Raw genomic sequence first — 44,732 nt, 5'->3', positions numbered from 1 at the left:
CACTCTCAATGAGGCAAAGCAGGCCGTGGCAACCATAGGTGCACAACCGCTGACCGCTCTGGGCAATGGCTATCATGGCCGTTGGCAACACGCGAATTATGCCGGGGTCGCGCAACGTTGGTTGCTGGTGCGCAGCGAACAAGCCAGCCACCGCGAGCAGCAGACATTGGCCAAAAACCTGCTCAAAGACAGTACCCGCGAGCTCAAAGCCTTCGCCAAATTGTGTGCCCGACGCTTTGCTTGTGAGGCGGATGCCCAAGCTGAGTTGAGCTGTTTTACCGCCAGCTTGATGCTGCTGCAACTGGATGCCGAAGTGGTAGGTGAACCCGTTTATACAGGACGTGGCAGACCCAAGCGTGGCGAAGAGCCAATTGGCCATCAGTTTCAAATCACTGGGTTGGCGGCAACTAGCCTGGCTTGCGTTGAAGAGGCCCGCAACCAGACCGGGGTGTTCATCCTGGCGACCAATGACCACAGCGATACGCTGACCATGGCCGAACTTTTGGCCACCTATAAAGCGCAGCAGAATGTCGAACGGGGCTTTCGTTTTCTCAAGAGCCCGGAGTTTTTAACCTCCTCACTGTACCTGAAAAAGCCGGAGCGGATTGAAGCGTTGCTCATGGTGATGACCTGTAGCCTGATGATTTACGCAGCGTTGGAGCACCGGATCCGGCAGGGATTAGTGGAGCAGAATCGCAGTGTGGCGGATATGAAAAAGAAACCGACCCAGCAGCCGACGGCCCGTTGGATCTTTTTGCGCTTTGGTGGCATCCATGAATATCGACTGGGAGAAGCTCCGCCACAAGTAACGGAGCTAACAGGAGACCAGCAGATCATTTTGGAGGTATTGGGTGAGCGCTATCGGCAAATTTATTCCTAAATCAGGTGCGGAATGTCGGTTATATCGCCGCAGGCTTGTCTGGCGCTGCCTGATTGTCTGCTGACTCACTACCAAGATGCCTGTGTTCCTCATCAGGCGGACAGAAAAAGCCACATTCACTCATACCTCGCCGCTTCCCAGACGTGTATCGCCTGTTTGCGGGTCTCGCCCCAGTGATAGCCGCCGAGTTTGCCGTTTTGCTGAATGACTCTGTGGCAGGGGATCATCAAGGCGACGGGGTTGGCGCCCACCGCCAGTCCCACGGCGCGGGCGGCTTTGGGATTGCCGACGGCGCTTGCCACCTGGGCGTAGCTCACCACCTTGGCGGGCGGGATCTGCAGCAGCGCCCGCCAGACGCTGATCTGAAAGTTGGTGCCGCTCACGTACAAGGAGATGGGGCGATCCGGTGCCTTGCTGCCATCGAACATGGTGTTGATGACCCCTTGGGTGCGTGATGGCGCCTCCCTAAGCTCTGCCTCGGGCCAGTTATGGGCGAGGGCGGCCAGCGGCACCTCTGGGGCCTTTTCATCGAGAAACGAGAAGTTGCACACCCCCCGCGGGGTCAGGGCGACGAATGCCTGACCAAAGGGGGTGTCGTGCACCCCGTGATCGATAACCAGCCCGGCCCCGCGCTGTTTGTACTCGCCCGGCGTTACCGCTTCGAGCTGCACGAAGTGATCGTAGAGCCGCGAGCCGCTGCTAAGGCCTAGGGTATCGGCCACCTCAAGCAGCGGACGCGACTCCTGCAGCAGCGCCTTGGCCCGCTCCAGGGTCAGCACCTGCAGATAGCGTTTGGGCGTCACTCCGGCCCAGCGGCTGAACAGCCGCTGGAAGTGAAAGGGACTTAAGTGCACGTGCGCCGCTATCTCGTCCAGAGTGGGCTGACGCTCCACCTGACTTGCGATAAAACGGATGGCATCGGCGATGCGGGCGTAATCAGACATAAGGCGCTCTCACGATAAGGTTTCGGTCGCAGGATCTTGGGGACGACAAGTCATGTGCGACAAATAGATACCCCACCATCGGCCAGCAGGGCAATGCCGGTGGTAAAGCTGGATGCATCGGACGCGAGATAAAGGGCCGAGCGGGCGATCTCCTCCGGTTGGGCCAGCCGTTTGAGGGCATGCATATTCTGCACAAAGGCGAGGCTCTCTGGCGTATTGGCAAAAGCCCGCCCCATGGGAGTGTCGGTACCCCCCGGCAGCAGGGCGTTGACCCGAATCCCTTGTGCTCCATACTCGGCGGCCAGCACCCGGGTCAGGCCAATGAGGCCCGCCTTGCTCGCCGCATAGGCCGCCATGCCGGGCAGCCCCAGGGTATGGCCGACAAAGGTAGAGGTGAAAATAAGCGAGCCGCCACCGCGAGCCTGCATGGCGGGGATCTGGTACTTGGCTCCCACAAAGGCGCTGGTGAGGTTGGTATCCAGCGTTTCCTGCCACTGCGCCAGTTCAAGCTCCTTTACGCTGCCCGGCATGCCTGTGGTACCGGCGTTGTTGAAGGCGATATCGAGCCCGCCGAAACGGGTTAGCGCGAGCTCCACCAGATCGCGGGCGTAAGTCTCGCTTTTCACATCTCCCGCCAGACTCACCGCCTGGCCCCCCTCGTGGCGGATCTCCTCCACCAGCAGATCCAGCTCGGACTGGCGGCGGGCACCGACGACGATGCTGGCTCCCTCCCGGGCAAACAAGATGGCGCTGGCGCGGCCGATGCCGGAGCTGGCGCCGGTGATGATGGCGACCTTGTTGGACAGTAATGACATGGCAGTTCCCTCGCTGAGTGTGTTGTGCGCCAGCTAAGTGGCGCACAAGGTTGGTTGTGGATTGGAACCCCAATAGGTTCCAACCGACTTGGGGTTGGCCCCCACTATGGCAACCACTCCTTGCCGGGACGACCCGAATCTTGCTCTCTTTGTTCCCAAGTCGTTTTGCTACATGTCGATACAGGCCTTCGTGGCAACAAAAGGGGTGAACTGCGCCCCGAATTCTTTATAATGCCCCCCTTTAAAACCGCCGGACCCGGGTTCGGCGCGCGCTGATGGTCGCTGTGCCATCAGGCAGATCATCAGGATTGAGACACGGTTATGCATACTCTGGAACAGCTGCGCGCAGGTGAACTGTGCGGTGCCCGCCATCTGAAGCTTTGTGAAAACCTGACGGAGTTCCCCACCGAGATTTTGAGCCTGAAAGAGACGCTGGAGGTGCTGGATTTGACCGGCAACCAGCTAAGCGCGCTCCCCGACGAGTTAGCCGGGTTTGGCAAACTGCGCATTATCTTCTGCTCCGAGAACCGCTTTACCGAGCTGCCCGAGGTGCTGGGGCGCTGTCCGGCGCTCACCATGGTGGGCTTTAAGGCCAACCGGATTGCCACCGTGTCGGCCAAGGCGCTGCCCGCCGGTTTGCGCTGGCTGATCCTGACCGACAACGCGGTGGAACAGTTGCCTGATGAGCTGGGCCAGTGCGACGCCCTGCAAAAGCTGATGCTGGCGGGCAACCGCCTGCGCGAGCTGCCGGCCAGCCTTGCCAACTGCCGCAATCTTGAGTTGTTGCGCATCGCCGCCAACCGCATCGAACACTTCCCCGAGTGGCTGCTCTCGCTGCCGCGCCTTTCATGGCTCGCTTACTCCGGCAACCCCTTTAGTGAAGGGGAGGAGGCGCGGGCCATCGATGATGCCCATGTCACGCCCATTGCCTGGGAGACGCTGGCGCTGGGCGAGTTGCTGGGGCAGGGGGCATCCGGCGTTATCCATCGCGCCACCCTTGTGGCTAATCCTGCTGATGAAGTGACTCAGGCGAGCGATAGAGGCGATGGCAGTCAGGTGGCGGTCAAGCTGTTCAAGGGGGCGGTGACCAGTGACGGGCTGCCCCGCTGCGAGATGGCGGCATCGCTGGCGGCGGGCACTCATCCCAACCTTATCAAGGTGATAGGCAAGGTGGCGGATCACCCCTCCGGTATTCCGGCGCTGGTGATGGAGCTGATCGACCCGGCCTTTGCCAATCTGGCCGGGCCGCCGAGCCTGGACTCCTGCACCCGGGATGTCTATCCCGAGGGGCTGCATCTGAGTGTACCGGATGCGCTGGCGATGGCCCACGGCATCGCCTCGGTGGCGGGCCATCTGCACCGCGCGGGCATCATGCACGGGGACCTCTACGGCCACAATATTCTGTTTGCCCGCGGGCCTGACGCCCCGGCTCGCGCTCTGCTGGGGGATTTTGGCGCCGCTTCCTTATATGACCGCTGCGACCGCGAGCGGGCCATGGGCCTTGAGCGACTGGAAGTGCGCGCCTTTGGTTGCCTGCTGGAAGAGCTGCTGGCCCATTGCGATACGCAAGACTCACCGCTTGATGGGATGCATCAGCTCAAAGCGGCCTGCCTCTCGGAACTCCCCGCCGATCGTCCCGATTTTGCTTATATCGAGCGTCAGCTGGCGGCCGCTCGCGCCACGCTGTCGTGATCTTTCTGGCGTTGGCGGGCACGTTTTGGCTTGCCAACGTCATTCCCTTTATTCATTCATCGCCATACACCCATGACGTTTTTGCATGGGTTGGTATACCTCTGTCCGTCATAAGCACAGCCAATAGCGCCCATTGCGACAGCGAGGTACATGGCAAAGAGAAGCCCAGTCTTTCGCCCGATAACACGCAGAGGCTGCGCGGCAAAAAGGGGAGGGCAGAGGGTTGCGCGGTGCCGGTTAAGTTGTGATATTGAGGCATCTTTAGTACAGAAGGGTAATAACGATGGAAGCTGCGTTTTGGCATCAGCGTTGGGAAGAGAACCGGATTGGCTTTCATCAGGCGGACTTCAACCACTGGCTGCAATCCTGGTGGTCAGCTCAGCAAGCGGACGAGCCGGTGCTGGTTCCCTTGTGTGGCAAGTCTCGCGATATGCTCTGGCTGAGCGCTCAGGGCCATCCGGTCGACGGTTTCGAGCTATCGAGCCTTGCCGTCAGCCAGTTCTTCAGTGAAAACCAGCTCGCCGCGACTGTGAGCGAAGTGGGCCCTTATCAGTGCCATCAAGTGGACAGCCTGCGCATTTTTCAGGGGGATTTTTTCGCCGCCCCCGAGTTGGGTCGCCGTTACCGGCTGGTCTATGACCGCGCGGCGCTGATCGCCCTGCCGACCGCGATGCGCCGCCAGTATGCAGCCCTTATCAGCTCGCTGGTCGAGACCGGTGGCCAGATCTTGCTGGTGACCCTTGAATATCAGCCGGAGCAGCAGAGTCAGCCCCCCTTCTCGGTGGGTGAGATGGAGGTGCGAGCCCTGTTCGAGCGCGATTTTCGTATTGAGGTGCTGGGGCGCGCCGCCGAGGTGGATCACCCGCGGGTGCTGTCGGGTCAGCTCTCCTACTTCGATGAGGTGGCCTACCGACTGGTTCGCCGGGGTTAACGGGCAGCTAGCGGGCGACCAAAGGGTGATCTGCGCCGACAAATCATCGGGCTACGCGCTCTTCGCTACCTCCTTTGACGTAGATCAACGTGACTGGCGGGGGGAGTGCCTAATATGAGGCTGTTTCTCAATCACTGTTGGCATTGCAAAGCGAGTATCGGGTCTTTCCCGCTTGCTGCTCAGCAACTCAGTGTCTGATTTTCACGCTCATGTTCACTTTTGGCGGCTTTGGTCGCAATTGTTATGGTTTTTCCAGCCGACCCTGATGGGTCGGCTTTTTATTGCCTGCGATTTGCCGTGGGCAGGAAAAACGGGGGATGTCGAGGCCTGATCAGGCCTCGAAGGTGGCGGCATTGAGCCGAAATGCCCGTGGATCGTCGATAAACTGGCCGGTGATCCGCTCGTCATGTTCGTGCCCCTGACCATAGCTGCAGAGGATCAGTCGATCGGAGGTGCGCGAGCGCAGCTGGGTGATAAAGCGCACCAGATCGGCGCGGCTCAACTTGCCCACCTCGTCGCAGACTCTTTCGCGCTGATCAAACCCCAGATCCTTGTTGCCGATGCTGACCCACAGCCGCTGGCCGCGACTGCGCAGATTGGCATCCCGCTCGCTCAGCTGGGCTTGCAGCCCTGCCTTGCTCTCCTGCCACTGCTGCTCGGTAAATTCGAGCATGGCGAGCGGGAAGAGGTCGATAAACTCCTCCACCGCATCGAGCAGGATCTGCGGCCCCGCCACCGGCGACTGGATATAGAAGATCAGGCCCGGATGGCGATTGAGGGGCAGGTTGCCTGCGCCCACCACATACCCCAGTTGCTGGCGGGTGCGCAGCTCGTGGAAGAAGGTGGAGGACATGATGTGGTTCGCCAGGGTAAAGCAGGCGAGATCCCGCGCCCGGGTGGTGCGGGATTGGTAGTAGACCAGCAGTGCCGAGTCCTCGTGATCGCAACCCTGCTCGCGAATAAGGGTGCCCCTGTCCTGAATGGAGATGAGCGGGCGGCGGGTCTCGCCGCTCGGTTTGCTGCTGGTGCCATTGATGTCGCTCAGGTGGCGCTCCATCAGGGCGGCCAGCTCCAGCGCTTCGGCGGCAGTCCAGTCGCCGTGTACCAGCGCCTCGACATGCACCTCGCCAAACAGCTGGGCCACGAAGTCGGGCATCTCTTCCAGCTCTACCGTGCGCAGGTGGCGCAGCAACTGCTCGAACGGCGGGTTGTTCGGTTGCAGCAAACTGGTGAGCTGGTTAAAGAGCTGGGAGATGGGGCGCGCCTTGGACTGGTTGTCCCAGTTGCGAATGAGCTGCTCTTTGATCTCGGCGAAGCGGCCCGGATCCGGATACCCCAGTGTGCGGTTGCCGAGGATCATGTCGAGCAACAGCGGCTGCTTGTCGGCAAAGCCGCTCAGGTTGATGGTAAACCCCCCCTGATGGGCATAGATCTGGTAGCCCAGCCCCGCCAGCTCCGCCGGATAGGTGAGGGCGTTGAGGTGGTCGGCCAAGAGCTCCACGGCGAGGCGCGCCATGGCGATGTTGCGCGGATTTTTTACCGCATGTTCGCTATCGATGGAGATATAGAGATTGCCCTTGGGCACGCTGAACAGGTGCTCATGGAGGTGCCAGAGGCGAAAACCGGGGCGATCGATAAGACAGACGGGCATGTCGGCGGCAAGCTCGGGCGTACGCGGATCGAGCCTACTGCTGATAAAGGGGTTGGGCTTGGGTAGCGCCAGCGCCGAGTCCGGCTCGCTTTGCTGCCAGCGAATTTTCTCGGCCTCGGTAATGGTCGTCACGCTGTAGGGGGTTTGATACCAGCGGGCCAGCCGATCGGTCGCCACTTCCGGCGCAGTGATGGTGATACGCAAATTGTGCGGGGTGAGCTTGGCGAGGAAGCGGCGGATCAGCCCCTCGTCATATTCGCGCATCATGTAGTCGCCGTAGAGCAGATCCTCAGGTTTGTAGCTAAAGAGGTTGAGCACCAGCCCTGACACCGTATCGAGGGGGCGGCCGCGCTCCTGAAAACGGAATGCCGATTCGAGCACGGTCCGTTTTTCGTCATAGCGCCAGCTCTGCAGCCCTTCGCGGCCAATCAGTTTCAGATAGCCAAACAGGGCGGCGAGGATGTCGTCCACATGTTCAAGGCCCAGAGGGGTGAGGCCAAAGTTGACGCCAAAATCCTTGAAGTTGGCGCCGCTGATGCCACCACCTGCCGAGAGCTGGTTGACCCAGCCTTTCGCCTTGAGCAAGGAGAGCAGGCTGCCATCCCCCTCATAACCGATCAGATGGCTCAGGAAGGTGAGGGGCTTTTTGTCGTAAAACTCGTCCACATTGGGCAAGGGGAAGCAGAGCGACAGCTTGCGTGTCTCCTTGACCGGATTGATGTGGATGCGCACGCCGAGATCATCGAGCCGGTAGAGCGGCATGGTGAGGGTCGGGGTTCCCAAATTGCGATTCAAAATGGGAGCAAAGTAGCGACAGCACCACTGCAACTGGGTATCGATGGATTCCGGCGAGATCATCACCAGCGCCATGCGATCCGCGCTGTAGTGGCTTTCGTAAAAACGGATAAGGTCGGAGCGCAGATCCCGTCCCGGCAGATCGGCCAGGGTATCGAGGTTGCCCACCGAGAACTTGGAGAAGGGGTGCGCCGGGTTGACCGTCTCTTTATGCACCTGATAGCTGCGGCGCATGTCATCCTGCAGCTTGAGGCGATACTCGGAGTCGACCGCGTTGCGCTCCTTGTCCACCCACTCCGGATCAAAGGTGGGGCAGATAAAGAACTGGGAGAAGCGATCCAGCCCCGCTTCGAAGAAGCCGTTGTCGATCTCGAAGAAGAAGTTGGTGAACTCGGTACCGGTCCAGGCGTTGTTGCTGCCGCCATGACGGCTCATAAATTGCTGGTACTCACCTGGCTTGGGGTAGGTGCAGGTGCCGAGAAACAGCATGTGCTCCAGAAAATGGGCCATTCCCTGCCGGTCAGCGGGATCGTCAAAATGGCCGGTATTGACCGCCAGCGAGGCGGCGGATTTGTCTGTGTCGGGATCACAAATCAACAAGACCCTGAGCCGGTTGGCCAGCTCCAGAAAATGGTATTGCCGATGGTCATTGGGACTGGCATATGGGCTCATTGGCGTGTGACTCACGTTGGATTTATTTGAATTTAAACATGATTATCGACCCCGCTATCCCGTCAGGCAAACCCTTTTCTGAGAGGTAGCGCAATTGTTTCCACACCCGTGGCGGGGTAAGATCCCCCGGCTATCAAAACAGGCCCGTTGGGCGAGGTTGTAATGAAGATCTATATCATGCGTCATGGCCAGGCTGGCATGAATGCGAAAACAGATGAACAGCGTCCATTGACCGAGCAGGGTATTGAAGAGTCTATCCAGATGGCCCGCTGGCTGGCGCCTCAGCTGATTGGCCCGCTGGATCGGGTGATCCACAGCAACTATCTGCGGGCACGCCAGACCTGGCAAGCCATATGCAATGAATTACCTGACGCAGCAGCCGTTGAAGAGAGTGGCGACATTACCCCTTACGGTGATCCCGCTTTCGTGACCAGCTACCTCACCACTTTGGCGCAGCAACATGACCAAATCCTGATGGTCAGCCATCTGCCGCTGGTGGGTTATCTGGTGCAAAGCCTCTGCCCGGCCGCAGGAGCACCCATGTTCGCCACCTCGGGGATCGCCTGTATCGAGTGGCTTGATGGCAAAGGAGCCTTGCTCTGGCTCGAAGGGCCGCATACAATAGGCTAAAAGTTAATAAAAAGTTATAGATTGAATTTTTTGGGAAGAGATGGGCGAGTTTTCCGGATTTTTATAAATATTTTACGGAATTAATTCGCAGAAGCTGCTGTCATACGGATACAACTGCAAGAGGTTGCAAACGATGAGAGTGTTCAAGAAGTACCTGCCACTGATGGTGGCAAAGCATGTCAAAACCTTCTTTAAAGGTCGGATTTACATCCATGGTCGGGGGCGGTTTGATTTCCAATCCGGTTTGTTGCTGATGCCGAATCCGGCGGATATTCCCCACCGCCAGACAGTCACCGAGGTCAACGAGCTGATCTCCAGACTGCACATGGATGCCGCGTGATGCGCTTCTGAACCTGTTTCTGCACTGATATGCCCGCACTTTTGCGGGCATATTTGTTTCTGGCGACTGGCGTTCACCATGTGGCTGTTCAGGCCCACACCTTTGTTTCTCTCCCATCGCCCCCTATACTGGCCCGCTGTTGTCTCATCGGTCTGGATCCTCTCATGCCCCTTGCCTTTCTGTTTCCCTTCTCCTGCATTGCCATCTGGGCTGGCAATGGCATCGTCAGTAAACTGGCGGTTGGTGTTTTGTCTCCTGCAGCCTTGGCCTGGTCGCGCTGGGTGGTGGCTGCGCTGGTATTAAGCCCGTTTCTGGCCCGTCGGGTATGGCGTGCGCGTGCCCGCCTGCGCGCTGGCCTTTGGCAGATCGCCATGCTGGCCTCGCTGGGCATGGTGCTCAACCAGACTTTTGGTTACTACGCGGCGCAAACCCTGGGAGCCACCGAGATGGGGTTGATGATGGGACTGACGCCGCTGCTGACCGTGTTGTTCAGCATCTGGCTGCTGCGCGAGCGGCCCACCTGGGGCGCTGTGCTGGGGGCGCTGCTTTCCATCCTTGGCTTGTCTATCTTGCTGGGGCAGGGGGATCCGACCCGGCTGTTTACCCAAGGCATTCATATCGGCTCTGTCTATATGCTGATTTCGGCGGGAACTTACGCCCTTTACAGTGTGCTGCTCAAGAAGTGGGATCTGGGGCTCGACAACTGGTCGCTGCTCTACGGTCAGGTGATCTGCAGTGTGGTGATCCTGACCCCCTTCTTTTTGCTGATGGATGGCCAGTGGCCGGATGGCCGGGCCCTGTGGCTGATCCTCTATGCCGGTATCCCTACCTCGGCGCTCTCGCCCTGGCTCTGGATGCAGGGTATCGCCCTGCTTGGTGCCAACCGTACCGCCATCTTTATGAACCTGCTGCCGGTGATGACGGCTGGCCTTGCCATCACCCTGCTGGGTGAGCGGTTGACCAGCTATCACCTGATCGGGGGCGGTCTGACCCTGCTGGGTGTCTTGCTGGCACAGCTGCTGGTGCGTCCGGTGGTGATGGGTCGCCGCCGGGTAGTACTGGCTCCTTGTCCCGAAGAGTAATCTTGCGTGAAAGCGTAAGTGGGCCCAATGGCCCGCTTGGCCGCCAATGAAAAGCGCCTGCAGCAATGTAGGCGCTTTTTATTTTGCTGGGATTTTACTGAGTAATGATGGCAATGGCTTTGTCGTTGCAGCCATGCCCAAGAATGGGCCAAATTTTAACTTAGTGATTTAGATAAATATCTTGCTCTGCATAGGCCAGCAGAGGTGTGCCGAGGTTAGTCCGTTTCGCGCCAAAGAAGCGGGTGAGTACGCCAGATTGCTGTCCCAGTCGCTGCAGCTTGACGTGATCCAGCTCGATCTGCTCAGGCAGCCAGGTAAATACGGCGGCGCAGTGACCATTGCCCAGACTGCGCTCCAGGGTTTGCTGCCAGTTCTTGATTTTGGGGCTATGTACCACCAGCACTCTCTTGGGATCGATACCTCGCTCTTCCAGACGGCTGACTGTGGGGCGTCCCGGCGGGGCGATCAACAAGATCCAGCCGGTATGAGCCTCCCCAAGCTTTGTCAGCTCGCTCAGAAACTGATCATCAGACTGGATAGTCACACCATAATGAGCCAACTCCGCTTTGCAGGCGGTTCTGGTTGGCCAGGGCTTGCTCATGACACGATTCATCGCAAAGGGCAGTGAGTGCAGGGGCTGGTTCATATATGGAGTTCCTGTATGAATATCCAAGCTGTATGCGCATACAGTAGTTCTATCCTGTGGCAGTGACAAGGTGTTTTTGCTGAAAAATGTGATGATGTTGGCATGTGTCGTTAGTAAGGTTATGTTTTTAAACACTATTTAATATAAAGCCAGTTGGGTGTTTTTCGTACTATGGACAAACCTTGCGTAACCGCCCATGGTTATACAGGTCATTTACAGGAGGTGCCGCCATGGATATCAGTACCTTGCAACGTCTTGATGCCAACATCTTGCTGGGCATCATCAATGAGAAGCTAAGGCTTGAGTGTGACGGGTTGGAGGAGTTGCTGGCCTATTACGATATGAGTGAAGAGCAGTTGGCAGGACGTCTGGATCAGATTGGGTACCATTACGATCCATTGAGCAATCAGTTCAAAGCACATCTTTAAGGGTGCAATGATTGCTTCATATTTATACGGTAATTTTTCAGGCACATTGAAACCGGTTTCAATGTGCCGTCTTGCTGCCTATTTTCAGGGATTTTCAAGGCTTGGCAATCTCTGAAAACCTATTCATGCCAGAATATTTTTATTGTTTCATTAAGTTTATGATAATAAAGGGAATGTTTGTTTTTATGCGATCAATTAAAGGAAAGGGTTTTCAAGCTTTTCAGGCTGTTTTTATCGGTTAAAGTGTGACTTGCGTTAACTTTTAATTCTGCCGCTTTAGTTAGTATTCTCACGCCGGTACATATTTTGAGATAACAACAGCGCCGGTCCCGCAAGCGGGATAACAATTTTATTTGTAACGAAGGAATATGGTTTATGGCTACCAAGAAGAAGACAGACCAGGATCTCCAACTGGATAAAGATCAGCTCAAGGCGAGTATCGTGCGTCACCTGCGTTCTACCTTGGGAACAAGCGAACAGAAAGCCTCTCCCGAAGCGTGGTGGAAAGCCACTGCTGCGGCTGTCAATGAACAGGTGTACGAGCGCCTGACCCGCACTCAGCAGACTCATTTCAAGAAAGATACTCGTGCGATTCACTATCTCTCTGCTGAATTCCTGATGGGACGATTGACTTCCAACAACCTGCACAACCTCTCCCTCTACAAGACTTGCGAAGAGGCGCTGGGCGAACTCGGTCTGGAACTGACCGACCTGTGCGAACAAGAGCCGGACATGGCACTTGGCAACGGCGGCCTGGGTCGTCTGGCTGCCTGCTTTATCGACTCGCTGGCCACTCTGAACTATCCGGCGGTTGGTTACGGTATCCACTACGAACACGGTCTGTTCCGTCAGGAAATCCAGGATGGCCGCCAGATCGAGCGTCCGGACTCTTGGCGTGAGTATGGCAACCCCTGGGAGATCTGCCGCCCCGAGTCGGTGCAAGAAGTGCCGCTCTATGGCTACGTCGAGACCGTGTTTGGTGACAATGGTGGCCTGAAGAAGGTATGGCACGCCGGGCGCAAGATCAAAGGGGTGCCTTGGGATATTCCGGTGGTCGGTTTTGGCGGTCATACCGTCAACATCCTGCGTTTGTGGGAATCCCGCGCCTCCGAGTTTTTCGATTGGGACGTGTTCAACGCAGGTGGTTACATCGACTCCCAAGCTGAAAAAGCCCAGGCCGAGACCATATCCAAGGTGCTGTATCCGAACGATGAGACCGATGCAGGTAAAGAGCTGCGTCTGATCCAGCAGTACTTCTTCTGTGCTTGCTCCATCAAGGACATCATGCGCCGCTACAAGCGAGTCCATGGCAGTGACTTCAGCAACTTTGCCGCGCAAATTGCCATTCAGCTTAACGATACTCACCCTACTGTCGCCATCCCGGAACTGATGCGGGTGCTGGTGGACGAGGAAGATCTGAACTGGGATGCCGCTTGGGCCATTTGCTATCAGGTCTTCTCTTACACCAACCACACCCTGCTGCCGGAAGCGTTGGAGAAGTGGTCGGTCAGCCTGTTCGAGAAAGTACTGCCTCGCCATCTGGAGGTGATTTACGAGATCAACGCCCGCTTCCTGAACGAGTTGGTGGAGCCCAAGTGGCCGGGCAACGATGCTATCAAGGCCAAGCTCTCCATCATCGAAGAGGGAGATGTGCGCAAGGTTCGCATGGGCAACCTGTGCGTGATTGGTTCGTCCAAAGTGAACGGTGTGGCCGAGATCCACTCCAAGCTGGTGAAGGAAGATCTCTTCCCCGAGTATGCCGAGCTGTGGCCGGAAAAAATGTGCAACGTGACCAACGGGGTGACCCCGCGTCGCTGGCTGCTGGCGTGCAACCCGGAACTGGCTGGCCTCTACAACGAAGTAGTGGGCAAGGAGTGGCCGCTGCAACTGGACAAACTGCGTGGCGTGGTGAAGTTTGCCGACGACAAGGCGTTCCAGCAGCAGTTCATGACCATCAAGCGTCACAACAAAGAGAAGCTGGTCAGGGTCATCAAAGACGAAACCGGTATCGATGTCAGTGCCGAGGCGATCTTTGACGTTCAGATCAAGCGTCTGCATGAGTACAAGCGCCAGCAACTGAACCTCATTCACATCATGGCACTCTATCGTCGTCTGCTGGCCAACCCGGACTATGACATGCATCCGCGCGTGTTTATCTTCGGCTCCAAAGCGGCGCCCGGTTACAAGCTGGCCAAAGACATCATCTATGCCATCAACAAGCTGGCGGATCGGGTCAATAACGATGCTCGTATCCAGGGCAAGCTGAAAGTGGTGTTCATGCCGAACTATCGCGTGAGTCTGGCCGAGAAGCTGATCCCGGCAGCAGATGTCTCCGAGCAGATCTCCACTGCAGGTTATGAAGCATCCGGTACCGGCAACATGAAGATGGCACTCAACGGTGCAATCACCATCGGGACGCTGGATGGGGCCAACATCGAGATCGCTGAAGAGGCGGGTGCCGAAAACTGTGCCATCTTCGGTCTGAACGTGGACGAAGTGAAGTCGCTGAAGGCGCGTGGTTACAACCCGTACGACTTCTACTATGCCAACTCCGAGCTCAAAGCCGTGCTGGACTGGTTTGATACCGACTACTTTACGCCTGGTCGTCCGGGTGAGCTGGCTTCCATCAAGCGCTCCTTGCTGGAAGGGGGAGACCCTTACCTGACCCTGGCGGACTTCCAGTCCTACTCGGATGCACACAAGCTGATCGATACCTGGTATCGGGATCCGGCACTGTGGGCGAAGAAGGCCATCATCAACTCGGCCACCATGGGCAAGTTCAACTCCGACCGCTCTATTCAGGACTATGTGGATCGGATCTGGGATCTGAAGGCCTGCAACATCGGCTAATCGGATTCATAAATGAGAAAACCCCCGCAATGCGGGGGTTTTTGTTTATTGGGGGGGAGGTGGATCAGAGGATATCGCCAACGAAGTAGGCCAGCAGGGCGAGCAACACGGTAAAGACCACGTTCAGAGCCATACCGGCTTTCATCATCTCCCTCTGGCGGATGTGGCCACTGGCAAAGACGATGGCATTGGGCGGCGTGGCGACTGGCAGCATAAAGGCACAGGAGGCACCGATAGCGATTAACACAGACATCACCACAGGTGATACACCCAGTGCCTCGGCGACACCGGCAAACAGGGGAACCAACAGTGCGGCGGTGGCGGTGTTGGAGACCAGCTCGGTCAGGAACACCACGAAGGCGGCCAGCATAAGCAACACGACAAAAATGTTGGCGTTGGAGAGCACGGCCGACAGATGGCTGGCCAGGAAGGGGCTGGTACCAGTGGCCTTGAGAATGGCGCTCAGGGTCAGACCGCCGCCAAACAGCATCAGCACGCCCCAGTCGGTGTTCTGGTTGACGTCATCCCAGCTGGCGACACGGCTGACCACGATGGCTACGATGGCGCCCATGGCAATCAGGGTGTCGAGTTGCGGAATACCGCCAAAGGCGTTGGAGATGGGTTGTGAGCCGATCCAGAGCACAACGGTGGTCAGGAAGATTGCCAGCGTCACTTTACGCTCGCGTGTCCAGTTGATGGTGACATCCTGGATCTCGACGCGGTGGCTGAGACGCGGGCGGGTTACCAGATAGAGCAGGGCAATGCCGCAGGGCATCAGGATCAGCACTACTGGAACACCGAATTTCATCCAGTCAGTGAAGCCAATCCCCATCTGGGCGGCTGCGATGGCGTTGGGTGGGCTACCCACTAGGGTGCCGATGCCACCGATACTGGCGCTGTAGGCGATCCCCAGCAATACGAAGACGAAGGTGGCGCGCTCTTTTTTGCTATCGAGGCGTGCCAGCATACCGATCGCCAGTGGCAGCATCATGGCGGTGGTAGCGGTGTTGCTGATCCACATCGACATGGCGGCTGTGATGGTAAAGAGCAGGATGACGCCCCAACCCAGATGACCATTGGCCAGGTGCATCACCTTGCCTGCCATCAGGGTATCCAGTCCCTGTTTTGAGAGGGCTGCCGCGAGGGCGAAACCGCCAAAAAAGAGGAACAGGATCGGGTTGGCAAAATCGGTGAGGGATTTGCTCATGTCAAACACCCCGAGCACGGTAGCCAGCAGGGGTACCAGCAGCGCGGTGATGGTGACGTGCAGCGCTTCGGTCAGCCAGAGGATGGCAATAAAGACCAGAATGCCCAGCCCCTTGTTGACCATGGGGTCAAACGGGAGCCAGGCGAGCATGGCACAAAGTAGCAAGACATCCAGGATGACGATCCCTGATTTGATGTCCAGCCAGCGAGATGGAGCAGAGGGTACAGCTGATGTGTGCATAATGTTCTCTCGGTTAATTTATGGTTGTTTTTGTGTTGCCGAGATTACATCCATTCACTTGTTTGAAACAGACTCACATGTTGAAAATCAGCCTCTACTCACATACTCATTGATAAAAATGAGGAAATGAACACATAAATAAAACATGTGCGAAATATAAATCAAACATCCATGAACTGTTCCAGCCACTGCTTGAACATGTTCTTGGGCAAGGAGCCATTTATCTGGTTCACCAGTTTGCCCTGTTTGAAGACCATCAGGGTGGGGATGCTGCGAATGGCGTAACGGGCGGCAATGGTGCTCTGCTGCTCGGTATCGACTTTGACAAAGCGCATCCGTGGTTCGAGTTCATGGGCAACCTCATGAAATACCGGAGCAAACTGCTGGCAGGGGCCGCACCAGCTGGCCCAGAAATCGACCACGACCGGGATATCTGAGTTGATCAGGGTATCGAAGTTATCCGCATTCCCGAGGCAAGGGGTCTGGCTGAACAGGAGGGCTTTGCAGCGCCCGCATTTGGCAGATGTATCGATATGGGTAACGGGCAGGCGGTTCCTGGTAAAGCAGTGGCTACAATAAGTAGTGATAAATGACATAATTGGTTCCTTCTAAATCAGCTCTGGCCGGGGATATGATGAGAAGCCAGAATGAAGCAATCGCGAAACAATAGCGAAATATCAGAGCAATAACGGTAACACAGTGCCCAGCGGGAGTGGATAATTCCCCCAGGGTTCATTGCCTGACCGGATAATTCAGCGACCACCAGATGAGAGTCGAGACGGGATGAATAAAGGATCACGGAAAAACCGTGCTGTGCCAGGGCTGATTGTTGCCCTGCTGCTTGCCTTTTCGGGCTACTGCTGGCAGTCGCTCCGTCAGCAACAGCAGGCCCACAACCTGAACGAAGCGGCCGAGGTGGTGCTGAACCGGATTAACGCCGATACCCTCTATCTGCTTGGGCGGGAGCAGGCCAATGACAGCAATGTCCAGCAGCGCCTGAACCAGTTATCCATCACCCTTGACGGTTTTGTACGGGAAGTCAGAAGCGATCCCGAGCTGGTGCAAGACGATCTCTCCCAGGCACTGCTTGAGGACATGGACACCTATCTGATGGCGCTGGCCAGGCTTCATGCCATTGAGATGGCTATCGAGTATCTCAATGCGCCCCTGCAGGCCCAGATTAAAAAGGTGCGGGGGATAAGCCCGTCAGACAGTGCGCTTCATCGCGACCTGGAGGAGCTGGCGCAACTGAGTAGCTATTTACAGCGCAGTTGGGACAAACGTGAACAGACTACGCTGGATCAGCTGCAACAGCAGTTGCAATCCCGTTATGGCAACTTGCCGGAGATCGCTACCCTGATCCGCCTGAGCAAGGAGATGAGCCAGCAGGTGATTGCCTATCACACCTTGCGTTACCAGCTCATCGACATGCATGTGATCGAGAGTCTGGTGCGCTGGAAACTCGACAAGCTGGAGCGCGCCTCCTCTTTGATGAACCGCTTCTATCTGATGGTGCTGTGCGGGGCCTTGATCTGCTTTGCGCTGGTGGCCTTCACCCTGTGGCGCCGCAACCAGAAGCTGAGCGAGTTGTCGCGCCAGACCGGCTTGCTGGCTCAGGCCAAAAGCGATTTTCTGGCCAACATGAGCCACGAGATCCGCACCCCCATGAATGCCATCATAGGTTTTAGCTCGCTGGCACTGCAGACCGAATTGGATCAACAACAGCGGGACTATCTGGGCAAGATCAAATCCTCATCCGATACCCTGCTGCTGCTGATCAACGACATCCTTGATTTGACCAAGGTGGAGTCCGGCAAGCTGACGTTGGAGGAGATCGACTTCGATCTCAGCGAGCAGCTCGATTCGCTGGCGGGCATGTTTGCCGATCTGGCGGAGCGCAAACACGTGGAGGTGGTTATTCGCAAGTCACCGGAGGTGCCGGTCTTCTTGCGTGGAGATCCCCTGCGATTGGGGCAAGTGCTGGTCAATCTGGTGAACAATGCCATCAAGTTTACCGAACGCGGTGAAGTCGAAGTCTGCATCGAGCTGGCCAATCCTCACCCAATGCGGATCCGCTTCAGTGTGCGCGATACCGGCATCGGCATTGCCGAAGAGAAGCAGACCCAACTGTTTCAGGCGTTTACCCAGCTGGAGGCGGGCAATACCCGCAAATATGGCGGCTCGGGTCTTGGGCTCAATATCTCCCAGCGTCTGGTGGAGCTGATGGGGGGGCGGATCACCGTAGAGAGCAAGCCTGGCGTCGGCTCTCTGTTCAAGTTTGATATTCCGATGGCGCAGGCGGTCGACGGCGTCGCTGGACGGAAAGTCTTCTTCGAAAACCAGCCGCTGGTGATGGTGATGGATGACAACGAACTGGTGCTGGATCTGGCCCGGGACATTCTGACTCGCGCGGGAGTGCGAGTGCTGCCGGTCAACTCCCTTTCCCGCGCCCGTCAGCTGCTCCGTGAAGAGGGACCGAATCTGCGGTTGGCGATCCTCGACTGGCGCATGGGTCAGGAGGATGGGCTCGATCTGGCGCTGGAGATGTATCAGCACAGCCAGTGGCGGCGGATCCCCATCCTGATGATCAGCGCCTGGGCCAGAGAGGGGCTGCACGCCCGGATGGATAGCATGGGGCTGACCCATTTTCTGCCCAAACCGATGACTGAAAATGCCCTGCTGGCCAAGGTGGACGAACTGCTCAACGGCAGCTCCTACGAGCTCAACCTGCGCAAGGCCGAGGCACAGGGGGATCAGCAACACTTCAAATCCCTGTTGCAGGGTACCCGAGTGCTGTTGGCGGAAGACAACCGGGTCAATCAGCAGCTCATCATCGAATATCTGCGGCGCGTCGATGCGGTGGTGTGTGTGGTCAGCAATGGCCGGGAGGCGGTGGAGCGGGTCGCCGAGCAGCCTTTTGACGTGATCCTGATGGATTTGCAGATGCCGGTGCTGGACGGACTCGATGCCACCCGCCAGATCCGCAAGATGGTCGACAAACACGATGTGCCCATCATTGCCCTCACCGCCAGTGCCATGCCCGGTGACAAGGAGCGTTGTCTGGGGGTGGGGATGAATGGCTATGTCACCAAGCCGGTGAGCAAGCTGGATCTCTACAACAACCTGCTGCAGTGGGTAAAGCCGCAAGGGGTGGAGCAGGCGGGGATCATGGAGGTGAAACCGCCGGATATGATCGGGATCCTCGATCTGCAGGATGCCCTCAAGCGGCTGGAGCAGGATAAGGAGGCATTGCAGATCCTGTTCAAGCTGTTCATGTCGGAGCACAAGGACGATCTGTGGGAGATCCGCTCCGCCCTGCGCCGTCAGCAGCCCGAGGTGGCCAGCAAGCTACTGCACACCCTCAGGGGAGTGTCTGCCAATATCTCGGCGTCCCGTCTGCAATTGGTGGCTGGCGAGCTGGAGTGGCGCCTGCGGCAAAACGAGGTGCTGAGCGAGACAGATCTGGAGCAGTTGCAACAGGTGTTCAGCCAGACCCGGGAAGAGGTGCCACACTTCCTGTTGACCGGTGAGCAGCATGAAAATTCGTATAATCCCTATTCATCAGGGGATGATCGCATGTCACAGTGAATTAAATAGTAATTATTCTCAACCATCCCGGTTCGGGATATGATGAGCTTTCGTTCGAATCGCCTCCAGCCGGAGGCGATTGTTTTCATTCTTCTATTTCTGCGTGGCTTCTCTGATGGCCGCTCCTTGGAGCGGTCACGGGCAGAGAGCGCTAAAGGTTGGTGGTGTGAGCGTATTTTTACGATTGAGCTGGTTTTTCAAGGAGCAGTGGCCCCGTTATCTGGCCGCCATCTCCCTGCTGCTGATGGTGGCCCTGTTGACCGTGATTCCGCCCAAAGTGGTGGGCTGGGTGGTGGATGACATCACCAAGGGTGGTCTCGACAATGGTACCCTGATGCGCTATCTGGCGGGGCTGTTTGGTCTGGGTGTGCTGATTTATCTGCTGCGCTACGTCTGGCGGGTGATGCTGTTTGGTGCCTCTTACCGTCTGGCCTATGTGTTGCGCAATCGCCTTTTCAGCCATTTCACCCGGATGAGCCCCGATTTTTATCAGCGCCACCGTACTGGCGATTTGATGGCCCATGCCACCAATGACATTCAGGCTGTGGAGATGACCGCTGGCGAAGGGGTGCTGACTCTGGTGGACTCCATCATGGTCGGGGTATTGGTGCTCTCCATCATGTGCAGCCAGTACTCCTGGCAGTTGACGCTGGTCTCCTTGCTGCCGCTGCCGGTGATGGCCTATTTCATGAATCGCTTCGGCACCCAGATCTACACCCAGTTCAAGGCGGCGCAAGGGGCCTTCTCCAGGCTCAACAACAAGACCCAGGAGGCCCTTTCCGGCGTGCGGGTGCTGAAATCCTATGCGGTTGAATCGCTGGAAGATGAGGGCTTTGCCGAGCTGACCAAACAGGCGGGGGAGCGCAATATGGCGGTGGCCCGCATCGATGCCAAGTTCGATCCGGTCATCTATCTCTGTATCGGTTGCTCCTACTTCCTCGCGGTGGCGGGGGGCAGTGTGCTGGTGCTGCAGGGTGAGTTGACCCTGGGTGAGCTCACCAGCTTCACCATGTACCTCGGCCAGCTGATCTGGCCGATGTTTGCCATCGCCTGGCTGTTCAACATCATCGAGCGGGGCAGCGCCGCCTACTCCCGTATCGAAAGCCTGCTGGGGGAGCGCAGCGATATCGAAGAGCCCGCCCAGCCGGCCGCGTTTACCTCTGCCTTTCCTTTGCAGATCAAAGGGGTGAGCTATCAACTTGAGCAGCGCACCCTGCTTGCGGATATCGACGTTACCCTCAAGCAAGGGGGGATGCTTGGGGTGGTGGGGCGCACCGGGGCAGGCAAGAGCTCCCTGCTCAAGCTGTTGATGCGCCTTGCCAATCCGACTCACGGTTCGATAGCCATGGGGGGCGTACCGATTGACCAGTTGCCGCTCGCCACACTGCGCAGCCAGTTTGCCTATGTGCCGCAGGAGCCATTCCTGTTTTCCACCACTATCGCCGCCAATATTGCCCTCGGCAAACCCGATGCGAGCCGCGAGGAGGTCGAACGGGTGGCGCGCATTGCCTGTGTCCACGATGATATTGTGCGTTTCCCCAAGGGCTATGAGACCGAGGTGGGGGAGAAAGGGGTGACCCTCTCCGGCGGCCAGAAACAGCGGCTGGCCATTGCCCGCGCCCTGCTGCTGGATGCGCCCATTCTGGTGCTCGATGATGCGCTCTCGGCGGTAGATGCCCACACCGAGCAGCAAATTCTGCACGCTCTCAAAGCCCATCGTCGCACCCTGATCCTGGTCAGTCATCGCATGACGGCGGTGGAGCAGGCCGACGAGATCCTGGTGCTGGAGCAGGGGACCGTTAGCGAGCGGGGTCATCACGGTGCCCTGATGGCGCACAATGGCTGGTATGCAGATATGGTGCGTTATCAGCGTCTCGAAGAAGCGGTGGAGGAGAGCCTGTGAATCCGACCATTAAACGACTGCTCGCTTACTGCGCCCAGTATCCTCGCTGGCTTATTCAGGCGGGGATTTGCCTGCTGCTCGCCACCGGCGCCGAAGTGGCCGGACCGCTGCTGATCAAGCTCTTTATCGATGACTATCTGGCGCCTCGCAATATCGTGCTGCCCACCATAGCCCTGATTGCTGCGGGCTATCTGGGCTTGCAGGTGCTCTCGGCGGCGGGCTTCTATTTGCAATCCCTGCGCTTTAACCGTATCGCCCAGGCGGTGGTGCAAACCCTGCGCGAGCAGGTGTTTGCCACCGCTATCCGGTTGCCGGCCCGCTACTTTGACAAGCATCGCTCCGGCTCGCTGATTTCCCGCATCACCAACGACACCGAGGCGATCATGAACCTCTATGTGCAGGTGATCGGCTTACTGGTGCAAAAAGTGGTGCTCTTGTGCGGCATCCTCATCTCGATGGCGCTGCTGGATCTGCGGCTGATGCTGGTCTGCTCCCTGCTGCTGCCCGCAGTGGGTGGGGTGATGTGGCTCTACCAGAAACTGAGCGTGCCGGTGGTGCGAGCGACCCGCAGTCTGCTCTCCGACATCAACAGCCGCCTCAACGAGTCGCTGCAGGGGATGCCGGTGATCCAGGCGATGGTGCAGGAGCGCCACTTTGCCAACGCCTTTGCCGAGGTGAACCAGCAACACTGGTCGGCACGGATCAAGAGCCTCAAGATCAACGGCATTTTGCTGCGTCCGCTCATCGATCTCTTCTACATGATGGTGCTGATCGGCCTGTTGGCGCTGTTTGCCCATGAGGGGGGGAGCCACGCGGGTGCTATTCAGGTAGGGGTGCTCTACGCCTTTATCAGCTATCTGGGGCGGATGATCGAGCCGCTCATCGAGATGACCAACCAGCTCAACCAGCTGCAGCAGGCGATGGTGGCGGGGGAGCGGGTCTTTGCCCTGCTCGATGAAACCCGCGAGAGCACCGAGGGCGAGCTGCGCCCGCTGGAAGGGCGGGTCAGTTTCGAGCGGGTGAGCTTCTCCTACGATGGTGAGCAGCAGGTGCTGCGGGAGGTCAGCTTTGCCGCAAAACCGGGCCAGATGCTGGCGCTGGTGGGCCATACCGGCAGCGGCAAGTCCACCATTATCAGCCTGCTGATGGGCTTCTATCCGCTGGATCAGGGGCAGATCCGCTTCGATGATCACGCACTGGATACCCTGTCGCTGGCGGCGGTGCGCCGCAGCATCGGGCTGGTGCAGCAGGATCCTTTTATCTTTGTCGGCACCCTGGCGGAGAACCTGCGTCTCGGCCGCGCCGGAATAGACGAAGCGCGGCTCTGGCAGGCGTTGAGCGAGGTGCAGTTGGCCGACTTTGTGCGCAGCTTGCCACAGGGGATCAACACCCTGATGGAGGAGGGTGGCAAGAACCTCTCCGCCGGTCAGCGGCAACTGCTCTCCTTTGCCCGTGCACTGGTGGGAGATCCGCGTATCCTCATTCTGGATGAAGCGACGGCCAGCGTGGACTCCCAGACCGAGTTGGCGCTGTCGCAGGCGATCTCTGCCGCCCGTCGTGGCCGCACCACCATCGCCATCGCCCACCGCCTCTCGACCATCGTCGATGCGGACGAGATCCTGCTGCTCTCCCGCGGTCAGGTGAACGAGCGGGGTACCCATGGTGAGTTGATGGCCCTCGGCGGCCATTATGCCCAGCTGTTCGAGATGCAGAGTCAGGGGGCTTGGCTGGAAGAGAAGCGCGCCTGAGTGGCACATTTGCTGTAACGGCGACATGAACGAAAAGAGGGAACCGATGCGGTCCCTCTGTTTTTTTGCATTGGGCAAAAGGTCGTAACCGTGATCCCTGTGCTTGTCGAATGGCGCATATACGGGCAACATGCTGTTTACATTAACTCATCGGATCAGTTCGCATATGGATTTGCAACGCTTCAAAGCCAATCTGGCGCTCCGGCTGTTTGCCTGGCGCTATATTCCCGTCATCGGGTTTTGTGCCCCGATCATCGAAGAGATGAACGCCAAGGCGCTGCGCATTCGCATTCCCCTTGGCTGGCGTACCCGCAACCATCTGGGCAGCATGTATTTTGGCGCGCTGGCGACCGGCGCCGATCTGGTAGGCGGTCTGCTGGTGATGGAGAAGGGGCGGCAGCGGCGCAAGAAGGTGCACTTTGCCTTCAAGGATGTGCAGGGGGAGTTTTTGAAACGCCCGGAGGGGGATGTGCAGTTCGACTGCGCAGCGGGGGAGGAGATTGACGCCATGATCGACGAATCGCTGGCAAGCGGTCAGCGCATCAATCGCCCCATCCAGGTGGTGGCAACCTGTCCGTCATTGAACGGGGATGAGGCGATGGCGCGTTTTGTGCTGACCCTGTCGATCAAGGCCAGCTAGCGGGTTGCCGGAGAGTGGCCCCCCGAAACGGGTTTAGCCAATCTCCGGGCTGACGCCCTCTTTCACCACGACCTTCATGCCGTTGAAGTTGACCACCTGTTCGGCCACGATCTTGCAGCGCTTGCGGGTCTCGACCTGACCGTCCACCTCGACCAGCCCTTCGGCAACGAGGGCTTTGGCGGCGCCGCCACAATCGGCCCACCCCTGATGTTTGATAAGGTCACACAAGGCAACGAAGGGGTGACCTTCGAGCAGAAACGTCTCCATGGGAAATCCTCTAGATGGATGAATGCCGGATACAGCAGGGCGACTATTTTAGGCAGTTCGCTCAGGCAAAGAAAGGAAGAGGGGCCACTCGCTGCGAAAAAGTGGCCGATTGTCCTTAAGGTGGCGCTTTCGCAAGACCTGATGGAGAGGTGAGAGGGCCAACCGTGACGTATCGTGACGCACCTCGTCCCTGCTGGTGTGCCCACACTCGCCCCTGACTGTTAGGATCGGGCCACTCTCAATGGCCCAAGGAACTTCCCATGACACTCTCCCGCCTGCTGCTGGCATGCAGCGCCCTGACTCTGTGCGGTGTCGCGCAGGCCAGTACTCCGGTGCAGGTCTCGCTGCCCGGGGTCAATTTGCCCGCGTCCCATCAGGTGGAAGGGGCGCGCGCCTCGCTGCTCTACGGTCGGACCGGTCAGGTGAAGGGCATTGATCTGCCGATCTTCGCCCTCTCCGATGTGGATCAGTTCAGCGGCCTGCAGCTCGGGGTATTCCTGGGTGCTGGTCGGGTGCGCCACCAGTTTGGCGGGGTCGCCATCAATGCCATCAACTGGCATGAAGGGCAGGATACCGGCGTCAATCTGGGGCTGGTCAACCTGACCAACAATGTGCAGGGGCTTAACTGGGGGGCGGTCAATATCGCCAAGGGCAATGCGCTGGCCAACGTCGGCTTCGTCAACTATGCCGAGCGTACCACTTTCCAGATTGGCTTTATCAATGCGACCAAGCACCTCGACGGCTTGCAGATCGGGCTGGCCAACTATGCCGCCAACGGCGTGTTCCCCATTCTGCCGCTGGTGAACTTCCAGAAATCGTTCTGACCAAGGCAGTTCGCTTTGCGTTAAAGGCATCTGCTGATTACCCTGTGCCTCTTGCTACTTGTGACAGGCGAACAGAGGTAATTGATGACGGCAGGGCAGATGAGTGCAATCGGGATCGGCTGGGATGTGCGTGGCTGGCAGGGCAGTGCCCAGGTGGTGGCCGTGGTGGGCTGGCAGGCCGAATCCAACCGCCTGCACTGGCTCGCGGTGTCGCCGCTGTTTCGCCTGAGCTCGCGGGTGGCGCCGGATCTGGCCGCCCTGCTGCGTCCGGCCCTGCAAAATGAGGCCACGTTGGCGCAGGTAGAAGCCTGCCCGCAACTGGCACTCGGTATCGATGCGCCGCTCGCCTTTCCCCGCGCCTTGCGGGATCTGCTCAACGGCCAGCCACATAGCTGCGCCGCTCCCGAGCGGGAGATAGACAACCCCTACGCTTACCGCGACTGCGAGCGCTGGCTGTATCAGCAGTACGGCAAGAAGCCGTTGTCGGCTACCTTCGACCGGCTCGGTAACAATGCGACCCTGGCGCTCTCCATGCTGCCGCGGCTCTCGGATCTGCAACTGGTGCCGACCGTTGCCCCGAAGGCCAGTCGTGCCGTGCTGGAGGTCTATCCGGCATTGGCCAAAGTGGGCGGTAAGGCCGCCCCGGCACGGCCCGAGCTGGCGGCGCAGCTGCCTGCGGATGTGCTGGTCGGCACGGATCGCTACGATGCGGCGCTCTGCGCCCTGATGGCGCTGCAATATGCCGCTGGTGGCAAGGTGACGGTATTACCTGAGCTGATTTCGCCACCCGGTGACATGCCGTGTGATGAGGGATGGGTCTATCACTTTGCCCGTCATGCTGTTGAACACAACGGGATGTGACGGACGGACGCGGCGCATCATGGCGCCGCTCATCCTGTCGACGTGGGCCAAATGGCGTAAAAAACCTGTCTTTAGTCAGGAAATTGCCTGTTCATCCCGCGCCAAGGTGGCGCATCGTTATCTTCATCCGATATATTGCCCACCTTGCTGATCCTTTGCTGTGGTATTCCCGATGAAATCCGTTCTCTCTATTCAGTCCCACGTGGTCTTTGGTTGTGCCGGCAACAGCGCGGCCGTCTTCCCCATGCGCCGCCTCGGCATGGATGTATGGCCCATCAACACGGTGCAGTTTTCCAACCACACCCAATATGCCCAGGGGTGGCAGGGAATGGCGATGCCGGCGGGTCATATCAGTGCGCTGGTGAAAGGATTGGGCAATATCGAGGTGTTGAGCCAGTGTGACGCCGTGCTGAGCGGTTACCTTGGCTCCGCCGAGCAGGGGGACGAGATCCTGACCGTGGTCAACGCCGTCAAGGCGGCCAACCCCGATGCCATCTACTTCTGCGACCCCGTGATGGGTCACCCGGAGAAGGGGTGCATCGTTGCCCCCGGCGTCACCCGTTTCCTGACCGAGCAGGCGTTGCCGGTGGCCGACATGATGGCCCCCAACCTGCTGGAGCTGGAGACCCTCTGTGATACCCATCTGGCTGATCTGGATCAGACTCGCGCGGCTGCCCATCAGCTGCTGGCCCGCGGCGTCAAGCTGGTGCTGGTCAAGCATCTCGGTCGTGCGGCGCAGGACTCCAGCCGCTTCGAGATGCTGCTGGCCACCCCGCAAGGGGATTACTTGATTGCCCGTCCGCTCTATGACTTTGCCCGCCAGCCGGTGGGGGTGGGCGATCTTATCAGCGCCCTGATGCTGGCGAATTTGCTGGCCGGTCACGATGCGGTCAGCGCGTTCGAGCGCACCAACGCCTCGGTGGATGCGGTGCTGCAGGAGACCTGGCGCCAGCAGGCTTACGAGCTGCAACTCATCGCCGCGCAAGATGCCTTCGCCCTGCCAGAGGTTGCAGTGCGAGCGGTGAAACTCCCCTGAGTCAACGCGGACTTTCGTCTATCCCGACAAGGGGGGTGGGATGCAGATGAAAAAGGCTTGCCAATGGGCAAGCCTTTTTACTGTTTGCCTATTTAGTGCGGCAAGCAATCAGATGCGGGGATGGCGGAGGCGATAACGCTCAGCCATGGCATTGGCCGCTACCATGGCGGCGTAGACATCCTGTTCACTCACTGTCATCGGCATGTTGCCCATGGTATCGAGGGGATCGCAGGCCAGCTGCGCCACCTTGCGCCACTCGCTGTCATCAAAGTGGGTGAGCCCCAGCTCTTGCAGCGTCATGGGCAGACCCGCACAGTCTATGATGCGAAACACCTCATCAAGTTCATGTTGCGGGGCGCGCTCAAGCACAAGTTGGGTCAGCAAGCCGAAGACTACTTTCTCGCCATGCTGGGCACGATGGAGCTCCGGGATCAGTGACATGCCGTTGTTGACGGCATGAGCGGCGGCCAGTCCACCGGCTTCTGCGCCGACCCCGCTGAGGTAGATGGTGGCCTCGATAACCTGCTCCAGCGCCGGAGTCGAGACATGGTGGCGTATCGCATCCATGGCCAGCTCGATGTTCTCACCAAGCAGCTCGTAACAGAGCTGTGCCAGACCAAGGCCAGTGCGTGAAGGACGCTTCCCGACCAGATTGAGTCCGTCTGACCGATAGCAGGCGCGCGCCTCGAAATAGGTGGCCAGGGCATCGCCAACGCCTGCGGAAAAGAAGCGGGGAGGGGCGGCGGCAATGATGGCTGTGTCAGCCAGCACCACGTCCGGATTTTGCGGCAGGAACAGATAGCGCTCAAATTCCCCCGCCTGGTTGTAGATCACCGCCAGTGCTGTGCAAGGGGCATCTGTGGAGGCAATCGTCGGGAATAGCACAACCGGACGGCGCAGATAGAAGGCCACGGCCTTGGCGACATCCAGCGTCTTGCCGCCGCCGATCCCGACAATCACGTTCGCACCATATTGCTCTGCAAGGTGGGTCAGGCGGTGGATCTCCTGTTCGGTGCATTCATAGCGAAACTTGTCGACCACTCCCCTGAGGCCTGCCTGCAGGAGCCCCGCCAAAGCTTCTTCCCGTACCCGCTCCAGAATGAACTCATCGCTGATGAGCAACGCATAGTCACCAAAATCTTTAACGTGCTCATGGAGTTGCGGAAGAAGGTGTTGACCGATGATGAACTTTTTGGGGGAGGTAACTGTACGGGGCAAAGTGGGCATCCATTATTCCTCAAGGCAGTGAACAACATAGATTTGATTATCAAATGGGTCTCTCACGATACGCCTGATGAAGCAATAGATGAAGAAGAAAAGGGGGGCGTTTTAATCATTAATTAATCTTTCTGTTTGTTTGGTTGTATTTTGGGGCGAACGATTGGCGGTGTTGAGGCATACAGGAGCAATGGCTCTATCGTGGCAATCCGTCGCAAGCCATATTGCTGCAACAAACAGTCACGCTGGCAACAAGCAGGGCCGCTTGGTGCGGCCCTGCTGTATTTGGATAAGGGATAGGGGATGGTCAGAGCGGTTTGTAGAAGATGACGGTCGCAGTAAGAGAGCCATCGGCGTTGCGTGCAAAGCTTGGGATCTGGCCCGCCTCCAGATAGCCGAGTTGACGATAGAGGTGGGAGGCCACATCACCGGCGCGAGTATCCAGCACCAGCAGCGAACGGCCCGCGGCATGGGCGCCTTGTTCCATTGCCAGCATCAGCGCACGACCGACACCTTTGCCTCTCGCCGTTTGCAGTACCATCAATTTTTCCACCTCGGCCCGGTGGCGACCGTTGGCCTTGCCACAGAGCGCGAGCTGAATCGCTCCCACAATCTGTTGTTGCTCAAGGGCAAGCCACAGCTTTCGGTGACCTGCCGCCAGATCCGCTTCAACTCCTTGCCAGTAGCGTGCAGATTCCTCCATGGTCAGCGGCGGTAAAAAACCGACCGAGGCGCCGCTATCGACACAATCTTGCAGCAGGGTGATGAGCGCGCTTTGGTAGGTCGCTGCGCTTTTAACTTCCACAATGTTCATCTGGCATCCTTGTCGTTGCGCTGTTATGTGGCTGATTGCCACCGTTGGTGAATTTGAGGGAGGTACTTATGCTCGCCGCGAGTACGGCTTGTCAGCGGATCAGCCCCTGCTCAACCAGCCAGGTAAACAGCAGGCGGGAGACGGGGGAGAGCTCATCGAGGTGAGAGCTGTCGAGCCAGCGCAGCTCGGCAATTTCTGCCGAGGCGATCGGGGAGCCGCTCGCTTCGCCGGTGTAACAGCGCAGTCGCACCTCGACTCCTGCCGGTTTGCCATCGGCCTGAGCGCTGAACTCGCAGACAAAGCGCAGGGTATCGGGTTGCAGGGTGACAGCCAGCTCCTCTTCAATCTCGCGGATCAGCGCCGCCTCGTCGCTCTCGCCCGGTTCCCGCTTGCCGCCTGGGATGTAATAGATGTCCTTGCCGTGGGAGCGGGCGCAGAGCAGCTGCTGATCTTTAAAGGTGAGCCAGGCGAGTTTGTCGATCATTGAGTTGCATCCTCTGGTTGTGTGGTGTGTATTGCCTGCATGTGCAGGGTGCGGTAGGAGCGAGGCTCCTGCGCATCGGGAGAAAGTCCCAACTGATCTGCCAGCGCGAGCAGTTGCTGGCGAAACGCCGGGAGGCGTTCCTCGTCATCGGTCATGATGGCGAGCTCGGCAAAATCCCCGATCTCGGCCAGATGATCCAGGGTGACGTGAAACGGGCCAATGAAGTAGATGCTGCGCCTTTTGGTGATCACGAGTATCTGCCGGTAGTTCATGGTGAGGAGCATGTTGGCAGCCTTGTCGGCATCGCTGATATTGACCGCCTCGCAGCGATCCTTCTCGGGCCCCTTGACGATCCAGAGCTGGATGCCGGAGGGCTGCATGGTGCGGATCGTCAGACTTTTGCCAGCCTGGGCAAGGGCATCATCCGGGGTGTCGAAGTAGCGATCCTGCTCCAGATTATCCTCCAGCATGATCTCCGGATTGAGGGCGAGCAGTGCCTTGAGGAAGGCGGGGCGATCCGTCAGCTGATATTTGAACTCGACTTCGAAGCGGCCCTGAAAGTGCGCCTGTGACATCAAGAAGATCCCTCTGTGAGCCTGTGTGGCAGGCAGCCTAACAAAGATGAAGTTGAGTCCCAAGGAGAAAGAGGGGAGATGCCGGAAACGCACTGTTTCCAGCGCGGTGACCGCGTATCTGAATGAGTGCGCAATGGCTGGTTCGCCACAGCCTTCTCGTCCCTAAAAAAGCGGACTGGCGCACATCACGACAGGGCCGGACTGGGCGAAGGCGGGGTCCTTGTGGTTTAATCTTGCCACTTTAGCGGTAGTGGGCGACGGGCCTGCTACCTTGCGTGGGCAAGATGCAGGTGAGCAAGATGCAGATAGCAGCAGAGAGCAAGTTTATCGGACTAGGGGTCGCGGGCAATTTCGCCGGTCATCTGGAGCAGGCGGGCGAAGCATCGGACTTCGTAGCGGTAGTCGTGCGCGACACCACGGCGCCCAAGGCGCTGTTTCCCTTCTTTGTGCCGGGCCATCCGGGTCAGCTCGGTGTATTCCCGTTGAGCGACAAGGCGATCTTCCTGCCGGAAGCGGCGGTCAGCGGTGACGAGAAGGTGCAGATCGAGCCGGAAGTGGCCCTCTGGTGCGAGCTGGAGTATGCCGGCAAGCAGGTGGTGGCGATCCATCCCCGTGCCTTTGGTGCCTATAACGACTGCTCCATCCGTCGTCCCAACGCCAAGAAGATCAGCGAGAAGAAGAACTGGGGCGAAGAGAGCAAGGGGCTGGCGGACAAGCTGCTGCCGCTTTCCGGTTTTGCCGCCGGTTGCGAGCTCGATGACTATCGTATCGCCTGCTATCTGGAGCGGGACGGTGAGCTGCACGCCTACGGGGTAGACAGCGCCGCCATCGACTACAGCTACTTCCACGGCAAGCTGCTCGACTGGGCCATCGACAAGTTCAATCATCAGCAGGATGAAGGGCCGGCGGAGCACATTCAGGGGCTGCTGGCGCAGGCGGGACATCCTCCCCATGCGCTCATCAGTATCGGTGCCACTCGCTATACCCCGTTTGGCGAGACCCACTTCCTCAAACCGGGCGACACCTCCTGCGTGGTGGTCTACCCGGGCAGTCGTTATAGCGAAGCGGATATTCGCGAAGCAATCCGCAGCCGCCACTTTGGTGCTGATATGTCGGTGCTGCTGCAAGCGGTGCAGGCGCGCTAATCACCGTTGCCAGCGGGAAGGTGTCTCTTCCCGCTGGTTATCATATCGAGTCATTTCATGACGATTGTTCCGGTATCCCGGGCCGATTATCCGGCCCTGATCGATCTGTGGGAGGCCTCTGTTCGGGCGACCCACCACTTCCTGCCCGAGGCCGAGATCCTCGCGCTTAAACCGCTTATTCTGGAGCACTACTTCGATGCGGTGACACTGCACTGTGCCCGCACAGAAGAGGGGCTCATTGCGGGTTTGAGCGGAGTGCACGAGGGCAAGCTGGAGATGCTGTTTGTGGCCCCCGAAGCGCGCGGCAGTGGTGTGGGGCGTTTGCTGGTGGCCCATGCCATCACGCAGGGCGGCGCGACGCAGGTTGACGTCAACGAGCAGAACGAACAGGCGGTGGGCTTCTATCTGAAGATGAGATTCACCGTGACGGGTCGTTCGCCGCTGGATGGTCAGGGCAAGCCCTATCCGCTGCTACATATGGCGCTGGCGCCGACCTGATCGTGCCTGATGAGGCGCAGTACCCATAAACCAACGGTGGATGGCATCAGCCATCCCCCGTTTTTTGATCGTGTTTGTTACTTGCTGGCGACCTTGTTCACCACCTTGATCAGCTGATAGCGCACGGAGGGGGCATCGGCCGGCACATCGGTGAGCTGCTCCTTGCTGACAGTGAGCTGGTAGCGATAGCCAGGCTCGAACTGGAAACCTTCAATATTTTGGTAGAACAGCGTCCAGGGCTGCTGCTCATCACTGCGAACCTGCATGCACTGCATTGGGCCAACTCCGACGCAATCGACCAGCTGGCTGTTGATATAGAGGGTCTCCCCCTGTGACGATACGGGGGCGCTCTGGCAGGCGGTCAGCAGCAAGGCTGCGCTGATAAACAGTGGTTTCATAATGGGCTCCTTAACGCGAAAGGGGGCATTAGAGCGGCAAACAAAAAGGGGGCATTAGAGCGGCAAACAAAAAGGCGGTCAATGACCGCCTTTGTAACAAACCATATCAGCGCAGTGGTTAGCGCTGCTCGAGTGGAGTGAACTCGCGCAGCGGGTGGCCCACGTAGAGCTGGCGTGGGCGACCAATCTTGCTGTCCGGGTCTGAGTGGAACTCGTTCCAGTGGGCAATCCAGCCGATAGTGCGGGAGATGGCGAAGATCACGGTGAACATGCTCATCGGGATGCCGATCGCCTTCATGATGATGCCGGAGTAGAAGTCCACGTTCGGGTAGAGTTTCTTCTCGACGAAGTAGGGGTCGGAGAGCGCAATACGCTCCAGCTCCATGGCCACGTCCAGCAGCGGATCCTTGATCTGCAGCTCGGTCAGTACTTCGTGGCAGGTTTCGCGCATCACAGTGGCACGAGGGTCGTGATTTTTGTAGACACGGTGGCCGAAGCCCATCAGACGGAACGGATCATTCTTGTCCTTGGCCTTGGCGATGTACTCGGGGATGCGATCCACCGAGCCGATCTCTTCCAGCATGCGCAGGCAGGCTTCGTTGGCACCACCGTGGGCCGGTCCCCACAGGGAGGCGATCCCCGCGGCGATACAGGCGAACGGGTTGGCACCGGAGGATCCAGCCAGACGAACGGTGGAGGTGGAGGCGTTCTGCTCGTGATCCGCATGGAGGGTAAAGATACGATCCATGGCACGTTCAACGATGGGGTTGACCTTGTACTCTTCGGTCGGCACGCCAAACATCATGTGCAGGAAGTTACCGGCATAGGAGAGGGCGTTACGCGGCTGCATGAACGGCTGGCCGATGGAGTACTTGTAACACATGGCGGCCAGAGTCGGCATCTTGGAGAGCAGACGGAAGGCACAGATCTCGCGATGCTGCTCGTTATTGATGTCGAGGGCATCGTGATAGAAGGCGGAGAGGGCGCTGACTACACCGCACATGATGGCCATGGGGTGGGAGTCGCGACGGAAGCCGCGGAAGAAGAAGGCGATCTGCTCGTGCACCATGGTGTGGCGGGTGACCAGGCGTTCGAATTCGGCATATTGGGCCTTGGTCGGCGCTTCGCCGTACAGCAGGATATAGCAGACTTCCAGATAGGTGGCCTGGGTGGCCAACTGGGCGATGGGGTAACCACGGTGCAGCAAGACACCCTGATCCCCGTCGATGTAGGTAATGGCAGATTTGCAAGAACCGGTGGCCATAAAACCGGGGTCAAAGGTGAAATACCCCTGTGATCCCAATTTTCTGACATCGATGACATCCGGGCCGATGGTGCCGGAGAGGATCGGCAGTTCGACCGGATCTTTTCCGGGCAGGTGTAGGGTGGCTATCTTATCAGCCATAGCACGTCTCCTTTGCTCTTTATAATTTGGTTCCAGTCCTACTCTATTACGACTTTTATGACGCTGGCAAAGGTTGTTACCCATACCGAAGTGGCTGGAGCGCCTTATTTGAAACAGAGTTCCTTATCAATGTCAATTTTGCTGGAACCCCATTAATGGCATTAATGAAATGTTAAATTAAATATGCGATCGAGTTTGCGGTTTTGTGTTTTCTTTGTAGCTAATTGATTGTCTTCGGTTAAGGCCGCCGATATACTGCGCCACGTGGGTCATGGCTGCGGGTGTTTGAAACGCTTTGGCAAAGCCTGATGTGAAACCGAAAACTCGCGTTTTGGCTTTTTCAGAGTGTTTTGGTAACAAAAAACCAACAATCACCATTCCGTGCCCTCAAGTGTGAGTTAAAACAATAACTAACGTGCTCAATGGAGCTGAGTGGGCAAGCGTGAAAAACAAACAGAGACCGGTCAACCTCGACCTACAGACGATCAGCTTTCCTGTCACTGCCATTGCATCCATCCTGCACCGTGTTTCAGGGGTCATTACCTTTGTTGCACTGGGCATCTTGCTGTGGATGCTTGGTACTTCACTCGCCTCTCCCGAAGGGTTTGCAACCGTGGTTGCCATCATGGACAACTTCCTGGTCAAACTCGTGCTGTGGGGGATCCTGACTGCGCTGGCATACCACATTGTGGGCGGCTTGCGTCATCTGGTCATGGATATGGGCTATTGGGAAGAGCTGGAATCCGGCAATCAGAGCGCCCGCGTGGCCTTCGTGATCACCGCGATCCTGGCTGTATTGGCGGGAGTGCTTGTATGGTAACCAATTCTGCAACCTTCGGGCGCAGCGGCGTTCACGATTACATCCTGATCCGCGCCACCGCCCTCATCATGACCTGTTATGTCCTCTATCTGGTGGGCTTTGTCGCGTTCAACGACATCACCTACGAGGTGTGGGCAGGCTTCTTCGCCAAAACATTCACCAAGGTATTCACCCTGTTGACCCTGCTCTGCGTACTGATCCATGCCTGGATTGGTCTGTGGCAGGTGCTGACTGACTATATCAAGCCGGTAGGGCTGCGCGGGGCGCTGCAATTTGCCCTGGTCGTGGTGCTGTTTGTCTATCTGATGACGGGTTTCGTCGTGCTGTGGGGTGTGTAAGGTGACTATTCCAACTCGTGAATTTGATGCGGTGGTGATTGGTGCCGGTGGTGCCGGTATGCGCGCCGCGCTGCAGATTGCCCAGTCCGGCAAGAGCTGCGCTCTGTTGTCCAAGGTTTTTCCAACCCGTTCTCACACTGTCTCCGCCCAGGGCGGCATCACGGTTGCGCTGGGCAATGCCCACGACGACAACTGGCAGTGGCATATGTATGACACGGTAAAAGGCTCCGATTACATCGGTGATCAGGAAGCCATCGAGTACATGTGCAAAACCGGTCCCGAGGCTATCTATGAGCTGGAGAACATGGGGCTGCCCTTCTCCCGTTTCGATAACGGGTCTGTCTACCAGCGTCCGTTTGGTGGTCAGTCCAAGAATTTCGGTGGCGAGCAGGCTGCTCGTACCGCAGCGGCCGCCGACCGTACCGGTCACGCCCTGCTGCACACCCTCTATCAGCAGAACGTCAAGAACAAGACCACCGTCTTCTCCGAGTGGTATGCGCTGGATCTGGTGAAAAACCAGGATGGCCACGTGGTGGGTTGTACCGCCATCGATATGGAGAGCGGTGAAGTGGTCTACTTCAAGGCCAAGGCCACCGTGCTGGCGACTGGCGGTGCCGGTCGTATCTACCAGTCCACCACCAATGCCCACATCAACACAGGTGACGGCGTCGGCATGGCGCTGCGTGCCGGCGTAGGCGTGCAGGACATGGAGATGTGGCAGTTCCACCCGACCGGCATCGCCGGGGCCGGGGTGCTGGTAACCGAAGGCTGCCGTGGTGAAGGTGGCTATCTGCTCAATAAAGATGGCGAGCGCTTCATGGAGCGTTATGCGCCGAACGCCAAGGACTTGGCCGGTCGCGACGTGGTGGCCCGCTCCATCATGATCGAGATCCGTGAAGGCCGTGGCTGCGACGGCCCCTGGGGTCCACACATCAAGCTCAAGCTGGATCACCTCGGCAAAGAGGTGCTGGAATCCCGTCTGCCGGGCATCTGCGAGCTCTCCCGCACCTTCGCCCACGTGGATCCGGTCAAAGAGCCGATCCCGATCATCCCGACCTGCCACTACATGATGGGCGGCGTACCGACCAACGTGAATGGCCAATGCCTGACTCAGGACAAGAACGGCAACGATGTGCCGGTAGTCGGTCTGTTTGCGGTGGGCGAGATTGCCTGCGTCTCCGTACACGGTGCCAACCGTCTGGGTGGCAACTCCCTGCTGGATCTGGTGGTGTTTGGCCGCGCTGCCGGCATGCATCTGGTCAACACCCTGGGCGAGATGGATCACGGCCGCGATGCTTCCGAGTCGGATCTGGATGCCGCACTGGCCCGCTTCAACCGCTGGGAAAATTGCCGTGACGGGGAAGACCCGGTGCAGATCCGCAAAGACCTGCAGCGCTGCATGCAGAATAACTTCTCGGTGTTCCGCGAAGGTGCTGCGATGGCAGAAGGGTTGGCCGAGCTCAAGGTTATCCGCGAACGCCTCAAGTTAGCCCGTCTGGATGACACCTCCAAAGAGTTCAATACCCAGCGCATCGAGTGCCTGGAGCTGGACAACCTGATGGAGACGGCGTTTGCCACGGCGGTTGCCGCCAACTTCCGTACCGAGAGTCGCGGTGCTCACTGCCGCTTCGACTTCCCGGATCGCGACGATGAGAACTGGCTGTGCCACAGCCTCTATCATCCGGACACCGAGTCCATGACCCGTCGCGCTGTCAACATGTCACCCAAGACCCGTGAGGCGTTCCCGCCCAAGGTCCGGACTTACTGATTGCGGAGCCAGCCCTATGAACGTCACATTCTCTGTCTACAGATACAATCCGGATGTTGATAACGTCCCCCATATGAAGGAATATCGTCTTGATATTCCTGAAGGTTCCGACATGATGGTGCTCGACGCACTGATCCAGTTGAAAGAGCTGGATCCCACGCTCGCCTTCCGCCGCTCTTGCCGCGAAGGGGTCTGTGGATCAGACGGTCTCAACATGAATGGCAAGAACGGTCTTGCCTGTATCACCCCGCTCTCCGACCTGCTGAAGAAGGGCAATAACGTCGTTATCCGCCCCTTGCCCGGCCTGCCGGTGATCCGTGATCTGGTGATCGACATGACCCAGTTCTACACCCAGTGGGAGAAGGTCAAACCCTTCCTCATCAATGATGACAAGTTGCCGCCGGTGCGTGAGCACCTGCAATCCCCCGAAGAGCGCGCCAAGCTTGACGGCCTGTACGAGTGCATTCTCTGTGCCTGCTGCTCCACTTCGTGCCCCTCCTTCTGGTGGAATCCCGACAAGTTCATCGGTCCGGCCGGGCTGCTCGCCGCCTACCGCTGGCTGGCTGACAGCCGCGACACCGCGACCACCGAACGACTGGGGAATCTGGACGACGCCTTCAGCGTGTTCCGCTGCCATGGCATCATGAACTGCGTGAACGTCTGTCCGAAAGGCTTGAACCCGACCAAGGCGATTGGCCAGATCAAGTCGATGTTGCTCAATCGGGCTGTTTAGTATCAGGGCCGGCCAGGTGCTGGCCCGACCTCTGGATAGCCATCCCACCCGTGGCAGGATGGCTATTTGACCCCTACAAGCTGCGCAGCAGTAACAAGAAGTACAAGGGATAGAAATGCATAACGGCGTGATGAAGGCCTGGTTGGAGTCATCTCACCTGGCTGGTGCGAATGCAAGCTATATTGAGGATTTGTACGAATCCTTCCTGGAAAATCCTGACTCCGTGTCCGACGAGTGGCGCAGCCTGTTTAGCGAGCTGCCCCAGGTCAATGGCCATGCGGTTGAACAACCCCACTCCCAGGTCCGCGATTATTTCCGTCGTCTGGCCAAGGATCCCTCTCGCTACAGTGCCCCCGTCTCCGATCCGCAAGTGGATGCCAAGCAGGTGCGGGTATTGCAGCTGATCAACGCCTTCCGTTTCCGTGGTCACCAGAATGCCAATCTGGACCCGCTGGGCCTGTGGCAGCGTGAAACCGTTGCCGAACTGGATCCCGCGTTCCACAACCTGCAGGGCGCAGATATGGAGGCCACCTTCAATGTGGGCTCCTACGCCATCGGTCGCGAGACCATGGTGCTCTCCGACCTCTACGCCTCGCTGAAGAAGACCTATTGCGGCTCCATCGGCGCCGACTACATGCACCTCACCTCCACGGAAGAGAAGCGCTGGCTGCAACAGCGTCTCGAATCCATTGAAGGGAAGGGGAGCTACACCCTCGAAGAGAAGACCCGTTTCCTCGAGAGCCTGACCGCAGCCGAAGGGCTGGAGAAATATCTGGGCGCCAAGTTCCCGGGAGCCAAGCGCTTCTCGCTGGAAGGTGGCGACGCCATGATCCCCATGCTCAAGGAGCTGATCCGTCGCGCCGGTGAGCAGGGCTGCAAAGAGGCCGTTATCGGTATGGCCCACCGCGGTCGCCTCAACGTGCTGATCAACGTGCTGGGCAAGCGCGCTCAGGATCTGTTCGACGAGTTTGCCGGCAAGCATGGCGAATCCTGGGGTACCGGTGATGTGAAGTACCACATGGGCTTCTCCTCCGACTTCGCCACCCCGGGTGGCAACGTCCATCTGGCGCTCGCCTTTAACCCCTCCCACCTCGAGATCGTCAACCCTGTGGTCATCGGCTCGGTCCGTGCCCGTATGGATCGTCGCGGTGACAAGGATGGCTCCAGCGTGCTGCCCATCACCATTCACGGGGACTCGGCCATGGCCGGTCAGGGCGTGGTGGCCGAGACCTTCAACATGTCCCAGACCCGCGCCTATGGTGTCGGCGGGACGGTGCGCATCGTCATCAACAACCAGGTGGGTTTCACCACCTCCTATATCCGTGACCTGCGCTCCACCGAATATTGCACCGACATCGCCAAGGCGGTGCAGGCGCCGGTGCTGCACGTCAACGGGGATGATCCGGAAGCCGTGGTGCTGGTGACCCAGATTGCACTGGATTACCGCAATACCTTCAAACGCGACGTGGTGATCGAGCTGGTCTGCTACCGTCGTCACGGTCACAACGAAGCGGACGAACCGAGCGCGACCCAGCCGCTGATGTACCAGAAGATCAAGCAGCACCCGACCCCGCGCAAGATCTACGCCGATCAGCTGGTGGCCGAGGGGAGCCTCGCCCAGGAGCGGGCGACCGAACTGGTCAACGAGTATCGCGAAGCGCTGGATCGCGGCGAGCGGGTGAGCAAGGAGTGGCGGCCGATGGAGCTGCACTCTGTAGACTGGACCCCTTATCTGGGCCACGACTGGAACATGGCCTATGAGAGTGCCGTGCCGATGGATCTCCTCAAGAGCCTCGGCGAGCGGGTGAGCCAGTATCCGGCGACCCACGTGCTGCAGCGTCAGGTCGAGAAGATTTACGAAGACCGCCGTCTGATGGCCGCTGGCGAGAAGTTGGTGGATTGGGGCTTTGCCGAGACTCTGGCCTACGCCACTCTGGTGGACAAGGGGTCCCGTATCCGCTTTACCGGTGAAGACTCCGGCCGTGGCACCTTCTTCCACCGCCACGCCGTACTCCACAGCCAGACCGATGCCAGCACCTATACCCCGCTGTGCAACCTGCACGACGAGCAAGGCCCGTTCGAGGTGTATGACTCTGTGCTGACCGAGAACGCGGTTCTGGCCTTTGAATATGGCTACGCCAGCGCCGAGCCGGCTGGCCTCACCATCTGGGAAGCCCAGTTCGGCGATTTCGCCAACTGTGCCCAGGTAGTGGTGGATCAGTTCCTCTCCTCCGGTGAGCAGAAGTGGGGCCGGATGTGCGGCCTGACCATGTTGCTGCCGCACGGTTACGAGGGGCAGGGGCCGGAGCACTCCTCCGCCCGTCTGGAGCGTTATCTGCAGATGTGCGCCCAGCACAACATGCAGGTGTGCGTGCCCTCTACCCCGGCGCAGGTGTTCCATATGCTGCGTCGTCAGGTGGTACGTCCGATGCGCCGTCCGCTCATCGTGATGACCCCCAAATCCCTGCTGCGCCACCCGTTGGCGGTGAGCAAGCTTGAAGAGCTGGCGGAAGGTACCTTCCAGAACGCCATCGGCGAGATCGATGCGCTGGATCCGAAAGCGGTCAAGCGGGTGGTCTTCTGCTCCGGCAAGGTCTACTACGACCTGCTCGATGCCCGTCGCAAGGCCGAGCAGCAAGATGTGGCTCTGGTGCGAATTGAGCAGCTCTACCCCTTCCCGGAAGAGGAAGTGCGCGCCATTCTGGCCGATTACAGCCATGTCACCGACTTTGTCTGGTGTCAGGAAGAGCCGCAGAACCAGGGCGCCTGGTACTGCACCCGTCACCACTACGATGGCGTGCTGCCAGCCGGAGCCACCCTGCGTTATGCCGGTCGCCCCGCGTCAGCCTCACCGGCCGTCGGTTACATGTCTGTCCACGCCAAGCAGCAAAAAGCCTTGGTGGAAGATGCCCTTACCCTGTAAAGCCTCTGGCATAGAAGTAAAAAGGAACTGATTGGATGACTATCGAAATCAAGGTACCGGATCTGCCGGAATCAGTGGCCGATGCCACTATCGCCACCTGGCACAAAAAACCTGGCGATCTGGTCGCCCGTGACGAAGTGCTGGTCGACATCGAGACCGACAAGGTGGTGCTGGAAGTGCCGGCACCGCAAGCCGGTGTGCTGGGGGATATTCTGCAAGGGGAAGGGGCGACTGTGTTGTCCCGTCAACTGATTGCCATCCTCACCGCCGCCCCGGTGGCCGGTGAAGAGACCAAAGAGAAACCCGCTGAAGCGGTGGCCGATGATGGCGCCGATGGCTTGAGCCCCTCGGTGCGCCGCCTGATTGGCGAGCACGACATCGACGTGACCAAGTTGACCGGTACCGGCAAGGGCGGTCGTATCACCAAGGATGATGTGGAAGCCTTCATCAAGGCCAAGAGCCAGCCTGCGGCAGCCGCACCGGTCGCAACTGCAGCCCTGGCAGCCAAGGTTGCCCCGCTGGGTGGTCGCACCGACAAGCGGGTACCGATGACCCGTCTGCGCAAGCGCATTGCCGAGCGTCTGCTGGAAGCGAAAAACACCACCGCCATGCTGACCACCTTCAACGAGGTCAACATGAAGCCCATCATGGATCTGCGCAAGCAGTACGGCGAGATCTTCGAGAAGAAGCACGGCATCAAGCTCGGCTTCATGTCCTTCTACGTGAAGGCGGTAGTGGAGTCCCTCAAGCGCTATCCGGAAGTGAACGCGGCGCTCGATGGCGATGACGTGGTTTACCACAACTACTTCGACGTCAGCATCGCCGTCTCTACCCCCCGTGGTCTGGTGACGCCGGTGCTGCGCGACTGCGACAACATGAGCCTGGCGGACATCGAGAAGGCCATCAAGGATCTGGCGGGCAAGGGCCGTGACGGCAAGCTGACCGTGGATGAACTGACTGGCGGCAACTTCACCATCACCAACGGTGGCGTGTTCGGCTCCCTGATGTCCACCCCGATCATCAACCCGCCCCAGAGCGCTATTCTGGGTATGCACAAGATCCAGGATCGCCCGATGGCCGTTGACGGCAAGGTCGAGATCCTGCCGATGATGTATCTGGCGCTCTCCTACGATCACCGTCTCATCGACGGACGCGAATCGGTAGGCTTCCTGGTCTCCGTCAAGGAACTGCTGGAAGACCCGACCCGTCTGTTGCTGGACGTCTAAGCCCGTGGCACCCGGGCAAGGGGTTTGCGCCCCGAGCCGAACGTGCTGCTGGACGTTTGAGTAATACCCGAGCGATTGAAAGATAACGAGGGGCCGCCCAGGCCCCCATTCACAGGGGATTGAGAAACACCAGCCCCGGACGGAAATACCTACAACACGGATAGAGCATCTATGAATCTGCATGAATATCAGGCAAAACAGCTGTTTGCCGAGTATGGCCTGCCGGTCTCCGAAGGTTATGCCTGTGCTACCCCACAAGAAGCGGCCGAAGCGGCCGACAAGATTGGCGGCAATACCTGGGTCGTCAAATGCCAGGTACACGCCGGTGGCCGCGGTAAAGCGGGCGGCGTGAAAGTGGCCAAGAGCAAGGATGAGATCCGTGCTTTTGCCCAGAACTGGCTTGGCAAAAATCTGGTGACCTACCAGACCGATGCCAACGGCCAGCCGGTCACCAAGATCCTGGTGGAATCTTGCACCGACATCGCCAAAGAGCTCTACCTGGGCGCCGTGGTTGACCGTGGTTCGCGCCGCGTGGTCTTCATGGCCTCGACTGAAGGTGGCGTGGATATTGAGAAGATCGCCCACGAAACCCCCCATCTGATCCACAAGGCGGCTATCGATCCGTTGGTGGGTCCGCAGGCTTATCAGGCCCGTGAACTGGCCTTCAAACTGGGTCTGGTCGGCGATCAGATCAAACAGTTCACCAAAATCTTCATGGGTCTGGGCCAGATGTTCCTGGATTGCGATTTCGCGCTGCTGGAGATCAACCCGCTGGTGATCACCGCGCAGGGCAACCTGCACTGCCTGGATGGCAAGATCAACATCGACGCCAACGCCCTGTATCGTCAGCCCAAGCTGCGCGAGATGCACGACCCGTCACAAGATGACCCCCGCGAAGCGCACGCCGCCCAGTGGGAGCTCAACTATGTGGCCCTCGATGGCAACATCGGCTGCATGGTCAACGGCGCGGGTCTTGCCATGGGCACCATGGACATCGTCAACCTGCACGGCGGCAAGCCGGCCAACTTCCTTGACGTCGGCGGTGGCGCCACCAAGGAACGCGTGACCGAGGCGTTCAAGATCATCCTCTCCGACAGCAATGTCAAAGCGGTGCTGGTCAACATCTTTGGCGGCATCGTGCGCTGCGACATGATCGCGGAAGGCATTATCGGTGCGGTCAAGGAAGTGGGGGTCAAGGTGCCCGTCGTGGTCCGTCTGGAAGGCAACAACGCCGAGCTGGGTGGTATCAAGCTGGCCGAGAGCGGCCTCAACATCATTGCGGCCAAGAGTCTGACTGATGCCGCGCAGCAAGTCGTCAAAGCAGCGGAGGCCAACTGATGAGCGTACTGATCAACAAGGACACCCGAGTCATCTGCCAGGGCTTTACCGGCGGTCAGGGTACTTTCCACTCCGAGCAGGCGCTCTCCTACGGTACCCAGCTGGTCGGCGGCGTCTCCCCGGGCAAGGGCGGCACCACCCATCTGGGCCTGCCGGTGTTCAACACCGTCCGTGACGCAGTCGAAGCGACCGGTGCCACCGCCTCCGTCATCTATGTGCCGGCACCGTTCTGCAAGGATGCCATCCTGGAAGCGATCGACGCGGGCATCAAGCTCATCGTCACCATCACCGAAGGCATCCCGACGCTGGATATGCTGGACGTCAAAGTGAAGCTGCAAGAGACCGGCGTGCGGATGATCGGCCCCAACTGCCCGGGCGTGATCACCCCGGGTGAGTGCAAGATCGGCATCATGCCGGGCCACATTCACAAGCCAGGCAAGGTGGGCATCGTCTCCCGCTCCGGCACCCTGACCTACGAAGCGGTCAAGCAGACCACTGACGAGGGCTTTGGCCAGTCCACCTGTGTCGGTATCGGTGGCGACCCCATCCCGGGCTCCAACTTTATCGACATTCTGGAGATGTTCCAGAACGACCCGCAGACCGAAGCGATCGTGATGATCGGCGAGATCGGCGGCAACGCCGAGGAAGACGCGGCCGCCTATATCAAGGCCCACGTCACCAAGCCGGTGGTCTCCTATATCGCCGGTGTTACTGCCCCTCCCGGCAAGCGGATGGGCCACGCTGGCGCCATCATCTCCGGTGGCAAGGGTACTGCCGCCGAGAAGTTTGCCGCGCTGGAAGATGCTGGCGTGAAAACCGTCCGCTCCCTGGCCGATATCGGCAAGGCCCTGCGCGAAGTCACCGGCTGGTAATTCTGTTTAGCCCGTTATCTCTAATAAAATGCCGCCCAATGGGCGGTTTTTTTATGGCATTTTAAAGTTGTATTTCACTTGGTTGGTCACTACTAATATTGCTTCTGCTTTGTTAATTGGTGCTCATGTACAGGATCTTTAGCAGCAACCAATTGAAATAGATATAAAAATGGCTTCGATTGTGATCTGATTTTATCGCCAAACAAAACCGCCACGCACGAAGCCATGACCATTATCGATGCCAACCACTATCTTGAGCAACTTCTCTCTCCTGCCGAACTCGACCGCATTGCCCGTGACTGCCAATTTTGCTTGCGCAAACGAGCCATTACGCCTGCCATGCTGGTGACTGCACTCTTGCGGGCACTTGGCTGCGACCAGGTCGATGGTATCGCTGGATTGCACCATCATTTCAATGCCTTGCAACTGGTTGATGCCCATCAGGTTTCCTACAAGCCCTTTCACAACCAGTTGCGCAAAGCGTCGTTCGCCCTGTTCATGAAGGCGCTGGTTGAACGGGCTATCGCCTTGCGTATCGGCCAACAGATGAAGACTGCATCCCTTGGCGCATTCAAACAGGTGTTGTTGCAGGATGGTACTTCCTTTGCCGTCCACAAAAGCCTGGCCGAAGTGTTTCCGGGAAGGTTCAAGACCATTAGCCCGGCGGCAATCGAGTGTCATATGCTCATGTCTCTATTGGAGCAAAGTCCAGTTTGCATGCAGGTCTCTGCCGATACGGCGTCAGAGCGCCAGTTCCTGCCTGAGCCCGAGCGGCTCAATAACAGCCTGCTGTTGGCGGACGCGGGTTACATCGATATGGCCTACTTTGCGAAACTAAACGAGGCGGGCGGTTTCTATCTGGTCAGGGGTAGTAAGAGCCTGAACCCGAAGATTATCCGGGCATGGCGCGGTGACGAACGGGAAGTGCCGAAGCTGGCGGGCCTGTCACTCAAGGATGCTGGACGGCGGCACTGTCGGGCAGAGGTACTGGATATGGTGGTGAAATCGGGCAAGTTCGAGTATCGGCTGATCCGACGCTGGTTTGCCGAGGAGAAACGGTTCTGTATCTGGATGACCAATCTGCCACGAGAGGCATGGCCAGCAGAGCGGGTGATGAGCCTGTACCGCTGTCGTTGGCAGGTGGAGCTGCTGTTTAAGGAGTGGAAGTCGCACAACCGGCTCAAGGGCTTTGTGACAGGTCAGAAAGCCATTGCCGAGGGGCTGGTGTGGGCCAGCCTGTTGTCGCTGGTGATGAAAAGACGGGTAGCTCAGACGCTGATGGGGGACGGTTTATCCACACTGAAAGCGGCGAAAAATAGCGGAACCTGGTGGTTCCCGTTATTGGAAGCGGTGGCTCATCGGGTGTTGGTGGAAATAAGAGAGCGTCTGGAATGGGCTGCCGTTTACTTGGCGAAAAATGCCCGTCGAACCAAGCAGCGAAAATCGATACAGAACAGGACCTTAGAAGGAATTTCAAATGAAGTGTTTTCTTAAGGTCCTGTATATG

General features: G+C 58.5%; 38 protein-coding genes and 1 pseudogene. 26 read left to right on the top strand and 13 right to left on the bottom strand.

What is annotated here, in order from left to right; genetic code table 11:
- Positions 1-880 (top strand): annotated as a pseudogene (locus AB5Y97_RS07125) (IS1634-like element ISAs25 family transposase); the annotation flags it as partial.
- A gap of 116 nt (positions 881-996) precedes the next feature.
- On the opposite strand, the gene AB5Y97_RS07120 reads toward AB5Y97_RS07125, so the two are convergent.
- Entirely contained in the window at positions 997-1,824 is an 828-nt protein-coding gene (locus tag AB5Y97_RS07120; protein WP_199428642.1) for a bifunctional transcriptional activator/DNA repair enzyme AdaA, read from the bottom strand.
- A gap of 50 nt (positions 1,825-1,874) precedes the next feature.
- On the bottom strand, positions 1,875-2,639 hold the full coding sequence (locus AB5Y97_RS07115) for an SDR family oxidoreductase (RefSeq protein WP_368157443.1): 765 nt from the start codon (positions 2,637-2,639) through the stop codon (positions 1,875-1,877).
- A 321-nt stretch (positions 2,640-2,960) separates the two neighbouring features.
- Here AB5Y97_RS07115 and AB5Y97_RS07110 point away from each other — a divergent pair, with 321 nt between their 5' ends.
- The gene (locus AB5Y97_RS07110) at positions 2,961-4,331 is read left to right on the top strand and encodes a leucine-rich repeat-containing protein kinase family protein (protein WP_368157441.1); all 1,371 of its coding nucleotides are present in this window, start codon (positions 2,961-2,963) and stop codon (positions 4,329-4,331) included.
- 283 nt (positions 4,332-4,614) lie between these two features.
- Positions 4,615-5,262, top strand: a complete 648-nt coding sequence (locus AB5Y97_RS07105; RefSeq protein ID WP_106843800.1) for a thiopurine S-methyltransferase — start codon at positions 4,615-4,617, stop codon at positions 5,260-5,262.
- A gap of 331 nt (positions 5,263-5,593) precedes the next feature.
- On the opposite strand, the gene AB5Y97_RS07100 is transcribed toward AB5Y97_RS07105, so the two are convergent.
- Complete coding sequence (locus AB5Y97_RS07100; RefSeq protein ID WP_368157439.1) at positions 5,594-8,380, bottom strand: insulinase family protein; 2,787 nt, start codon at positions 8,378-8,380, stop codon at positions 5,594-5,596.
- A 162-nt stretch (positions 8,381-8,542) separates the two neighbouring features.
- On the opposite strand from AB5Y97_RS07100, the gene sixA reads away from it, so the two are divergent.
- The 3 genes from sixA (at position 8,543) to AB5Y97_RS07085 (ending at position 10,432) form a co-directional block, all read left to right on the top strand.
- Complete coding sequence (gene sixA / locus AB5Y97_RS07095; protein WP_368157437.1) at positions 8,543-9,010, top strand: phosphohistidine phosphatase SixA; 468 nt, start codon at positions 8,543-8,545, stop codon at positions 9,008-9,010.
- Between the two features lie 133 nt (positions 9,011-9,143).
- Entirely contained in the window at positions 9,144-9,350 is a 207-nt protein-coding gene (locus tag AB5Y97_RS07090; protein WP_005336998.1) for a DUF1107 domain-containing protein, read from the top strand.
- A 164-nt stretch (positions 9,351-9,514) separates the two neighbouring features.
- Positions 9,515-10,432: a DMT family transporter gene (locus tag AB5Y97_RS07085; protein WP_100653589.1), complete on the top strand. Its 918-nt coding sequence runs from the start codon at positions 9,515-9,517 to the stop codon at positions 10,430-10,432.
- A 160-nt stretch (positions 10,433-10,592) separates the two neighbouring features.
- On the opposite strand, the gene AB5Y97_RS07080 is transcribed toward AB5Y97_RS07085, so the two are convergent.
- A complete protein-coding gene (locus AB5Y97_RS07080) occupies positions 10,593-11,078 on the bottom strand; it encodes a cell division inhibitor (protein ID WP_005333614.1) in 486 nt (161 codons plus the stop codon).
- 230 nt (positions 11,079-11,308) lie between these two features.
- Between AB5Y97_RS07080 and AB5Y97_RS07075 the strand changes: the two genes are divergently transcribed.
- A complete protein-coding gene (locus AB5Y97_RS07075) occupies positions 11,309-11,506 on the top strand; it encodes a DUF4250 domain-containing protein (RefSeq protein WP_005333612.1) in 198 nt (65 codons plus the stop codon).
- A gap of 375 nt (positions 11,507-11,881) precedes the next feature.
- The gene (locus tag AB5Y97_RS07070; RefSeq protein WP_100645704.1) at positions 11,882-14,356 is read left to right on the top strand and encodes a glycogen/starch/alpha-glucan phosphorylase; all 2,475 of its coding nucleotides are present in this window, start codon (positions 11,882-11,884) and stop codon (positions 14,354-14,356) included.
- 64 nt (positions 14,357-14,420) lie between these two features.
- Here AB5Y97_RS07070 and AB5Y97_RS07065 read toward each other — a convergent pair whose 3' ends face one another.
- Both AB5Y97_RS07065 and trxC read right to left on the bottom strand, forming a co-directional pair.
- Entirely contained in the window at positions 14,421-15,803 is a 1,383-nt protein-coding gene (locus AB5Y97_RS07065; RefSeq protein ID WP_368157435.1) for a DASS family sodium-coupled anion symporter, read from the bottom strand.
- Positions 15,804-15,964: 161 nt separating this feature from the next.
- Positions 15,965-16,399, bottom strand: a complete 435-nt coding sequence (trxC, locus tag AB5Y97_RS07060; RefSeq protein WP_139471756.1) for a thioredoxin TrxC — start codon at positions 16,397-16,399, stop codon at positions 15,965-15,967.
- Positions 16,400-16,586: 187 nt separating this feature from the next.
- Here trxC and AB5Y97_RS07055 point away from each other — a divergent pair, with 187 nt between their 5' ends.
- The 4 genes from AB5Y97_RS07055 to AB5Y97_RS07040 all read left to right on the top strand — a co-directional run bounded on the left by AB5Y97_RS07055 (position 16,587) and on the right by AB5Y97_RS07040 (position 23,682).
- Positions 16,587-19,391 carry a response regulator gene (locus AB5Y97_RS07055; protein ID WP_368157433.1) on the top strand — a complete coding sequence of 935 codons (2,805 nt, stop codon included), beginning with the start codon at positions 16,587-16,589 and terminating at the stop codon, positions 19,389-19,391.
- A gap of 166 nt (positions 19,392-19,557) precedes the next feature.
- On the top strand, positions 19,558-21,294 hold the full coding sequence (locus AB5Y97_RS07050; protein WP_368157431.1) for an ABC transporter transmembrane domain-containing protein: 1,737 nt from the start codon (positions 19,558-19,560) through the stop codon (positions 21,292-21,294).
- Entirely contained in the window at positions 21,291-23,042 is a 1,752-nt protein-coding gene (locus AB5Y97_RS07045; protein WP_201946885.1) for an ABC transporter transmembrane domain-containing protein, read from the top strand. The genes AB5Y97_RS07050 and AB5Y97_RS07045 overlap by 4 nt, the downstream gene beginning before the upstream one ends.
- A gap of 166 nt (positions 23,043-23,208) precedes the next feature.
- Complete coding sequence (locus tag AB5Y97_RS07040; RefSeq protein ID WP_019446113.1) at positions 23,209-23,682, top strand: DUF4442 domain-containing protein; 474 nt, start codon at positions 23,209-23,211, stop codon at positions 23,680-23,682.
- Positions 23,683-23,715: 33 nt separating this feature from the next.
- On the opposite strand, the gene ybcJ is transcribed toward AB5Y97_RS07040, so the two are convergent.
- On the bottom strand, positions 23,716-23,949 hold the full coding sequence (gene ybcJ / locus AB5Y97_RS07035; protein ID WP_005361116.1) for a ribosome-associated protein YbcJ: 234 nt from the start codon (positions 23,947-23,949) through the stop codon (positions 23,716-23,718).
- 260 nt (positions 23,950-24,209) lie between these two features.
- Here ybcJ and AB5Y97_RS07030 point away from each other — a divergent pair, with 260 nt between their 5' ends.
- The 3 genes from AB5Y97_RS07030 (at position 24,210) to pdxY (ending at position 26,670) form a co-directional block, all read left to right on the top strand.
- Positions 24,210-24,773 (top strand): hypothetical protein, encoded by a 564-nt coding sequence (locus AB5Y97_RS07030; protein WP_005352548.1) that lies wholly within the window; start codon positions 24,210-24,212, stop codon positions 24,771-24,773.
- An 84-nt stretch (positions 24,774-24,857) separates the two neighbouring features.
- Positions 24,858-25,634, top strand: a complete 777-nt coding sequence (locus AB5Y97_RS07025) for a DUF429 domain-containing protein (RefSeq protein WP_201946883.1) — start codon at positions 24,858-24,860, stop codon at positions 25,632-25,634.
- 172 nt (positions 25,635-25,806) lie between these two features.
- Positions 25,807-26,670, top strand: a complete 864-nt coding sequence (gene pdxY, locus AB5Y97_RS07020) for a pyridoxal kinase PdxY (protein ID WP_019446110.1) — start codon at positions 25,807-25,809, stop codon at positions 26,668-26,670.
- A gap of 108 nt (positions 26,671-26,778) precedes the next feature.
- On the opposite strand, the gene AB5Y97_RS07015 is transcribed toward pdxY, so the two are convergent.
- From AB5Y97_RS07015 to AB5Y97_RS07000, 4 genes are all read right to left on the bottom strand, one after another.
- Entirely contained in the window at positions 26,779-27,897 is a 1,119-nt protein-coding gene (locus tag AB5Y97_RS07015) for a glycerol dehydrogenase (protein ID WP_101531339.1), read from the bottom strand.
- A 298-nt stretch (positions 27,898-28,195) separates the two neighbouring features.
- On the bottom strand, positions 28,196-28,702 hold the full coding sequence (locus AB5Y97_RS07010) for an N-acetyltransferase family protein (RefSeq protein ID WP_368157429.1): 507 nt from the start codon (positions 28,700-28,702) through the stop codon (positions 28,196-28,198).
- 91 nt (positions 28,703-28,793) lie between these two features.
- A complete protein-coding gene (locus AB5Y97_RS07005; protein ID WP_101531337.1) occupies positions 28,794-29,186 on the bottom strand; it encodes an NUDIX domain-containing protein in 393 nt (130 codons plus the stop codon).
- Positions 29,183-29,761 (bottom strand): class IV adenylate cyclase, encoded by a 579-nt coding sequence (locus AB5Y97_RS07000; protein WP_101531336.1) that lies wholly within the window; start codon positions 29,759-29,761, stop codon positions 29,183-29,185. The genes AB5Y97_RS07005 and AB5Y97_RS07000 overlap by 4 nt, the downstream gene beginning before the upstream one ends.
- A gap of 299 nt (positions 29,762-30,060) precedes the next feature.
- Between AB5Y97_RS07000 and AB5Y97_RS06995 the strand changes: the two genes are divergently transcribed.
- Both AB5Y97_RS06995 and AB5Y97_RS06990 read left to right on the top strand, forming a co-directional pair.
- Positions 30,061-30,906: a DUF5718 family protein gene (locus AB5Y97_RS06995; protein WP_236375586.1), complete on the top strand. Its 846-nt coding sequence runs from the start codon at positions 30,061-30,063 to the stop codon at positions 30,904-30,906.
- Positions 30,907-30,963: 57 nt separating this feature from the next.
- Positions 30,964-31,404: a GNAT family N-acetyltransferase gene (locus tag AB5Y97_RS06990; protein ID WP_368157426.1), complete on the top strand. Its 441-nt coding sequence runs from the start codon at positions 30,964-30,966 to the stop codon at positions 31,402-31,404.
- Between the two features lie 77 nt (positions 31,405-31,481).
- Here the strand turns inward: AB5Y97_RS06990 and AB5Y97_RS06985 are convergent, their stop codons facing one another.
- Together AB5Y97_RS06985 and AB5Y97_RS06980 are read right to left on the bottom strand one after the other, a co-directional pair.
- Positions 31,482-31,802 (bottom strand): DUF4377 domain-containing protein, encoded by a 321-nt coding sequence (locus AB5Y97_RS06985; RefSeq protein ID WP_005361103.1) that lies wholly within the window; start codon positions 31,800-31,802, stop codon positions 31,482-31,484.
- A gap of 118 nt (positions 31,803-31,920) precedes the next feature.
- Complete coding sequence (locus tag AB5Y97_RS06980) at positions 31,921-33,207, bottom strand: citrate synthase (RefSeq protein ID WP_005333572.1); 1,287 nt, start codon at positions 33,205-33,207, stop codon at positions 31,921-31,923.
- A gap of 442 nt (positions 33,208-33,649) precedes the next feature.
- Between AB5Y97_RS06980 and sdhC the strand changes: the two genes are divergently transcribed.
- The 9 genes from sdhC (at position 33,650) to AB5Y97_RS06935 (ending at position 44,719) form a co-directional block, all read left to right on the top strand.
- Positions 33,650-34,027, top strand: a complete 378-nt coding sequence (gene sdhC, locus AB5Y97_RS06975) for a succinate dehydrogenase cytochrome b556 subunit (protein WP_021231296.1) — start codon at positions 33,650-33,652, stop codon at positions 34,025-34,027.
- Positions 34,021-34,365, top strand: coding sequence for a succinate dehydrogenase, hydrophobic membrane anchor protein (gene sdhD, locus AB5Y97_RS06970; protein ID WP_005333558.1), 345 nt, complete (start codon positions 34,021-34,023; stop codon positions 34,363-34,365). The genes sdhC and sdhD overlap by 7 nt, the downstream gene beginning before the upstream one ends.
- 1 nt (position 34,366) lies before the next feature.
- On the top strand, positions 34,367-36,133 hold the full coding sequence (gene sdhA / locus AB5Y97_RS06965; RefSeq protein WP_201946872.1) for a succinate dehydrogenase flavoprotein subunit: 1,767 nt from the start codon (positions 34,367-34,369) through the stop codon (positions 36,131-36,133).
- 16 nt (positions 36,134-36,149) lie between these two features.
- Positions 36,150-36,866 (top strand): succinate dehydrogenase iron-sulfur subunit, encoded by a 717-nt coding sequence (locus AB5Y97_RS06960; protein WP_005333549.1) that lies wholly within the window; start codon positions 36,150-36,152, stop codon positions 36,864-36,866.
- A gap of 115 nt (positions 36,867-36,981) precedes the next feature.
- Positions 36,982-39,789 carry a 2-oxoglutarate dehydrogenase E1 component gene (gene sucA / locus AB5Y97_RS06955; protein WP_335854254.1) on the top strand — a complete coding sequence of 936 codons (2,808 nt, stop codon included), beginning with the start codon at positions 36,982-36,984 and terminating at the stop codon, positions 39,787-39,789.
- A gap of 35 nt (positions 39,790-39,824) precedes the next feature.
- Complete coding sequence (gene odhB, locus AB5Y97_RS06950) at positions 39,825-41,015, top strand: 2-oxoglutarate dehydrogenase complex dihydrolipoyllysine-residue succinyltransferase (RefSeq protein ID WP_101531334.1); 1,191 nt, start codon at positions 39,825-39,827, stop codon at positions 41,013-41,015.
- A 171-nt stretch (positions 41,016-41,186) separates the two neighbouring features.
- The gene (sucC, locus tag AB5Y97_RS06945) at positions 41,187-42,353 is read left to right on the top strand and encodes an ADP-forming succinate--CoA ligase subunit beta (RefSeq protein ID WP_005361097.1); all 1,167 of its coding nucleotides are present in this window, start codon (positions 41,187-41,189) and stop codon (positions 42,351-42,353) included.
- Positions 42,353-43,225 carry a succinate--CoA ligase subunit alpha gene (sucD, locus tag AB5Y97_RS06940; RefSeq protein ID WP_005333542.1) on the top strand — a complete coding sequence of 291 codons (873 nt, stop codon included), beginning with the start codon at positions 42,353-42,355 and terminating at the stop codon, positions 43,223-43,225. The genes sucC and sucD overlap by 1 nt, the downstream gene beginning before the upstream one ends.
- A gap of 225 nt (positions 43,226-43,450) precedes the next feature.
- On the top strand, positions 43,451-44,719 hold the full coding sequence (locus AB5Y97_RS06935; RefSeq protein WP_041206016.1) for an IS4-like element ISAeme4 family transposase: 1,269 nt from the start codon (positions 43,451-43,453) through the stop codon (positions 44,717-44,719).
- The last annotated feature ends 13 nt before the right edge of the window (positions 44,720-44,732 follow it).

The organism is Aeromonas sp. R10-2 (genome assembly GCF_040908445.1).
GTDB lineage: Bacteria > Pseudomonadota > Gammaproteobacteria > Enterobacterales > Aeromonadaceae > Aeromonas > Aeromonas veronii.
This window is presented reverse-complemented; position numbering and strand designations above follow the sequence as displayed.

Coding starts and splice junctions, on each gene's coding strand:
- AB5Y97_RS07105 (WP_106843800.1), top strand. CDS start 4,615: ATGGAAGCTGCGTTTTGGCATCAGCGTTGGGAAGAGAACCGGATTGGC.
- AB5Y97_RS07110 (WP_368157441.1), top strand. CDS start 2,961: ATGCATACTCTGGAACAGCTGCGCGCAGGTGAACTGTGCGGTGCCCGC.
- AB5Y97_RS07015 (WP_101531339.1), bottom strand. CDS start 27,897: ATGCCCACTTTGCCCCGTACAGTTACCTCCCCCAAAAAGTTCATCATC.
- AB5Y97_RS07085 (WP_100653589.1), top strand. CDS start 9,515: ATGCCCCTTGCCTTTCTGTTTCCCTTCTCCTGCATTGCCATCTGGGCT.
- sucA (WP_335854254.1), top strand. CDS start 36,982: ATGCATAACGGCGTGATGAAGGCCTGGTTGGAGTCATCTCACCTGGCT.
- AB5Y97_RS07025 (WP_201946883.1), top strand. CDS start 24,858: ATGACGGCAGGGCAGATGAGTGCAATCGGGATCGGCTGGGATGTGCGT.
- AB5Y97_RS07000 (WP_101531336.1), bottom strand. CDS start 29,761: ATGTCACAGGCGCACTTTCAGGGCCGCTTCGAAGTCGAGTTCAAATAT.
- AB5Y97_RS06995 (WP_236375586.1), top strand. CDS start 30,061: ATGCAGATAGCAGCAGAGAGCAAGTTTATCGGACTAGGGGTCGCGGGC.
- sixA (WP_368157437.1), top strand. CDS start 8,543: ATGAAGATCTATATCATGCGTCATGGCCAGGCTGGCATGAATGCGAAA.
- AB5Y97_RS07055 (WP_368157433.1), top strand. CDS start 16,587: ATGAATAAAGGATCACGGAAAAACCGTGCTGTGCCAGGGCTGATTGTT.
- AB5Y97_RS07030 (WP_005352548.1), top strand. CDS start 24,210: ATGACACTCTCCCGCCTGCTGCTGGCATGCAGCGCCCTGACTCTGTGC.
- AB5Y97_RS07080 (WP_005333614.1), bottom strand. CDS start 11,078: ATGAACCAGCCCCTGCACTCACTGCCCTTTGCGATGAATCGTGTCATG.
- AB5Y97_RS07010 (WP_368157429.1), bottom strand. CDS start 28,702: ATGAACATTGTGGAAGTTAAAAGCGCAGCGACCTACCAAAGCGCGCTC.
- AB5Y97_RS06990 (WP_368157426.1), top strand. CDS start 30,964: ATGACGATTGTTCCGGTATCCCGGGCCGATTATCCGGCCCTGATCGAT.
- AB5Y97_RS06980 (WP_005333572.1), bottom strand. CDS start 33,207: ATGGCTGATAAGATAGCCACCCTACACCTGCCCGGAAAAGATCCGGTC.
- AB5Y97_RS07005 (WP_101531337.1), bottom strand. CDS start 29,186: ATGATCGACAAACTCGCCTGGCTCACCTTTAAAGATCAGCAGCTGCTC.
- sdhD (WP_005333558.1), top strand. CDS start 34,021: ATGGTAACCAATTCTGCAACCTTCGGGCGCAGCGGCGTTCACGATTAC.
- AB5Y97_RS06985 (WP_005361103.1), bottom strand. CDS start 31,802: ATGAAACCACTGTTTATCAGCGCAGCCTTGCTGCTGACCGCCTGCCAG.
- odhB (WP_101531334.1), top strand. CDS start 39,825: ATGACTATCGAAATCAAGGTACCGGATCTGCCGGAATCAGTGGCCGAT.
- AB5Y97_RS06935 (WP_041206016.1), top strand. CDS start 43,451: ATGACCATTATCGATGCCAACCACTATCTTGAGCAACTTCTCTCTCCT.
- AB5Y97_RS06960 (WP_005333549.1), top strand. CDS start 36,150: ATGAACGTCACATTCTCTGTCTACAGATACAATCCGGATGTTGATAAC.
- AB5Y97_RS07070 (WP_100645704.1), top strand. CDS start 11,882: ATGGCTACCAAGAAGAAGACAGACCAGGATCTCCAACTGGATAAAGAT.
- AB5Y97_RS07100 (WP_368157439.1), bottom strand. CDS start 8,380: ATGAGCCCATATGCCAGTCCCAATGACCATCGGCAATACCATTTTCTG.
- AB5Y97_RS07090 (WP_005336998.1), top strand. CDS start 9,144: ATGAGAGTGTTCAAGAAGTACCTGCCACTGATGGTGGCAAAGCATGTC.
- trxC (WP_139471756.1), bottom strand. CDS start 16,399: ATGTCATTTATCACTACTTATTGTAGCCACTGCTTTACCAGGAACCGC.
- AB5Y97_RS07065 (WP_368157435.1), bottom strand. CDS start 15,803: ATGCACACATCAGCTGTACCCTCTGCTCCATCTCGCTGGCTGGACATC.
- sucC (WP_005361097.1), top strand. CDS start 41,187: ATGAATCTGCATGAATATCAGGCAAAACAGCTGTTTGCCGAGTATGGC.
- AB5Y97_RS07040 (WP_019446113.1), top strand. CDS start 23,209: ATGGATTTGCAACGCTTCAAAGCCAATCTGGCGCTCCGGCTGTTTGCC.
- ybcJ (WP_005361116.1), bottom strand. CDS start 23,949: ATGGAGACGTTTCTGCTCGAAGGTCACCCCTTCGTTGCCTTGTGTGAC.
- sucD (WP_005333542.1), top strand. CDS start 42,353: ATGAGCGTACTGATCAACAAGGACACCCGAGTCATCTGCCAGGGCTTT.
- AB5Y97_RS07075 (WP_005333612.1), top strand. CDS start 11,309: ATGGATATCAGTACCTTGCAACGTCTTGATGCCAACATCTTGCTGGGC.
- pdxY (WP_019446110.1), top strand. CDS start 25,807: ATGAAATCCGTTCTCTCTATTCAGTCCCACGTGGTCTTTGGTTGTGCC.
- AB5Y97_RS07115 (WP_368157443.1), bottom strand. CDS start 2,639: ATGTCATTACTGTCCAACAAGGTCGCCATCATCACCGGCGCCAGCTCC.
- AB5Y97_RS07120 (WP_199428642.1), bottom strand. CDS start 1,824: ATGTCTGATTACGCCCGCATCGCCGATGCCATCCGTTTTATCGCAAGT.